Source organism: Citrobacter sp. CK185, from assembly GCF_030333565.1.
Classification (GTDB): domain Bacteria; phylum Pseudomonadota; class Gammaproteobacteria; order Enterobacterales; family Enterobacteriaceae; genus Citrobacter_B; species Citrobacter_B koseri.
This window is the reverse complement of sequence record NZ_JAOWFR010000001.1, coordinates 1-57671: the sequence shown is the minus strand read 5'-3', so window position 1 is coordinate 57671 and position 57671 is coordinate 1. Positions and strand designations below refer to the sequence as shown.

The window sequence follows — 57671 nt, the reverse complement described above, 5'->3', positions numbered from 1 at the left end:
CTCAACTGGACGCCGGAGGCTGAACAGTTCCGCCTGCGTCTGCTGCGCGCGGCGCAATGGTTGCCGGAGTACGACTGGCCTGCCGTTGATGACGCTTCTCTTCTGGCGACGCTGGAAAGCTGGCTGCTGCCGCACATGACGGGCGTTCATACGCTGCGCGCCCTGAAAGCCCTGAATATTACCCAGGCGTTACGCGGCCTGCTGGACTGGTCTATGCTGCAACGTCTGGATAGTGAGCTGCCCGCGCATTACACTGTGCCGACGGGAAGCCGGATAGCCATTCGTTATCACGAAGATAACCCGCCAGCGCTGGCGGTCAGAATGCAGGAGATGTTTGGCGAAGCGAATACGCCTGCTATCGCGCAGGGGCGCGTGCCGCTGGTGCTGGAGGTGCTCTCACCGGCCCAACGCCCGCTACAGATTACGCGCGATTTAAGCGCGTTCTGGCAGGGAGCGTACCGCGAGGTACAAAAAGAGATGAAAGGGCGTTATCCCAAACATGTCTGGCCGGACGATCCGGCGAATACCGCGCCAACGCGGCGCACGAAGAAGTATTCATGACTGCCGGATGGCGCTGTGCTTATCAGGCCTGCTCGCTCAAATGTAGGCCGGATAAGGCGAAGCCGCCATCCGGCATAAACATGGCAGAAAATTGAGAGATTTCTTCTTCTGTCGACTGACGGAAGAACAGAGAATCGGGCCTTTGCGCCTGTATGTTGCGGAGAAAAAGCATGGCCGGGAATGACCGCGAGCCAATTGGACGCAAAGGGAAACCACCGCGTCCGGTGAAACAAAAGGTAAGCCGTCGTCGACTCAGAGATGAAGAGTACGACGACGATTATGATGATGACTATGAGGATGAAGAACCGATGCCGCGTAACGGTAAGGGCAAAGGGCGTAAGCCTCGTGGCAAGCGTGGCTGGCTCTGGCTACTGCTAAAACTGTCGATTGTTTTTGTCGTGCTGATTGCGATCTACGGTGTCTATCTGGATCAAAAAATCCGTAGCCGTATTGATGGCAAAGTCTGGCAGCTTCCTGCGGCGGTATATGGCCGGATGGTTAACCTTGAGCCGGAAATGCCCGTCAGCAAGAATGAAATGGTGAAATTGCTGGAGGCCACCCAGTACCGTCAGGTGACGAAAATGACGCGTCCCGGCGAGTTTACCGTGCAGGCGAACAGCATCGAGATGATCCGCCGTCCGTTTGACTTCCCGGACAGCAAAGAAGGGCAGGTGCGTGCGCGTCTGACCTTTGACGGCGGCCATCTGGATACGATCGTGAATATGGATAACAACCGTCAGTTTGGTTTCTTCCGTCTCGATCCGCGCCTGATCACCATGCTCTCTTCGCCGAATGGCGAACAGCGCCTGTTCGTGCCGCGCAACGGTTTCCCGGATCTGCTGGTGGATACGCTGCTGGCGACGGAAGACCGTCATTTCTATGAGCACGATGGCGTTAGCCTGTATTCCATCGGTCGTGCGGTGCTGGCGAACCTTACCGCCGGGCGCACGGTTCAGGGGGCGAGTACGCTGACGCAACAGCTGGTGAAAAACCTGTTCCTCACCAGCGAACGCTCCTACTGGCGTAAAGCGAACGAAGCTTACATGGCGCTGCTGATGGATGCGCGCTACAGCAAGGACAGGATCCTTGAGCTGTACATGAACGAAGTCTATCTCGGCCAGAGCGGCGATAATGAGATTCGCGGCTTCCCGCTGGCGAGCCTGTACTACTTTGGCCGCCCGGTCGAAGAGTTGAGTCTCGATCAGCAGGCGCTGCTGGTGGGGATGGTGAAAGGGGCGTCAATCTACAACCCGTGGCGTAACCCGAAACTGGCGCTGGAGCGTCGTAATCTGGTACTGCGTCTGCTGCAACAACAGCAGGTGATCGACCAGGAGTTGTACGACATGCTGAGCGCGCGTCCGCTGGGCGTGCAGCCGCGCGGCGGGGTGATCTCGCCACAGCCAGCCTTTATGCAGATGGTGCGTCAGGAGTTGCAGGCGAAGCTCGGCGACAAAGTGAAAGACCTTTCTGGCGTGAAGATCTTCACCACTTTTGATTCCGTGGCGCAGGATGCGGCTGAAAAAGCGGCCGTTGAGGGCATTCCGGCGCTGAAGAAACAGCGTAATCTGAGCGATCTGGAAACCGCGATTGTGGTGGTAGACCGCTTCAGCGGCGAGGTGCGTGCGATGGTCGGCGGGGCGGAGCCGCAGTTCGCCGGGTACAACCGTGCGATGCAGGCGCGCCGTTCTATCGGCTCTCTGGCAAAACCGGCGACCTATCTGACGGCGTTAAGCCAGCCGAAGCTGTATCGCCTGAACACCTGGATTGCCGACGCGCCGATCGCGCTTCGTCAGCCGAACGGGCAGGTCTGGTCTCCGCAGAACGATGACCGTCGTTACAGCGAAAGTGGCAAAGTGATGCTGGTGGACGCGCTGACGCGCTCCATGAACGTGCCGACGGTGAATCTGGGGATGGCGCTGGGGCTTCCTGCCGTCACCGATACCTGGATGAAGCTGGGCGTGCCGAAAGATCAGCTGCATCCGGTTCCGGCCATGCTGCTGGGGGCGCTGAACCTGACGCCAATCGAAGTGGCGCAAGCGTTCCAGACCATCGCCAGCGGCGGCAACCGGGCGCCGTTATCAGCATTGCGTTCGGTGATTGCGGAAGACGGTACGGTGCTGTATCAGAGCTTCCCGCAGGCTGAGCGCGCGGTTCCGGCGCAGGCGGCGTATATGACGTTGTGGACGATGCAGCAGGTTGTGCAGCGCGGCACCGGGCGTCAGCTGGGCGCGAAGTATCCGGGCCTGCATCTGGCGGGTAAAACCGGGACCACCAACAACAATGTCGATACCTGGTTTGCAGGGATTGATGGCAGCCAGGTGACGATTACCTGGGTGGGTCGCGATAATAACCAGCCGACGAAACTGTACGGCGCCAGCGGCGCGATGTCGATTTATCAGCGTTATCTGGCGAACCAAACGCCAACGCCGCTGACGCTGACGCCGCCGGAAGATGTGGTGGATATGGGCGTCGATTACGACGGTAATTTCGTCTGTAGCGGTGGAATGCGAGCGCTGCCGGTCTGGACGACCGACCCGGACGCGCTGTGCCAGCAGGGCGAAATGATGCAACAGCAGCAGCCGACCGGGAATCCGTTCGATCAGTCTTCTTCACAGCAACAGCAGCCTCAACAGCAGCAACCGGCGCAGCAGGAGAAGAAAGACAGCGACGGCGTGGCGGGGTGGATCAAGGATATGTTTGGTAGTAACTAACCGTTGCGCCTGATGGCGCTGCGCTTATCAGGCCTACAGAACCAATAAACGCATTGGATCTTGTAGGCCGGATAAGGCGCGCCAGCGCCGCCATCCGGCAAATTTCCGCAGAATAACATTCCAGCCTAAATCATTAACCCTTCCTTTTCATCTGGTTATTTCTTAACCCCTTAGTTTTGATAGGGGCGCGTATTGCTTGCTATCGCGCCAACGTTTCGAATATTATGCTGCGGTCATAAGAATAATTCTCGTTTACGTTATCATTCACTTTTCATTAGAGATATACCAATGGCGCGTCTTAAAACTGCTCAGCCAAACTCTTCGCTGCGTAAAATCGCAGTCGTAGTAGCCACAGCGGTTAGCGGCATGTCTGTCTATGCACAGGCGGCGGTTGAACCGAAAGAAGAAACTATCACCGTAACCGCTGCACCTGCCCAGCAGGAAAGTGCCTGGGGGCCGGCGGCGACCATCGCGGCCAGACAATCCGCCACAGCGACCAAAACGGATACCCCCATTCAAAAGGTGCCACAGTCTATTTCTGTGGTAACTGCCGAGGAGATGGCGCTGCATCAGCCTAAATCTGTGAAAGAGGCGCTCAGCTACACTCCTGGTGTTGCCGTGGGCACCCGTGGCGCGTCTAACACTTATGATTACCTGATCATCCGCGGTTTCGCCGCTGACGGCCAAAGTCAGAACAACTATCTGAATGGCCTGAAGATGCAGGGTAACTTTTACAATGATGCGGTGATTGACCCTTATATGCTGGAGCGCGCTGAAGTCATGCGCGGCCCGGTTTCCGTTCTCTACGGAAAAAGCAACCCTGGTGGTTTGTTGAACATGGTCAGCAAGCGTCCAACCACGGAACCGCTGAAAGAAGTTCAGTTCAAGATGGGCACCGACAGCCTGTTCCAGACCGGTTTTGACTTTAGTGATGCTCTGGATGACGATGGTGTTTACTCTTATCGCTTAACCGGCCTTGCGCGTTCTGCGAATGCCCAGCAGCAAGGTGCGGAAGAGCAGCGTTATGCCATCGCGCCATCTTTCAGCTGGCGTCCGAATGATAAAACCAACTTTACCTTCTTGTCTTATTTCCAGAATGAACCGGAAACAGGTTATTACGGCTGGCTGCCGAAAGAAGGGACAGTGACTAAGTTACCGAACGGTAAGCGTCTCTCTACCGATTTCAACGAAGGTGCGAACAACAATACCTATTCTCGTAACGAGAAGATGGTGGGCTACAGCTTCGACCACGAATTTAACGACACCTTTACCGTGCGTCAGAATCTGCGTTACGCGCAAAATAAAGTCTCGCAGAATAGCGTGTATGGCTACGGTATGTGCTCCGATCCGCTCTATACAAAGGATCCGGCTAATAGTCCTTGCGCCAGCGTTCCTCAGTCAGATTGGGGTCATACGCTGACTCGTCAGTACGTTATCGATAATGAGAAATTGCAGAACTTCGCTGTCGATACCCAACTGCAAAGCAAGTTTGCAACGGCCGATGTGGATCACACGCTGCTGACCGGCGTTGACTTTATGCGTATGCGTAACGATATTGACTCCTGGTTTGGCTATGCTGGTTCTGTAACGCCGTCCGACATCTATAACCTTGATCGCAGTGACTTCGATTTTGGCTCACATCCTGGCCCTTCAGGCCCTTACAAAGTGCTGAATAAGCAGAAGCAAACTGGCTTGTACGTGCAGGATCAGATGCAATGGGATAAGGTGCTGGTTACTCTGGGTGGTCGTTATGACTGGGCTGACCAGGAGTCCTTCAACCGTGTTTACGGTACTACCGATAAGCGCGACGACAAACAGTTCACCTGGCGTGGCGGTGTTAACTACCTGTTCGACAATGGCGTGACCCCGTATTTCAGCTATAGCGAGTCGTTTGAACCGGCTTCGCAGACGGGGGAAAGCGGTAATATCTTTGCTCCATCCAAAGGTAAGCAGTACGAAGCTGGCGTGAAATACGTGCCGAGCGATCGTCCGATCGTGATTACCGGTGCAGTGTATCAGCTCACCAAAACCAACAATCTGATGGCCGACCCGAATGGATCGTTCTGGTCAGTTGAAGGCGGTGAAATTCGTTCACGTGGTGTGGAAATTGAAGCGAAAGCCGCGCTGTCTGCAAGCGTCAACGTGGTTGGTTCTTATACCTATACCGATGCGGAATACACTACCGACACCAACTACAAAGGCAACACGCCTGCTCAGGTGCCTAAACATATGGCATCATTGTGGGGTGATTACACCCTCTATGACGGCGCGCTTTCCGGGCTGACGTTGGGTACGGGTGTTCGTTATACTGGCTCCAGCTATGGCGACCCGGCAAACTCCTTCAAAGTGGGGAGCTATACGCTGGTGGATGCGTTAGTACGTTACGATCTGGCGCGCGTTGGTATGGCTGGGTCTAACGTGGCGCTGCATGTGAACAACTTGTTTGACCGTGAGTACGTCGCAAGCTGCTTTAACACCTATGGCTGCTTCTGGGGCGCGGAGCGTCAGGTCGTTGCAACCGCAACCTTCCGTTTCTAATTTCTCTTTGGGCACGGTTCGCCGTGCCCGCTTTACAAGTTGGCCGCTATGCAGGAAAACATAACCCGTCCCGACACGACTTTCGCCCTACGTAATGTCTCCTTTCGTGTGCCTGGCCGCACGCTTCTGCATCCTCTTTCGCTGACCTTTCCGGTGGGTAAAGTTACCGGGCTTATTGGTCACAACGGTTCAGGTAAATCAACCTTACTGAAAATGCTGGGGCGGCATCAACCGCCGTCGGAAGGCGACGTGTTGCTCGACGATCAGCCGTTGAACAGCTGGAACAGTAAAGCGTTTGCCCGCAAGGTCGCCTATCTGCCGCAGCAACTTCCGCAGGCGGAAGGGATGACGGTGCGCGAGCTGGTGGCGATTGGGCGTTATCCGTGGCACGGCGCGCTGGGTCGTTTTGGCGTAACCGACAGAGAAAAAGTGGAAGAGGCGATTACGCTGGTGGGACTAAAACCACTGGCGCACCGTCTGGTAGACAGCCTCTCCGGCGGGGAGCGTCAGCGGGCGTGGATCGCCATGCTGGTGGCCCAGGATAGCCGCTGCCTGCTACTCGACGAACCCACCTCCGCGCTGGATATCGCGCATCAGGTTGATGTGCTGGCGCTGGTGCACCGCTTAAGCCAGCAGCGTGGGCTGACGGTGATTGCTGTTTTGCACGACATCAACATGGCGGCCCGCTACTGTGATTATCTGGTGGCGCTGCGCGGTGGCGAAATGATTGCCCAGGGAACGCCAGCAGAGTTGATGCGTGGTGAAACGCTGGAGCTGATTTATGGCATCCCGATGGGCATTTTGCCGCATCCGGCTGGCGCCGCACCCGTGAGTTTTGTCTATTAATGAGCGGTTTACATTTTATTACCCGACGTCGATTGTTAACGGCGATGGCGCTTTCTCCTCTGCTCTGGCAAATGGGGCAAGCCCGGGCCGCAACCGTCGATCCTCATCGTATTGTCGCCCTGGAGTGGTTGCCGGTAGAGCTGCTGTTAGCGCTCGGCATCATGCCTTACGGCGTGGCGGATATTCCCAATTATCGCCTGTGGGTTAACGAGCCGGCATTGCCGGAGTCGGTCATTGACGTTGGGCTGCGTACCGAACCTAATCTGGAACTGCTGACCGAAATGAAGCCCTCATTTATGGTCTGGTCGGCAGGCTATGGCCCTTCGCCTGAAAAGCTGGCGCGTATCGCGCCGGGGCGCGGCTTTAGCTTCAGCGACGGCAAAAAGCCGTTAGCGGTAGCGCGTCAGTCGTTAATTGAAATGGCGCAACTGCTTAATCTTGAGTCTGCGGCCAGCCGCCATCTGGCGGAATACGATAGCTTTATCGACAGCCAGAAACCGCGCTTTGCCCGGCGTGGCGACCGGCCTCTGCTGCTGATGACGTTGCTCGATCCGCGCCATATGCTGGTTTTCGGCCCGAACTGCTTATTCCAGGAGACGCTGGACGCGTTCGGCATTCGCAATGCCTGGCAGGGGGAAACCAATTTCTGGGGCAGCACTGCGGTTGGTATCGACCGGCTGGCGGCCTATAAAGACGCTGACGTCCTCTGTTTTGATCACGGCAATAACCCGGATATGGCTGCGCTGATGGCGACGCCGCTGTGGCAGGCGATGCCGTTTGTGCGCGCCGGACGTTTTCAGCGCGTGCCTGCCGTCTGGTTTTATGGTGCGACGCTGTCGAGCATGCGTTTCGTGCGCATTCTGGATAATGCGCTGGGAGGTAAAGCGTGAGCCGACGTATTGCGCTATTTCCGGCGTTGCTGCTGGCGGTGTTATTTATCGCTGCTGCCTGGCTGACCTGGTTTAACTTCTCCATCGCATTGCCGCGCAGCCAGTGGCAGCAAGCGTTCTGGTCGCCGGATATCGACAGCATTGAGCAAATGATTTTCCACTATAGCCTATTGCCGCGTCTGGCGATCGCCTTGCTGGTCGGGGCCGGGCTTGGGCTGGTGGGCGTATTGTTCCAGCAGGTGCTGCGTAACCCGCTGGCGGAGCCAACGACGCTCGGCGTGGCGACGGGGGCACAGCTCGGGATTACGCTAACGACGCTGTGGGCGATTCCCGGCGCGATGGCCACGCAATTTGCGGCGCTGGCAGGCGCGTGCGTGGTGGGGGCGCTGGTGTTTGGCGTCGCCTGGGGAAAACGCCTGTCACCGGTTACGCTGATTCTCGCCGGTCTGGTGGTGAGCCTGTATTGCGGGGCGATTAACCAGCTGATGGTGATTTTCCACCACGACCAGTTGCAAAGCATGTTCCTGTGGAGCACCGGAACGCTGACGCAAACCGACTGGAGCGGGGTGCAGAGGCTGTGGCCGCAGCTGCTGGGCGGTGTGATGCTCACCTTGCTATTGCTGCGTCCGATGACCCTGATGGGGCTGGATGACGGCGTGGCGCGCAATCTGGGGCTGGCCTTGTCGCTGGCGCGTCTGGCGGCTTTATCGCTGGCGATCGTGCTCAGCGCGATGCTGGTTAACGCCGTTGGGATTATCGGCTTTATCGGCCTGTTCGCCCCGCTGCTGGCGAAAATGCTTGGGGCGCGTCGCTTACTGGCGCGCCTGATGCTGGCGCCGCTGATTGGCGCGCTGATCCTTTGGCTTTCCGATCAGACCATTTTGTGGCTGACCCGCGTCTGGATGGAGGTCTCCACGGGTTCCGTGACGGCGCTGATTGGCGCGCCGCTGTTGCTGTGGCTGCTGCCGCGTCTGCGCAGCATGAGCGTGCCGGCAATGAACGCCAATGACCGCGTAGCGGCGGAACGCCAGCATGTGCTGAGTTTTGCGCTGGCAGGCGGTGTCGTGCTGCTGCTGGCGGTGTTCGTGGCGCTCTCTTTTGGCCGTGACGCGCACGGCTGGAACTGGGCGAGCGGCGCGCTGCTGGATGAACTGATGCCCTGGCGCTGGCCGCGTATTCTGGCGGCATTGATTGCGGGCGTGATGCTGGCGGTAGCGGGGTGCATTATTCAACGCCTGACCGGAAACCCGATGGCCAGCCCGGAAGTGCTGGGTATCAGCTCCGGCGCGGCGTTCGGCGTGGTGCTGATGCTGTTCCTGGTGCCGGGTAACGCCTTTGGCTGGCTGCTGCCTGCCGGGAGCATCGGCGCGGCGGCGACGTTGCTGATCATCATGGTCGCGGCAGGACGCGGGGGCTTTTCTCCGCACCGTATGCTGCTGGCGGGGATGGCGCTCAGTACGGCGTTTACGATGCTGTTGATGATGTTACAGGCGAGCGGCGATCCGCGCATGGCGGGAGTGCTGACCTGGATCTCCGGTTCGACCTACAACGCCTCGGAAGAACAGGTGGTACGCACCGGCATTGTGATGGTGATTCTGTTGGCGATTACGCCGCTGTGTCGTCGCTGGTTAACCATTTTACCGCTGGGCGGCGAGACGGCGCGGGCGGTGGGTATCGCGTTGACGCCATCGCGTGTTGGGCTGTTGTTGCTGGCGGCCTGTCTGACGGCGACCGCGACGATGACCATTGGGCCGCTGAGCTTCGTCGGGCTGATGGCGCCGCATATCGCGCGGATGCTCGGTTTTCGCCGCACGATGCCGCATATGATTATGTCGGCGCTGGCGGGGGGAATACTGCTGGTTTTCGCCGACTGGTGCGGCAGAATGGTGTTGTTCCCGTATCAGATCCCGGCGGGATTGCTCTCGACGTTTATCGGCGCGCCGTATTTTATTTATCTGTTACGCAAGCAGAGCCGGTAATGGTGCCTTATCCGGCCTACGGCGCCATATGTAGGCCGGGTAAGCGTAAGCGCCACCCGGCAATGACGATTTACAGTTTCGCAAATACCCGACGCGCGGCATCGATGGTGTTGTTGATATCGTCCATGCTGTGCGCCACGGACATAAAACCTGCCTCGAAGGCGGACGGCGCCAGGTAAACGCCTTCATCCAGCATCATGTGGAAGAAACGTTTGAAGCGCTCAACGTCGCATGCCATTACATCCTGATAGCAGTTTACGGATTCCGCGTCGGTAAAGAAGATGCCGAACATACCGCCGACGTGATTCACCACCAGTGGAATGTTGGCTTCCTGCGCGGCGTCCAGCAGGCCTTCTGCCAGTCGGGTCGTCAGTTCGTCCAGCGTCTCGTGAATCCCCGGCTGGGCGACTTCGGTCAGGCAGGCGAAACCCGCCGCCATGGCAATCGGGTTGCCGGAAAGCGTTCCCGCCTGGTAAACCGGGCCAGTCGGCGCCAGTGCGTCCATCACATCGCGGCGTCCGCCAAATGCGCCTACCGGCATGCCGCCGCCGATGATTTTGCCCAGACAGGTCAGATCCGGCACTACGCCGTAATAATCCTGTGCGCCCGCCAGCGCCACGCGGAAACCGGTCATCACTTCGTCGATGATCAGCAGCGCGCCGAATTCGTCGCACAGGGCGCGCAGGCCCGGCAGGAATTCCGGCAGCGGAGGGATGCAGTTCATATTGCCCGCCACCGGCTCGACGATAATACAGGCAATCTCTTGCGGATATTGCTCGAACGCCGCGCGTACAGAGGCCAGATCGTTATAGGTGCAGGTCAGGGTATGTCTGGCGAAGTCAGCCGGAACGCCCGGTGAGTTCGGCTGGCCCAGCGTCAGTGCGCCGGAACCCGCTTTCACCAGCAGGCAGTCGGCGTGGCCGTGGTAGCAGCCTTCAAATTTGATGATCTTGTCGCGACCGGTGAAGCCGCGCGCCAGGCGAATCGCACTCATTGTGGCTTCGGTGCCGGAGTTCACCATCCGCACCATGTCCATAGTCGGCACCAGTTCGGTGACCAGCTCCGCCATTTTAACTTCCATCTCGGTCGGCGCGCCGAAGCTCAGCCCGCGCGCAGCGGCTTCAATCACTGCATTACGGATGGCGGGGTGGTTATGGCCCAGCACCATCGGACCCCAGGAGCCGACGTAATCGATGTACGCTTTGCCATCGACATCATACAGATACGCGCCGTCTGCTTTTTCGATAAACAGCGGGGTGCCGCCCACGCCAGTGAAGGCGCGAACAGGGGAGTTGACGCCGCCGGGGATAAGCTCGCGCGCTGCGCTGTAGAGGTTTTCAGACTTGCTCATGGATGGGGTTCCTGGTTCGTAGAAAAAGTGAATGCCCTTTATTCTAAGTTATTCACAGAAGGTTATGAACATTTTGCGCATTTGAAACATGACGATTTACAGGGGATTTTCCCGAAACAGGCGGGTACAATGCCGCTTCTGTATTTGTATTACCAATTAATGATCATCTGATGAACACAGACACTCCCACTTTCGAAGCACAGCAAGTTGTGCGCTTACGGCGCGGGGATCTGATCCGCAGACTACTTCAGCGGGATAAAACGCCGCTGGCCATCTTATTAACGGCGGCGGTGGTCGGCACCGTCACGGGTCTTATTGGCGTTGCGTTTGAGAAAGCCGTGACCTGGGTGCAGAACTTACGTATCGGCGCGCTCGTTCAGACGGCCGATTACGCGATTCTGGTCTGGCCGCTGGCCTTTATCCTCTCTGCGCTGCTGGCGATGGTCGGTTATTTTCTGGTGCGTAAGTTTGCGCCGGAAGCCGGTGGGTCGGGCATCCCGGAAATAGAAGGCGCGCTGGAAGAGTTGCGTCCTGTTCGCTGGTGGCGCGTGCTGCCGGTGAAATTTGTGGGCGGTATGGGAACGCTGGGCGCTGGCATGGTGCTGGGGCGGGAAGGGCCGACGGTACAAATCGGGGGCAATATCGGGCGGATGGTGCTGGACCTCTTCCGTATGCGTAGCGCCGAGGCGCGTCACACCTTACTGGCAACCGGTGCGGCCGCAGGGTTATCGGCAGCCTTTAACGCGCCGCTGGCGGGGATCTTATTTATCATCGAAGAGATGCGCCCGCAGTTTCGCTACAATTTAATTTCGATCAAAGCCGTGTTTACGGGCGTGATCATGTCGAGCATTGTGTTTCGTATTTTTAATGGTGAAGCGCCGATTATTGAGGTCGGGAAGCTCTCAAACGCACCGGTTAATACGCTATGGTTATATTTAATCCTCGGTATGATTTTTGGCTGCGTCGGGCCGCTGTTCAATCACCTGGTATTGCGCACTCAGGATATGTTCCAGCGTTTTCACGGCGGCGAAATCAAAAAGTGGGTTCTGATGGGCGGCGCGATCGGCGGCCTGTGCGGTATTCTCGGCTTAATTGAGCCGGAAGCGGCGGGCGGTGGATTTAATTTGATCCCCATTGCGGCGGCGGGGAATTACAGCGTAGGCCTGCTGCTGTTTATTTTTATCGCCCGCGTCCTTACCACGCTGCTTTGTTTCTCATCCGGTGCGCCGGGCGGAATTTTTGCGCCAATGCTGGCGCTGGGGACGTTGCTCGGCACCGCATTTGGTATGGCGGCTGCGGCGTGTTTTCCGCAGTACCATCTGGAAGCCGGAACATTCGCGATTGCCGGAATGGGCGCGCTGCTGGCGGCGTCGGTGCGTGCGCCTTTAACGGGAATCGTGTTAGTGCTGGAGATGACCGATAACTATCAGCTCATTTTGCCAATGATTATTACCTGTCTTGGCGCAACACTATTAGCACAATTTATGGGCGGAAAACCGCTATACTCCACCATCCTTGCGCGCACGCTGGCGAAACAGGATGCGGAGCAGGCGGCAAAAAGCCAGCAGTCGGTCGCTGGTGAGAATACTTGAATGAAATACCAGGGTATTAGATAATGCCATAACGATTGGGTTATAATTTGCCCAATTGCCAATGTCGTTTGGAGCAAAAAATGAGTGATGACGTAGCGCTGCCACTGCAATTTACTGAAGCAGCAGCCAAGAAAGTAAAAAGCCTGATCGCTGACGAAGATAACCCGAATCTGAAACTGCGCGTGTATATCACCGGCGGTGGTTGCAGCGGTTTCCAGTACGGTTTTACCTTTGATGATCAGGTGAACGAAGGTGATATGACCATCGAGAAGCAGGGTGTTGGCCTGGTGGTTGACCCGATGAGCCTGCAATATCTGGTAGGCGGCGCTGTCGATTACACCGAAGGTCTGGAAGGTTCCCGCTTTGTGGTCACCAACCCGAATGCGAAAAGCACCTGCGGGTGTGGTTCGTCCTTTAGTATCTGATGTATTGCCGGATGGCGACGCAGGGCGTCTTATCCGGCCTACGGTGCGTGTTGCTGCGTTCCTGAATGTAGGCCCGATAAGCGTCAGCGCCATCGGGCAGTGAAATCAACGCCCGTTCTCATCCAGAGCAAACGTCGGTAATTTTAAATGCCAACGAATTGCGGCCAGACGAATCATTAACGTCACAACCATCCCCATCATACTGGCGCTTTCCAGCGGCACGGAAAAGGTATAAAACGCCGTCGCATGCACGATGCCGCCGATAATACAGGCCGTGGCATAAATCTCCGTGCGCAAGATCATCGGCACTTCACGCGCCAGCACGTCGCGGATAATCCCGCCGCCGACGCCGGTAATCACGCCCATACAGATGGCGACCAGCGGGCCTGTTTCGGCAAGGAACGCCTTATTGACGCCGATACCGACGAACACCGCGAGGCCGACGGCATCCAGCACGGGAAGCATCCATTTAGGCAATCGTCTCGGCTGGCGCACCAGCAAAATGGTGAGCATGCTGGTGACCATCGCCACCACCAGGTCGGTCGGATCTTTGACCCAAAAGACGGGCCCGTTATCCAGCGCCATATCGCGGATCGTCCCGCCGCCCACTGCGGTCACGACGCCCAACACCAGTACGCCAAACGGGTCCATACGCAACTTTCCGGCCAGCAATACGCCAGAGATAGCAAAGACAGCTGTGCCTACAATATCCAGCCAATAGACGAGCATTATCGAATCCCCACTGAGAACCTGACTGCGCAGGTTCTATTCTACTTGTGAAAGCGCATTACAGAGTTGTTTTGCGGCGAGGATGATACGCGGGCTCGCGCGTTCAAACCAGTCACCATTCAGCGGTATAACCGGGATTTTTAGCTGGTTTTGCCAGTATTGTTCGATTTTAGGAATTTCGCCCGCATCGCCGGTAACGACAATCGCCTGCGGATGTCGGGCCAGCACCTGCTCGCGGCTGACCTGCGGCCAGGGGACGCGACTGCCCGCAAAAATATTTTCTCCGCCGCAGACCTCAAGAACCTGGTGCTGGATGGAGCCTTTTCCGCTGGTGAATAACGGATTCGCGCCAAACTGGAGAAAAACGCGTTTTTTCGGTTTATCAGCGTACTGCGACTTTAGCGCAGCATACTCGTCCAGCAGCGTTTGCGCCGCGCGTCTGGCTTTTTCTGGCTCAGGACTCCATGCGGCAAGCTGGCGCAGTGCGTCGGCGACCTGCTCAATGGTTACGGCATCCACCCACATGATTTTAATGCCCAGGGACGCCAGCTGGTTAACCTGCCGTTCAGCATTGCCCCCTCGCCAGGCGATGACCAGGTCGGGTTTGAGCGCCACAATACGTTCCAGATTCATCCCTTGCCAGGTGGAGACTTCTTCGATGTTTTTCGCTTGCGGGGGATAGTCGGAATAACTGCTGACGCCAACGGGCGTGATCCCTGCGGCAAAGGCAAGTTCGGTGTTGGAAGGGGAGAGGGAAACGACGCGCGGTGCGGCGCAAAGCCACAGCGGAAGGGCTAAAAGCAGGGCGGCCAGCGCCCTGGAGAATAATTTAGCCATGCGCCAGTTTCTGCACCAGCGTTTCAACCATCAGGCTGGACTGCTTCGCGGCTACGGCCAGGAATTCGTCAAAGCTGAGGTGGGATTGCTGATCGGCCACATCAGAGATGGCGCGAACCACCACGAAAGGCACGTTGAAGTTATGGCAGACATGCGCGATCGCGGTTGCTTCCATTTCCACGGCAATCGCCTGCGGGAAATTGTGGCGGATTTTCGCCAGGCCCACGGAACCGTTAATAAAAGCGTCGCCGCTGACGATCAGTCCGCGAACCGCATTCAGGTTGAGTTTTGCGATGCAGGATTCCGCCGCCGCGATCAGCGCGTCGTCGGCTTTAAAACCTGCCGGGCAGCCAGGGAGCTGACCAAATTCATAACCAAACGCGGTAACGTCGGCATCGTGATAACGCGCTTCATCGGAAACGACGATATCGCCGACTGTCAGCGTCGGGGCCAGACCGCCAGCGGAACCGGTATTAATAATGACATCCGGCTTGCAACGTTCCAGCAGCAACGTTGCGCCCAGCGCCGCCGCGACTTTACCGATGCCGGATTTCAGCAGCGCAATCTCGGTCCCGTTCAGTTGGCCGGTGTAAATTTCACAACCGCCCAGGGTGATCGTCTGACGGTTTTCGATTTTGTCACGCAGCAGCGTAACTTCTTCTTCCATTGCACCAATGATGCCGATTTTCATAGATTTACTCGCGATAAGCCAGATTTGAGGGCATAGTCTATCATGCGCTTAAGGGGAAGCGCATTTCTCAGGCGGGAGAGGACATGGCACAGATCGATTTCCGAAATAAAATTAACTGGCATCGTCGTTATCGTTCACCGCAGGGTGTGAAGACCGAACATGAGATCCTGCGGATCTTTGAAAGCGATCGTGGACGCATCATCAATTCCCCGGCGATCCGTCGGCTTCAGCAAAAAACGCAGGTCTTTCCACTGGAACGTAACGCCGCCGTTCGGACGCGGTTGACGCATTCTATGGAGGTGCAGCAGGTCGGGCGTTATATCGCGAAAGAGATCCTGAGCCGGTTAAAAGAGTTAAAGCTGCTGGAACAATACGGTCTGGATGAACTGACCGGCCCCTTTGAGAGCATTGTGGAAATGTCCTGCCTGATGCATGACATTGGCAATCCGCCGTTTGGTCATTTCGGCGAGGCGGCGATCAATGACTGGTTTCGCCAGCGCCTGCATCCGGCGGATGCGGAAAGCCAGCCGCTTAGCGACGATCGCTGCGCGGTGGCGGCGCTGCGTCTGCGTGAAGGCGAGGAGTCTTTGAATGACATTCGTCGCAAGGTGCGCCAGGATTTATGTCATTTCGAGGGCAACGCGCAGGGCATCCGCCTGGTGCATACATTAATGCGCATGAATCTGACCTGGGCGCAGGTGGGCGGCATTTTAAAATACACTCGCCCGGCATGGTGGCGAGGAGAAACGCCCGCGACGCACCGTTATTTAATGAAGAAGCCGGGGTATTATCTCTCTGAAGCGCCGTATATTGAGAGGTTACGTAAAGAACTTGCGTTAGCGCCTTACAGCCGCTTCCCATTAACATGGATTATGGAGGCCGCCGATGATATCTCTTATTGCGTGGCCGATCTGGAAGATGCCGTCGAGAAAAGAATCTTCAGCGTTGAGCAGTTATATCACCATCTTTACGAAGCATGGGGCCACCATGAAAAAGGGTCGCTGTTTACTCAGGTTGTTGAGAATGCCTGGGAAAAATCTCGCTCAAATTCGCTAAGTCGCAGTACGGAAGATCAGTTCTTTATGTATTTGCGCGTGAATACGCTAAATAAACTGGTGCCCTACGCCGCTCAGCGTTTTATTGATAACCTGCCGCAAATCTTTGACGGCAGTTTCAATCATGCGCTGCTGGAAGACGCCAGCAGCTTCAGCCAGTTGCTTGAGTTATATAAAAATGTGGCGATAAAACATGTGTTTAGCCACCCGGATGTTGAACAACTGGAATTACAGGGCTATCGCGTCATCAGCGGGTTATTAGAAATTTACCAACCGTTATTACGTATGTCCCTGGTCGATTTCAGGGAACTGGTTGAAAAAGAGCGGGTGAAGCGTTTTCCAATAGAATCTCGTTTATTCCAGAAGCTCTCTACGCGCCATCGCCTGGCTTACGTGGAGGCCGTCAGTAAATTATCGCCGGAGGCGCCGGAGTACCCCACGCTGGAATATTATTATCGCTGCCGTTTGATCCAGGATTATATCAGCGGGATGACGGATCTGTACGCCTGGGATGAATACCGGCGTCTGATGGCGGTTGAATAATAAATACGCTTTTGTAAAGATGGACAATAAATTTTTACTTTTTCCAGAAACTTTATTCTGGAACTTCGCGCTATAAAACGAATCTGACGTACACAGCAATTTTGCGTTATCTGTTAATCGAGATTGAAACACATGAAAAAAACCACATTAGCAATGAGTGCACTGGCTCTGAGTTTAGGTTTGGCGCTGTCTCCCCTGTCTGCAACGGCGGCTGAGACGGCGTCTTCGGCAACGACTGCCCAGCAGATGCCAAGTCTGGCACCGATGCTCGAAAAAGTGATGCCATCGGTGGTGAGTATCAACGTGGAAGGTAGCACAACCGTCAACACGCCGCGCATGCCGCGTAATTTCCAGCAGTTCTTTGGCGATGATTCGCCATTCTGCCAGGACGGTTCGCCGTTCCAGAGTTCTCCGTTCTGCCAGGGCGGGGGTCAGGGCGGCGGTCAGCAACAGAAATTTATGGCGCTGGGCTCCGGCGTCATTATTGATGCCGCAAAAGGTTATGTCGTCACCAACAACCATGTGGTGGATAACGCGACGGTCATCAAAGTTCAGCTGAGTGATGGCCGTAAATTTGACGCTAAGGTCGTCGGTAAAGATCCGCGCTCTGATATCGCGCTGGTTCAAATTCAGGACCCGAAAAATCTGACGGCCATTAAGCTGGCGGATTCCGACGCGCTGCGCGTGGGGGATTATACCGTCGCTATCGGCAACCCGTTTGGTCTGGGCGAAACGGTGACTTCCGGTATCGTCTCCGCACTGGGTCGTAGCGGTCTGAACGCGGAAAACTACGAAAACTTTATCCAGACGGATGCCGCCATCAACCGTGGTAACTCCGGTGGCGCGCTGGTGAACCTGAACGGCGAACTGATCGGGATTAACACCGCGATTCTTGCGCCGGACGGCGGCAACATCGGTATTGGTTTTGCTATCCCCAGCAACATGGTGAAAAACCTGACCTCCCAGATGGTGGAGTATGGCCAGGTTAAACGCGGTGAGCTGGGTATCATGGGGACGGAGCTAAACTCGGAACTGGCGAAGGCGATGAAAGTCGATGCCCAGCGCGGCGCGTTTGTCAGCCAGGTGATGGCGAACTCTTCTGCGGCGAAAGCCGGTATTAAAGCCGGGGATGTGATCACGTCCCTGAATGGTAAGCCGATCAGCAGCTTTGCCGCGCTGCGCGCCCAGGTGGGTACGATGCCGGTAGGCAGCAAAATCAGCCTTGGTCTGCTGCGTGATGGCAAGCCGGTGACCGTCAACCTGGAACTGCAACAGAGCAGCCAGAATCAGGTTGACTCCAGCTCCATCTTCAATGGTATTGAAGGCGCGGAAATGAGCAACAAAGGCCAGGATAAAGGTGTTGTCGTCAGCAACGTGAAGCCGAATACGCCGGCTGCGCAGATTGGCCTGAAGAAAGGGGATGTGATTGTGGGAGCCAACCAGCAGGCGATTAAGAACATCGCTGAGCTGCGTAAAATCCTCGACAGCAAACCTTCTGTTCTGGCGCTGAATATTCAGCGCGGCGATAGCACCATCTATCTGCTGATGCAGTAATTTCCTCTCTTGCCCTTTTCCTGTCCGGGAAAAGGGCATTTCTCACATTCTGTGAGGCCTCCCACAACTCCATACTTCTCTGCTTTAGTTTGTGCAGATGCACAATGATGCAGGTTAGCATCTTCCCTATGCTTGAGCTCTGCTCACAGGAGGGGATTATGGCTGGCTGGCATCTTGATACCAAAATGGCACAGGATATTGTGGCGCGCACAATGCGCATCATCGATACCAATATCAACGTAATGGATGCCCGTGGGCGTATTATCGGTAGCGGCGATCGGGAGCGCATTGGTGAATTGCACGAAGGCGCGCTGTTGGTGCTGTCGCAGGGGCGCGTGGTCGATATTGATGATGCGGTGGCGCGGCATCTCCACGGCGTGCGCCAGGGGATCAACCTGCCGTTGCGCCTGGAAGGGGAGATCGTCGGCGTTATTGGTTTAACCGGTGAGCCACAACACCTGCGAAAATACGGTGAGCTGGTCTGTATGACGGCCGAAATGATGCTGGAGCAGTCGCGGCTGATGCATCTGCTGGCCCAGGACAGCCGTCTGCGTGAAGAACTGGTGATGAACCTGATTCAGGCCGAGGAAAATACGCCAGCGTTGACGGAGTGGGCGCAGCGGCTGGGTATCGACCTGAACCAACCGCGTGTGGCTGCCGTGGTCGAAGTGGACAGCGGGCAGCTTGGCGTTGACAGCGCGATGGAGGAGTTGCAGCAGCTGCAAAATGCGTTAACGACGCCTGAACGCAACAATTTGATTGCTATCGTTTCTTTGACGGAAATGGTTGTGCTGAAACCGGCGCTGAATCAGTTTGGGCGCTGGGATGCGGACGATCATCGCAAGCGTATTGAGCAGTTGATTGCCCGGATGAAAGAGAACGGGCAATTGCGCTTTCGGGTCGCACTGGGGAACTATTTTACCGGCCCGGGCAGTATCGCCCGCTCCTGGCGCACTGCGCGTACCACCATGATGGTGGGCAAGCAGCGTATGCCGGAGCAACGCAGCTACTTTTACCAGGATTTGATGCTGCCAGTGCTGCTGGACAGCCTGCGTGGTGGCTGGCAGGCCAATGAGCTGGCGCGCCCGCTCTCAAAGCTGAAGGCGATGGATAATAACGGGCTGTTACGCCGGACGCTGGCCGCGTGGTTTCGCCATAACGTGCAGCCGCTGGCAACGTCGAAGGCGCTCTTTATTCACCGTAATACGCTGGAATACCGTCTGAACCGCATCTCTGAGTTGACGGGGCTGGATTTGGGCAATTTTGACGATCGGCTGTTGCTGTATGTCGCGTTGCAACTGGACGAGCAGCATTGATTGCCTGATGGCGCGACGCTTATCAGGCCTACCGGGAGTTACCTGTAGGCCGGATAAGGCGTAACACGCCGCCATCCGGCAACACACAGCTTACTTACGCGTTAGTTTTTCCAGATCCGCTTCGATTTCGTTGATCTTGTTGGCGACTACGCTTTCCAGATGACGTAAATCATCCAGGATCTTACGTTTGAGATCGACTTCCGTGCGATCGCGCTGGCAGATCTGATCCAGTTCATCGATCACATAGCGCAGGTTAGGACTGATCTCCTGCACCTCTTTGTAACCTTGTCCGATACCATCGGCGACGACGGTTTTACGCTGGCGGGGATATTTGAACTTTACGCTTTTGGCAAAGAACTCGCCTCTATCCTTCTGGAAATAGATTTTCAGGATATCGTTGTTGGCTTCTTGCCGCAGGCTGTAACGATCGATTTCTTCAGGATTGGTAATGCCCAGACTTTTCAGATTGTCATACATAGCGGTACCCTTCATCTCAACATAACCTATGAATAATTAACGAAAAGTTCTCTTTCCGCCAGCCACAGATGTAAAAAAAGCGGGCTCAGCCCGCTTTTTCAAATCATTGTTAGTCGATGGTACGTAACAGCTCGTTGATCCCGACTTTGCCGCGCGTCTTCGCGTCAACTTTTTTCACGATGACCGCACAGTACAGGCTGTATTTGCCGTCTTTCGACGGCAGGTTGCCGGAAACCACAACGGAGCCTGCCGGTACGCGGCCATAATGGATTTCGCCCGTTTCGCGATCGTAAATACGGGTGCTTTGACCGATGTACACGCCCATAGAGATCACGGAACCTTCCTCAACGATCACCCCTTCAACCACTTCAGAACGCGCGCCGATGAAGCAGTTATCTTCGATGATTGTCGGGTTTGCCTGTAGCGGTTCCAGTACGCCGCCAATGCCGACGCCGCCGGACAGGTGTACGTTTTTACCAATCTGCGCGCAGGAACCTACGGTCGCCCAGGTATCTACCATCGTGCCTTCATCAACGAATGCGCCGATGTTTACGTAGGATGGCATCAGCACAGTGTTGCGTGCGATAAACGCGCCCTGACGCACAGCGGCAGGCGGCACTACGCGGAAGCCTTCTTTCTGGAAGCGCGCTTCGTCATAGTCGGCGAATTTCATCGGTACTTTATCGAAGTAGCGGCTTTCCGCACCGTCGATAACCTGGTTATCGTTAATACGGAAAGAGAGCAGAACCGCTTTCTTCAGCCACTGGTGAGTCACCCACTGGCCATCAATCTTTTCTGCCACACGCAGCGCACCGGAATCCAGCAGAGAAATGACCTGGTTAACCGCTTCGCGGGTCACGGTATCTACATTCGCCGGAGTGATGTCGGCACGGCGCTCGAAAGCGGACTCAATAACGTTCTGTAACTGCTGCATTGTTAAACTCTTTCCATATGAATAAACACACTACCCTTTATCGTTTGGATTGAGGGCCGCTGTCAACCGTTGATGCACTTCCTGCTGTAGCTCATTATTAAGGGCACGCCGGTCGGCTGTCGCGATTATGAATAAATCTTCTACTCGCTCGCCAATGGTTGTAATTCGGGCGCCATGAAGCGAAATTCCCAGATCGGCAAAAATTTGCCCGACCCGCGCCAGCAGGCCCGGCTGATCGAGAGCGATAAGTTCAAGGAACGATTTTCTGTCGGTGTGAGTAGGCAGAAAAGTGACCTCGGTATCGACGGTAAAGTGGCGCAGTTTGGCCGGCTGGCGACGCGGCTGCGGAGGCTGCCAGCTGCTCTGGGTAATTGCCTGCTCCAGTCCAAAACGGATGGCTTCGTGACGGTCGGCGGAGAGAGGGCTGCCGTCCGGCTCCAGCACAATAAAGGTATCCATCGCCATGCCGTCGCGGGTGGTGAAGATTTGCGCGTCATGAACGCTCAGATTGCGCCTGTCCAGCTCTGCGCAAACGGCGGCAAACAGATAAGGGCGATCAGGACTCCAGATGAAGATCTCCGTTCCGCCGCGCGTGGCCTGCGGGCTGACCAGAATCAGCGGTCGGGTCAGATCGTGCTGTAACAGATGACGCGCATGCCAGGCCAGCTGATTCGGACTATGGCGCACGAAATAGTTAGCGCGGCAGCGTGTCCAGATTTGATGCAGCGCCTCTTCGTTTATATTGTCCATTCGCAGCAGCGCCAGCGCCTGAAGCTGATGATGGCGCACGCGTTCGCGCATATCCGGCGTGTTTTGCATGCCGCGACGTAGCTGTTTTTCGGTGGCGAAGTACAGTTCGCGCAACAGACTTTGCTTCCAGCTGTTCCACAGCGTTTCGTTAGTGGCGCAAATGTCAGCGACCGTCAGGCATACCAGGAAGCGCAGACGGTGTTCCGTTTGCACCTCTTCGGCGAACTGTTTGATGACCTCTGGGTCCTGGATATCGCGCCGCTGGGCGGTAACCGACATCAGCAGGTGCTGGCGTACCAGCCAGGCGACCAGTTGCGTTTCGCGTGAGTTCAGGCCGTGCAGTTCGGCAAATTTGAGCACGTCCTGCGCGCCCAGTACCGAGTGGTCGCCGCCGCGCCCTTTGGCGATATCATGGAACAGCGCCGCGATCAGGATCAGTTCCGGTTGCCGCAGGCGCGGCCAGAGATCGACGCACAGCGGATGGCGCTGGCGGGTCTCTTCTTTGGCGAAACTTTCCAGCTTCAGCATCACGCGAATGGTGTGCTCATCCACCGTGTAGGCATGGAACAGGTCGAACTGCATTTGGCCGACGATATGCGACCATTGCGGCATGTAAGCCCAAAGCACGCTGTGGCGATGCATTGGCAGCAAACCGCGGCTGACGGCACCCGGATGACGCAGCATACTGAGAAACAGAGAGCGCGCTTCCGGGATGTAGCACAGCGGCTGGGTCAGGTGGCGGCGGGCATGGCGCAGATGGCGCAGCGTGGTGGAATAGATGCCAGTGATGGTGCTATTACGCACCATCGTATAAAACATCCGCAGGATCGCTTCCGGTGAACGGATAAACAGATCGTCATCGCGCAGGTCGATCAGCGTGCCGCGCAGTTGAAACTCGTCATCAATCGGGCGCGGTTTTTCATCGGCGGGCAGGGCGAGGATCGCTTCATCAAACAGTTGCAATAGCATCTGGTTCAGTTCGCTGACCCGACGCGTGACCCGGAAATAGTCTTTCATCATGTGTTCAACCGGCTCGTTGCCTTCGCCAGTGTAGTTGAGCCGCTGGGCAACGCTGAGCTGCCTGTCGAACAGCAGGCGGTTGTCGTAACGGCTGACCACCAGGTGCAGCGCGAAGCGAATGCGCCACAAAATATGCAGGCACTCGTTTAGCTCGGCGCGTTCTGCCTGGGTTAAGAAGCCGAAGCCGACCATCTCATTGAGAGACGTTGCGCCGAAGTGGCGGCGGGCCACCCATTGCAGGGTGTGGATATCACGCAGGCCGCCGGGGCTGCTTTTAATATCGGGTTCAAGGTTATAGCTGGTGCCGTGATAGCGCTGGTGGCGCTGGTTTTGTTCTTCGACTTTGGCGGCGAAAAATTTCTCCGACGGCCAGAAGCCTTCACTGAAAATATGCTTTTGCAGCTCCAGAAAAAGCGCCACGTCGCCGATCAGCAGACGTGTTTCAATCAGATTGGTGGCGACGGTTAAGTCCGACAGCCCTTCCAGCAGACACTCTTCCAGTGTGCGCACGCTATGCCCGACTTCCAGCTTCACATCCCACAGTAAGGTCAGCAGTTCCCCGACCTTTTGCGCCTGAGCGTCGGGCAGCTTTTTACGGCTCAGGATGAGCAGGTCAATGTCGGAAAGCGGATGCAGCTCGCCCCGGCCATAGCCGCCGACGGCCACCAGGGCCAGATCGGCAATTTGCCCGAATCCGGCGTCGATCCACAGTCGTTGCAGCAGCTGGTCGATAAATTCGGTGCGGGCTTCAATCAATTGCTCTGCGGAAATCCCGCTGTCAAAAGCGTCTCCCAGCCACTGCTGGAAAATATCAATGTGGGCTTTAATTCCGCTGACGGTAAGCTCGTCACGCGACCAGGCTCCCGGATTTTGCGGTTGGCCGGGTAGGGTGGGGAGAGCCGTATTCGCGTGCTGTTCAGGAAGAGTATTCATTATGCGCCACCCATTAAAAAGCCGGATGCGGCGTTAACGCCTTATCCGGCCTACGGGTAAACGCTGATTGTAGGCCTGATAAGCGGTAGCGCCATCAGGCAAAAGTTTATGCGTCGTGCGTGATAATCGCCGGGATGGTGTCATCCTTGCGTAACGTCAGAATTTCACAGCCGTTTTCGGTTACCACAATAGTATGCTCGTACTGTGCAGACAAGCTTCTGTCTTTGGTTTTTACCGTCCAGCCGTCTTTCATGGTGCGGATGCGGTAATCACCGGCGTTCAGCATCGGTTCAACGGTGAATGTCATTCCCGGTTGCAGTACCACGCCGCCGTCGTCCGCATCGTAGTGCAGAACCTGCGGTTCTTCATGGAAGCCGCGACCAATACCGTGACCGCAATATTCGCGAACGACAGAGAAACCTTCGCCTTCCGCGTATTTCTGAATGGCCGCGCCCAGCGTGCGCAGACGGATGCCCGGTTTGACCATTCGCAGCGCCAGATACAGGCTTTCCTGGGTTACACGGCACAGGCGCTCGCCCAGAATCGTCGGTTTGCCGACGATAAACATTTTCGACGTATCGCCGTGGTATTCATCTTTAATTACGGTTACGTCGATATTGACGATATCGCCGTCTTTCAGCAATTTGCCGTCGTCCGGGATACCGTGGCACACCACTTCATTAATGGAGATACAAACGGATTTCGGATAACCGTGGTAGCCGAGGCAAGCGGAGATCGCGTGTTGTTCATTGACGATGTAGTCGTTGCAGATGCGATCCAGTTCCCCGGTGCTGACGCCCGGTTTGATATACGGTTCGATCATCTCCAGCACTTCAGCGGCCAGGCGGCCAGCGACGCGCATTTTTTCGATTTCTTCAGGGGTCTTGATTGAGATAGCCATGAATTCTGTCCATCGGTGTCGATTATTTCGACAATAATTGTGTAAGTGCTGTCAATGGTATCAGTCCAAAGCGTAGCCTGCCAAATTGAGAATCATTAACAGCACATCGAGCCAACAATTATTGGTGTCTGCGGCGTATTTGTGGTATAAAGCGCGCCGGACTTCCGTTCCATTCGAAGACTACACAAGATGGACTGAAGCGACAAATCTCACTTTGTGTAACAACACACACGTATCGGCACATATTCCGGGGTGCCCTTTGGGGTCGGTAATATGGGATACGTGGAGGCATAACCCCAACTTTTATATATAGAGGTTTTAATCATGGCAACTGTTTCCATGCGCGACATGCTCAAGGCTGGTGTTCACTTCGGTCACCAGACCCGTTACTGGAACCCGAAAATGAAGCCGTTCATCTTCGGTGCGCGTAACAAAGTTCACATCATCAACCTTGAGAAAACGGTACCGATGTTCAACGAAGCGCTGGCTGAACTGAACAAGATTGCTTCTCGCAAAGGTAAAATCCTTTTCGTTGGTACTAAACGTGCTGCAAGCGAAGCGGTGAAAGACGCTGCTAACAGCTGCGACCAGTTCTTCGTGAACCATCGCTGGCTGGGCGGTATGCTGACTAACTGGAAAACCGTTCGTCAGTCCATCAAACGTCTGAAAGACCTGGAAACTCAGTCTCAGGACGGTACTTTCGAAAAGCTGACCAAAAAAGAAGCGCTGATGCGCACTCGTGAGCTTGAGAAACTGGAAAACAGCCTGGGCGGTATCAAAGACATGGGCGGCCTGCCGGACGCACTGTTCGTTATCGATGCTGACCACGAGCACATTGCTATCAAAGAAGCAAACAACCTGGGTATCCCGGTATTTGCTATCGTTGATACCAACTCTGATCCGGACGGTGTTGACTTCGTTATCCCGGGTAACGACGACGCAATCCGTGCTGTTAGCCTGTACCTGGGCGCTGTAGCTGCAACCGTTCGTGAAGGCCGTTCTCAGGATCTGGCTTCTCAGGCGGAAGAAAGCTTCGTAGAAGCTGAATAATAAGGCACGCTCGTTCGAGCCCCCTTATAAACCAGGTAGTATCACGTTTGGTTAGGGGCCCTTTAGGCCCCTTTTTCACTTTTAAATCTGTGCGGTTTGATGCCGGGCAGATCAAATCTTCCGAGGATTTTAGAATGGCTGAAATTACCGCATCCCTGGTAAAAGAGCTGCGTGAGCGTACTGGCGCAGGCATGATGGATTGCAAAAAAGCACTGACTGAAGCGAATGGCGACATCGAGCTGGCAATCGAAAACATGCGTAAATCCGGTGCGATCAAAGCAGCGAAAAAAGCAGGCAACGTTGCTGCTGACGGCGTGATCAAAACCAAAATCGACGGCAACTACGGCATCATTCTGGAAGTTAACTGCCAGACTGACTTCGTTGCTAAAGATGCTGGTTTCCAGGCATTTGCTGACAAAGTGCTGGACGCCGCTGTTGCTGGCAAAATCACTGACGTTGACGTGCTGAAAGCACAGTTCGAAGAAGAGCGCGTTGCTCTGGTGGCAAAAATCGGTGAAAACATCAACATTCGCCGTGTTGCTTCCCTGGAAGGCGACGTTCTGGGTTCTTACCAGCACGGTGCGCGCATCGGTGTTCTGGTTGCGGCTAAAGGCGCTGACGAAGAGCTGGTTAAACAGCTGGCAATGCACGTTGCTGCAAGCAAGCCTGAGTTCGTTAAGCCGGAAGACGTGTCTGCTGAAGTGGTAGAGAAAGAATACCAGGTACAGCTGGATATCGCGATGCAGTCTGGTAAGCCGAAAGAAATCGCAGAGAAAATGGTTGAAGGCCGCATGAAGAAATTCACCGGCGAAGTTTCTCTGACCGGTCAGCCTTTCGTTATGGAACCGAGCAAATCTGTTGGTCAACTGCTGAAAGAGCACAACGCCGACGTAACTGGCTTCATCCGCTTTGAAGTGGGCGAAGGCATCGAGAAAGTTGAGACTGACTTTGCAGCAGAAGTTGCTGCGATGTCCAAGCAGTCTTAATTGTCGAAAAGGAGCCGCCTGAGGGCGGCTTCTTTTTGCGTCCATCTTGTAAATTCAGCCAACCCCTATAGTGGCTGCGCTGAAAAGCGACATACAATGTCGCCGGAATTAACTCATCTCAATCGTTGACAGTCTCAGGAAAGAAACATGGCTACCAATGCAAAACCCGTCTATAAACGTATTCTGCTTAAATTGAGTGGCGAAGCTTTGCAGGGTTCGGAAGGCTTCGGTATTGATGCAAGCATACTGGATCGTATGGCTCAGGAAATCAAAGAACTGGTGGAACTGGGCATTCAGGTTGGTGTGGTGATTGGTGGCGGTAACCTGTTCCGTGGTGCTGGTCTGGCGAAAGCGGGTATGAACCGCGTTGTGGGCGACCACATGGGCATGCTGGCCACCGTGATGAACGGTCTGGCGATGCGCGATGCGCTCCACCGCGCCTATGTGAACGCCCGCCTGATGTCCGCTATTCCGCTGAATGGCGTGTGTGACAACTACAGCTGGGCAGAAGCCATTAGTCTGCTGCGTAATAACCGTGTGGTTATCCTGTCTGCGGGCACCGGCAACCCCTTCTTCACCACCGACTCTGCGGCTTGCCTGCGCGGTATCGAAATTGAAGCGGATGTGGTGCTGAAAGCCACGAAAGTCGATGGCGTATTTACTGCGGACCCGGCCAAAGATCCGTCCGCCACGATGTATGAGCAACTCACCTACGGCGAAGTGCTGGATAAAGAGCTGAAAGTGATGGATCTGGCCGCGTTCACGCTGGCTCGTGACCACAAATTGCCAATTCGTGTCTTCAATATGAACAAGCCGGGCGCGCTGCGTCGCGTCGTGATGGGCGAAAAAGAAGGGACTTTAATCACGGAATAATTCCCGTGATGGCCAATTCCGGGTAAGATTCGCCTTTACCCGGCAGGATTTATATATCCTGTGGCATGAATTAAACGAGACTATACTGAGCATACTCTGTATACACGAAATCATTCATGCTGCATCACGGCGGCAAGAGCGTGAATCCCGAGGCGCGTACATCGGTACGTGACAGGGAAGAACGTTCGCAGCCAACGCAGAGGCAGCCTGAAGGATGAAGTGTATTGTGTGATTGTCTGGTCGACTGAGACTAGTTTTCAAGGATTCGTAACGTGATTAGCGATATCAGAAAAGATGCTGAAGTACGCATGGAAAAATGCGTTGAAGCGTTTAAAAACCAAATCAGCAAAATTCGCACGGGTCGTGCTTCTCCCAGCCTGCTGGATGGCATTGTCGTCGAATATTACGGCACGCCGACTCCGCTGCGTCAGCTGGCGAGCGTAACGGTAGAAGACTCCCGCACGCTGAAAATCAACGTGTTCGATCGCTCCATGAGCCCGGCGGTTGAGAAAGCGATTATGGCTTCTGACCTCGGCCTGAACCCGAGTTCTGCGGGTAGCGATATCCGTGTTCCGCTGCCGCCGCTGACTGAAGAACGTCGTAAAGACCTGACCAAAATCGTTCGTGGCGAAGCAGAGCAGGCGCGTGTTGCCGTGCGTAACGTACGCCGTGATGCGAACGACAAAGTAAAAGCGCTGCTGAAAGATAAAGAGATCAGCGAAGATGACGATCGCCGTTCTCAGGACGAAGTACAGAAACTGACTGACGCTGCCATCAAGAAAGTTGATGCGGCGCTGACGGAAAAAGAAGCGGAACTGATGCAGTTCTGATTTTCCTGTACGACTAAAACGCCGCTGGTTGACCCTGACGGGTCTTCCGGGCGGCGTTTTGCTTTCTATCCTGTCTCAATTCTTCTGGACGTTTCATGAAGCAACTAACCATTCTGGGCTCGACCGGCTCTATTGGTTGCAGCACGCTGGATGTGGTGCGCCATAATCCTGAAAGCTTCCGTGTTGTCGCGCTGGTTGCGGGTAAAAATGTCACCCGTATGGTAGAGCAGTGCCTGGAGTTTTCGCCGCGTTATGCGGTGATGGACGATGAACAGAGCGCTCAACGGCTGAAAACTGCGCTTCTGGAACATGGAAGCCGCACTGACGTCCTGAGCGGACAACAGGCCGCCTGCGATATGGCTGCGCTGGATGAGGTCGATCAGGTGATGGCGGCTATCGTGGGCGCGGCAGGTCTGCTGCCTACGCTTGCGGCGATTCGCGCCGGTAAAACCATCCTGCTTGCCAATAAAGAGTCGCTGATTACCTGCGGGCGTCTGTTTATGGACGAGGTGAAACGCAGTAAAGCCCGGCTTTTACCGGTAGATAGCGAACATAACGCGATTTTTCAGAGTATGCCCCAACCTATTCAAAACGATCTGGGATACGCTGAGCTGGAGCAAAATGGCGTGATGTCGATTTTGCTTACCGGGTCTGGTGGCCCTTTTCGTGAAACGCCATTGTGCGATCTGGCGGCCATGACGCCCGATCAGGCATGTCGTCATCCGAACTGGTCTATGGGACGAAAAATTTCCGTCGATTCCGCCACCATGATGAATAAAGGTCTGGAATACATTGAAGCGCGTTGGTTGTTTAACGCCAGCGCAAGCCAGATGGACGTGTTGATTCACCCGCAGTCGGTTATTCACTCAATGGTGCGTTATCAGGACGGCAGCGTTCTGGCGCAACTGGGGGAGCCGGATATGCGTACGCCAATCGCGCATACGATGGCGTGGCCGAATCGCGTGAACTCTGGCGTGAAGCCGCTCGATTTTTGCAAGCTCAGTGCGTTGACGTTCTCTGCGCCGGACTATCAGCGCTATCCGTGCCTGAAACTGGCGATGGACGCGTTTGAGCAAGGTCAGGCCGCGACAACCGCGCTGAATGCGGCGAATGAAATCACCGTCGCCGCATTTCTGGCTGAAGAGATTCGCTTTACAGATATTGCTGAGCTCAATTTATCTGTGCTGGAGAAAATGGATTTGCAGGAACCGGGAAGCGTTGACGACGTTCTCAGGGTTGATGCCGTCGCGCGTGACGTCGCCAGAAAACAGGTGATGCGACTCGCAAGCTGATGATAATCCCTCTACACAGGATCGTGCTATTTGTTAGCGTTGGGCTTCAGTGATATAGTCTGCGCCACCCGATCGCAGATATTTGGCTTTATGCGGTCAGGTAAGCCGTGGTTTGACACGGCTTTTTTGTGGATGCACAAAATCATTCAGGTTGCATCATTCATAGCCAACGAAGAGGCAGCCTGAAGGATGAAGCGCAAAAGGCTTCAGTATTCCTGAGTACCGTTAAATCCTTTCAGGGACTAAAAACGCGTTATGTTGTCTGCAACTCAACCATTAAGCGAAAATTTGCCAGCACATGGCTGTCGCCATGTAGCAATCATTATGGATGGCAATGGCCGCTGGGCGAAAAAGCAAGGGAAGATTCGCGCCTTTGGGCATAAGGCCGGAGCAAAATCCGTCCGTCGGGCCGTATCTTTCGCTGCCAACAACGGTATTGATGCGTTAACGCTGTATGCCTTTAGCAGTGAGAACTGGAACCGACCAGCGCAGGAAGTGAGTGCGTTAATGGAGCTGTTCGTGTGGGCGCTGGATAGCGAAGTAAAAAGCCTGCATCGCCATAACGTTCGCCTGCGCATTATTGGCGACACCAGTCGATTTAACTCGCGTTTGCAAGACCGTATTCGCAAGTCTGAAGCGCTTACCGCCCAGAATACCGGGCTGACGCTGAATATCGCGGCGAATTATGGCGGACGTTGGGATATTGTCCAGGGAGTCAGGCAACTGGCAGAACAGGTGCAGGAAGGACTGCTGCGCCCTGATCAGATTGACGAAGAGATGCTAAACCAGAAAATCTGTATGCATGAACTGGCTCCTGTAGATTTAGTAATTAGGACTGGGGGAGAGCATCGCATTAGTAACTTTTTGCTTTGGCAAATTGCCTATGCCGAACTTTACTTTACTGATGTTCTTTGGCCCGATTTCGATGAACAAGACTTTGAAGGGGCGCTGCATGCCTTTGCCAATCGAGAGCGTCGTTTCGGCGGCACCGAGCCCGGTGATGAAAAAGCCTGATGGGGGTCGCTTTTGCTGAAGTATCGCCTGATTTCTGCTTTTGTTTTAATACCCGTTGTCATCGCGGCGCTTTTTTTACTTCCGCCGGTGGGGTTCGCCATTGTCACGCTGGTCGTTTGTATGCTGGCCGCCTGGGAATGGGGACAGTTAAGCGGTTTTACCACGCGTACTCAGCGGGTCTGGCTGGCGGTGCTGTGCGGGTTATTGCTGGCGCTGATGCTGTTTTTGCTGCCTGAATATCACCGCAACATTCATCAACCGCTTGTTGAGGTTTCGCTTTGGGCGTCGTTGGGCTGGTGGGTCGTTGCATTATTACTGGTGTTATTTTATCCCGGTTCGGCGGCGATCTGGCGTAATTCAAAGACATTACGCGTAATTTTCGGGGTGTTAACCATCATTCCTTTTTTTTGGGGAATGCTGGCGCTGCGCGCCTGGCACTATGATGAGAATCATTACAGTGGCGCCATATGGCTGCTCTATGTCATGATCCTCGTCTGGGGGGCAGACTCCGGGGCATATATGTTTGGCAAACTGTTCGGCAAACATAAACTTGCGCCAAAGGTTTCTCCTGGTAAAACCTGGCAGGGCTTTATTGGCGGACTCGCGACTGCCGCCGTGATTTCATGGGGTTACGGCATGTGGGCGAATCTGGATGTTGCGCCTTCAACCTTACTGATTTGTTCTGTCATCGCGGCCCTGGCGTCAGTGCTGGGCGATCTGACTGAGAGCATGTTTAAGCGTGAAGCAGGAATTAAGGACAGTGGTCACTTGATCCCAGGGCATGGTGGTATTCTGGATCGTATTGATAGCCTGACGGCGGCAGTACCGGTCTTTGCTTGCCTGTTGTTACTGGTATTCAGGACACTCTAACGGAAGGTTTTATGCTGAGTATTCTCTGGAATCTGGCTGCATTCATCGTCGCACTGGGTGTGCTTATCACCGTGCATGAATTTGGTCATTTCTGGGTTGCCCGGCGCTGCGGTGTTCGTGTCGAGCGCTTTTCTATCGGTTTTGGGAAAGCGCTTTGGCGGCGTACCGATCGATACGGTACGGAATATGTGATCGCCATGATTCCCCTCGGCGGTTACGTCAAAATGCTGGATGAGCGCGCTGAGCCGGTTGTGCCGGAACTGCGCCACCACGCTTTCAACAATAAAACCGTGGGACAGCGGGCGGCGATTATCGCCGCAGGTCCGATTGCAAATTTTCTTTTCGCTATTTTTGCCTACTGGCTGGTTTTTATCATCGGCGTCCCTGGCGTTCGTCCGGTGGTTGGTGAAATAACACCCAACTCGATTGCCGCCCAGGCGCAAATTCTTCCTGGTACGGAACTTAAAGCCATTGATGGCATCGAAACCCCTGATTGGGATGCGGTGCGCTTACAGCTGGTGTCCAAAATCGGCGATGAGCGTACGACAATCAGCGTGGCGCCGTTCGGCAGTAATCAGCGCCAGGATAAAACGTTAGATTTGCGCCACTGGGCATTTGAGCCAGACAAAGAAGATCCTGTATCTTCTTTAGGGATTCGGCCGCGTGGTCCACAGATCGAACCGGTGCTGTCAGAAGTGCAAGCGAACTCCGCTGCAAGTAAGGCGGGTTTGCAAGCAGGCGACAGGATCGTTAAAGTCGATGGTCAGTCGTTAACGCAATGGATGACGTTTGTGACGCTTGTGCGCAACAATCCAGATAAGCCGTTAGCGCTGGAAATTGAAAGGCAGGGGAGTTCCTTGTCTTTGACGTTAATCCCGGATACAAAGCCGGTTAACGGAAAGGCAGAAGGTTTTGCGGGTGTTGTGCCTAAAATTATTCCTCTGCCGGATGAGTACAAGACTGTACGCCAGTATGGGCCATTCAGCGCCATCCTCGAAGCCACGGACAAGACGTGGCAGTTGATGAAGCTGACGGTCAGTATGCTGGGAAAATTGATAACCGGTGATGTGAAACTGAACAACCTCAGTGGGCCGATTTCTATCGCTCAGGGGGCTGGGATGTCAGCGGAATTTGGGGGCATTTATTACCTGATGTTTCTTGCGCTTATCAGCGTGAACTTAGGGATAATCAACCTGTTTCCGCTGCCCGTTCTTGACGGGGGGCATCTGCTGTTCCTGGCGATTGAAAAGCTGAAGGGCGGGCCGGTATCCGAGCGGGTTCAAGACTTTAGTTACCGCATTGGCGCGATTTTGCTGGTGTTGTTAATGGGGCTTGCACTTTTCAATGATTTCTCTCGGTTGTAAGAGAGTTAGTTAGGAAGAACGCATAATAACGATGGCGATGAAAAAGTTGCTCATAGCGTCGCTGCTGTTTAGCAGCGCCACCGTATACGGTGCTGAAGGGTTCGTGGTGAAGGACATTCATTTCGAAGGCCTACAGCGAGTCGCCGTTGGTGCGGCCCTCCTCAGTATGCCGGTGCGCACAGGCGACACGGTTAATGATGAAGATATCAGTAATACCATTCGTGCTCTGTTCGCCACTGGCAACTTCGAGGATGTCCGCGTCCTGCGCGATGGTGATACGCTTCTGGTTCAGGTAAAAGAACGTCCGACGATTGCCAGCATCACTTTCTCCGGTAACAAATCGGTGAAAGATGACATGCTGAAGCAGAACCTTGAGGCGTCTGGCGTGCGTGTTGGCGAATCACTGGATCGCACCACGCTCTCTGATATCGAAAAAGGACTGGAAGACTTCTACTACAGCGTTGGTAAATACAGCGCCAGCGTAAAAGCGGTCGTCACGCCGTTGCCGCGTAACCGTGTGGACCTCAAACTGGTGTTCCAGGAGGGTGTATCGGCGAAGATCCAACAGATCAATATCGTCGGCAACCATGCCTTCAGCACTGACGAACTCATTTCTCACTTCCAACTGCGCGACGAAGTGCCGTGGTGGAACGTCGTGGGCGATCGTAAATACCAGAAACAGAAACTGGCTGGCGACCTTGAGACGCTGCGCAGCTACTATCTGGATCGCGGTTATGCCCGTTTCAACATCGATTCGACGCAGGTCAGCCTGACGCCGGATAAGAAAGGCATCTACATCACCGTTAATATCACCGAAGGCGATCAGTACAAGCTTTCCGGTGTGCAGGTGAGCGGTAACCTGGCTGGACACTCCGCCGAGATTGAGAACCTGACGAAGATCGAACCAGGTGAACTCTATAACGGCACCAAAGTGACCAAAATGGAAGACGACATCAAGAAACTTCTTGGTCGTTATGGCTATGCCTACCCGCGCGTGCAGTCGCAGCCTGAAATCAACGATGCCGACAAAACCGTTAAATTACGTGTGAACGTTGATGCGGGTAACCGTTTCTACGTGCGTAAGATCCGTTTTGAAGGCAACGACACCTCGAAAGATTCCGTCCTGCGCCGCGAAATGCGCCAGATGGAAGGGGCATGGTTAGGCAGCGATCTGGTCGATCAGGGTAAAGAGCGTCTGAACCGTCTGGGTTACTTCGAAACCGTCGATACCGACACGCAGCGCGTTCCGGGCAGCCCGGACCAGGTTGACGTCGTCTATAAAGTGAAAGAGCGTAACACCGGTAGCTTTAACTTCGGTATTGGTTACGGCACAGAAAGCGGCGTGAGCTTCCAGGCGGGCGTTCAGCAGGATAACTGGTTAGGTACGGGTTATTCCGTGGGTATTAACGGGACCAAAAACGACTACCAGACCTATACTGAACTGTCTGTCACTAACCCATACTTCACCGTTGATGGCGTCAGCCTCGGCGGCCGTATCTTCTATAATGACTTCCAGGCAGATGATGCGGATCTGTCCGACTATACCAACAAAAGTTATGGTACAGACGTTACGCTGGGCTTCCCGATTAACGAGTACAACACGCTGCGTGCAGGTTTAGGTTATGTACATAACTCCTTGTCCAACATGCAGCCGCAGGTTGCCATGTGGCGTTACCTGAACTCGATGGGTGAATATCCGTCCAATACGAATGACCGCAACTCATTCAGTGCTAACGACTTCACCTTCAACTACGGTTGGACTTATAACAAGCTGGACCGTGGCTTCTTCCCGACGGAAGGTACGCGTGTCAACCTGAATGGTAAAGTGACCATCCCGGGCTCTGATAACGAATACTACAAAGCGACGCTGGATACCGCGACCTATGTGCCGATCGATGACGATCACAAATGGGTGGTTCTGGGTCGTACTCGTTGGGGTTATGGTGACGGTATTGGCGGCAAAGAGATGCCGTTCTATGAGAACTTCTATGCCGGTGGCTCAAGCACTGTGCGTGGCTTCCAGTCCAATACTATCGGTCCAAAAGCGGTGTACTACCCGGCGAGCAGCCGTCATGACGGTGATGACGACTACGATAACGATTGTAAGAGCACTGAAACTGCGCCATGTAAGTCTGATGACGCAGTAGGCGGTAACGCTATGGCTGTCGCCAGCCTCGAATTCATCACCCCGACGCCGTTTATTAGCGACAAGTACGCTAACTCGGTTCGTACCTCCTTCTTCTGGGACGTAGGTACTGTCTGGGATACGAACTGGGATTCGAACGCGTATGCCGGTTACCCGGACTACAGCGATCCGAGTAATATCCGTATGTCTGCTGGTATCGCATTACAATGGATGTCCCCATTGGGGCCGTTGGTCTTCTCCTACGCCCAGCCGTTCAAAAAGTACGATGGAGACAAATCGGAACAGTTCCAGTTTAACATTGGTAAGACCTGGTAATTGTTCTGTGCAAAGGAATGTAATGGTAGTGTAGCGATGACTTTTGGCGATCTCGTCTGAGATCGCCTGGCCACGCAAAGAACTGTGCCTGCGGGCACAAATGGGATGGTAAGGAGTTTATTGTGAAAAAGTGGTTATTAGCTGCAGGTCTCGGTTTAGCGATGGTAACGTCCGCACAGGCTGCTGACAAAATTGCGATCGTTAATATGGGTAGCCTGTTCCAACAGGTCGCACAGAAGACGGGTGTTTCTAACACGCTGGAAAACGAGTTCAAAGGCCGTGCCAGCGAATTGCAGCGTATGGAAACCGATCTGCAATCTAAAATGCAGCGTTTGCAGTCCATGAAAGCAGGTAGCGAACGTACTAAGCTGGAAAAAGACGTGATGGCTCAACGCCAGACTTTCTCTCAGAAAGCCCAGGCTTTTGAACAGGATCGCGCGCGTCGTTCCAACGAAGAGCGTGGCAAACTGGTTACCCGTATCCAGACTGCTGTGAAATCCGTTGCTAACAGCCAGAGCATCGATCTGGTCGTTGATGCCAACACCGTTGCTTATAACAGCAGCGACGTGAAAGACATCACTGCTGACGTACTGAAACAGGTTAAATAAGTAATGCCTTCAATTCGACTGGCTGATTTAGCAGAGCAGTTGGATGCAGAATTACACGGTGATGGCGATATCGTCATCACCGGCGTTGCGTCCATGCAATCTGCGCAAACAGGCCACATCACGTTCATGGTGAATCCTAAATACCGTGAACACTTAGGCGTATGCCAGGCTTCTGCCGTTGTCATGACGCAGGACGATCTTCCTTTTGCTAAGAGTGCAGCGCTGGTAGTGAAGAACCCCTACCTGACGTATGCGCGAATGGCGCAAATTTTAGATACCACGCCGCAGCCAGCGCAGAATATTGCACCGAGTGCAGCGATCGATGCGACAGCGATGCTGGGTAACAATGTTTCAGTTGGCGCGAATGCGGTCATTGAGTCTGGCGTAGAACTGGGCGATAACGTGATTATCGGCGCAGGTTGCTTCGTCGGGAAAAACACAAAAATCGGTGCAGGTTCGCGTCTGTGGGCGAATGTAACGATTTACCACGACATTCAGATCGGTGAGAATTGCCTGATCCAGTCGAGCACTGTCGTCGGCGCAGACGGTTTTGGTTACGCTAACGATCGGGGTAACTGGGTGAAGATCCCGCAGCTTGGTCGCGTCATTATTGGCGATCGTGTTGAGATCGGCGCCTGTACGACGATTGACCGTGGCGCGCTGGATGACACTGTGATCGGCAACGGCGTTATCATTGATAACCAGTGCCAGATTGCACATAACGTTGTGATTGGCGACAATACGGCGGTTGCCGGTGGCGTCATTATGGCGGGCAGCCTGAAGATTGGCCGTTACTGCATGATTGGCGGGGCCAGCGTGATTAACGGGCATATGGAAATATGCGATAAAGTCACGGTGACGGGTATGGGGATGGTCATGCGTCCTATCACTGAGCCTGGCGTCTATTCTTCAGGCATTCCGTTGCAGCCTAACAAAGTATGGCGTAAAACCGCTGCACTGGTGATGAACATTGATGATATGAGCAAGCGTCTCAAAGCGATTGAGCGCAAGGTTAATCAACAAGACTAGCGTTCCACCTGTAGTGCCATCCTTTTACGGCCTGTCACATTCATATGATTGCGGCAGGCCGTGTTATTATTGCCTTTTAGTATATTTGGACAGGAAGAGTATTTTGACTACTAACACTCATACTCTGCATATTGAAGAGATTTTAGAACTTCTGCCGCACCGTTTTCCGTTTTTGCTGGTTGACCGTGTGCTGGACTTTGAAGAAGGTCGTTTTCTGCGCGCAGTGAAGAATGTCTCCGTAAATGAGCCTTTCTTCCAGGGCCATTTCCCGGGTAAACCGATTTTTCCGGGTGTGCTGATTCTGGAAGCGATGGCGCAGGCAACAGGGATTCTGGCGTTTAAAAGCGTTGGAAAACTGGAGCCGGGTGAACTGTATTACTTCGCGGGTATTGACGAAGCGCGCTTTAAGCGTCCTGTCGTGCCTGGCGATCAGATGATCATGGAAGTGACTTTCGAGAAAACGCGCCGTGGCCTGACCCGCTTTAAAGGGGTTGCTCTGGTCGATGGCAAAGTTGTGTGCGAAGCAACCATGATGTGTGCTCGTAGCCGGGAGGCCTGATACGTGATTGATAAATCCGCCTTTATTCATCCAACCGCCATTGTGGAAGACGGCGCCTGTATTGGCGCTAATGTTCATATTGGTCCTTTTTGTATTGTTGGACCCCATGTCGAAATTGGTGAGGGTACCGTACTGAAGTCTCACGTTGTCGTGAATGGCCATACAAAAATTGGTCGCGATAACGAGATTTATCAGTTCGCCTCCATCGGTGAAGTAAACCAGGATCTGAAATATGCTGGCGAGCCGACCCGTGTGGAAATTGGCGATCGTAACCGCATTCGCGAAAGCGTCACCATTCATCGTGGCACAGTGCAGGGTGGTGGGTTGACGAAGGTGGGCAGCGATAACTTACTGATGATCAATGCCCATGTGGCGCACGATTGTACAGTAGGCAACCGCTGTATTCTGGCCAATAACGCTACGCTTGCGGGCCACGTTTCGCTGGATGATTTTGTCATCATCGGCGGCATGACCGCAGTGCACCAGTTCTGCACCATTGGCGCGCATGTGATGGTTGGCGGCTGTTCTGGCGTTGCCCAGGACGTTCCGCCGTACGTTATTGCTCAGGGCAATCACGCGACGCCGTTTGGCGTCAACATCGAAGGGCTGAAGCGTCGCGGTTTCACCCGCGAAGCGATCACCGCGATCCGCAACGCTTACAAAGCGTTGTACCGCAGCGGCAAAACGCTGGATGAAGCTAAACCGGAAATTGCCGAACTGGCGAAGCAGTACCCGGAAGTGCAACTCTTTAGCGATTTCTTTGCCCGCTCAACGCGCGGTCTGATTCGTTAATGGCGGAACAGCGTCCCTTAACGATAGCCCTGGTCGCCGGAGAAACCTCCGGCGATATTCTTGGTGCAGGCTTAATTCGCGCGCTGAAGACGCGTGTGCCCAACGCGCGTTTCGTCGGCGTGGCGGGGCCGCGTATGCAGGCTGAAGGCTGCGAAGCCTGGTATGAGATGGAAGAGCTGGCGGTAATGGGCATTGTTGAAGTGCTTGGTCGCCTGCGTCGCTTATTGCATATTCGTGCCGATTTGACCCGCCGCTTTACCGAGCTTCAGCCGGATGTTTTTGTCGGCATTGATGCGCCGGACTTCAATATCACCCTTGAAGGCAACCTGAAAAAGCAGGGCATAAAAACCATCCATTATGTCAGTCCGTCCGTCTGGGCGTGGCGACAGAAACGCGTTTTCAAAATAGGCAGATCCACCAATATGGTGCTGGCTTTTCTGCCTTTCGAAAAAGCGTTTTACGACAAGTTTAACGTGCCATGCCGTTTTATCGGGCATACGATGGCGGACGCTATGCCGCTGGACCCGGATAAAAACGCCGCGCGTGATGTGCTGGGAATCTCGCATGATGCACACTGCCTGGCGCTACTGCCCGGTAGCCGTGGCGCGGAAGTGGAGATGCTCAGCGCGGATTTCCTGAAAACCGCGCAGCTGCTGCGTCAGACCTATCCTGACCTTGAAGTTGTCGTACCGCTGGTGAACGCCAAACGCCGCGAGCAGTTTGAGCGCATTAAAGCTGAGGTTGCGCCGGAGCTTTCCGTGCATCTGCTCGACGGAATGGGACGTGAAGCGATGGTGGCCAGCGACGCCGCATTGCTGGCGTCTGGTACGGCGGCGCTGGAGTGTATGCTGGCGAAATGCCCGATGGTGGTGGGGTATCGGATGAAACCCTTTACCTTCTGGCTGGCGAAGCGCCTGGTAAAGACCGATTATGTTTCGCTGCCTAATCTGCTGGCGGGAAGAGAATTAGTCAAAGAGCTGTTGCAGGAAGAGTGTGAGCCGCATGCGCTTGCAGAGGCCTTGCTGCCGCTGCTGGCGAATGGCAAAACCAGCCATGCGATGCATGACACCTTCCGCGAGTTGCACCAGCAAATCCGTTGCAATGCCGATGAGCAAGCGGCGGACGCTGTCCTGGAGTTAGCACAATGATCGAATTTGTTTATCCGCATACGCAGTTGGTCGCGGGTGTGGATGAAGTTGGACGCGGCCCGCTGGTCGGCGCGGTGGTGACGGCCGCTGTGATCCTCGATCCGGCTCGCCCAATCGTGGGTCTCAATGATTCCAAGAAGCTCTCAGAAAAGCGCCGTCTGGCGCTGTATGATGAAATCAAAGAAAAAGCGTTAAGCTGGAGTCTGGGACGCGCGGAACCTCATGAAATTGATGAGCTAAATATTTTGCACGCCACGATGCTGGCGATGCAGCGCGCCGTTGCCGGTTTGCATATTGCGCCGGAATATGTGCTGATTGACGGCAACCGCTGTCCGGCACTGCCCGTGCCCTCTATGGCGGTGGTGAAAGGCGACAGCCGTGTGGCCGAGATCAGCGCGGCATCTATTATTGCGAAAGTGACGCGCGATGCCGAAATGGCGGCGCTGGACGGTATTTTCCCACAGTATGGTTTTGCCCAGCACAAAGGGTATCCGACCGCTTTTCATCTGGCGGCGCTTGCTGAACATGGTGCGACGGAGCATCATCGACGTAGTTTTGCTCCTGTCAAACGCGCCCTGGGACTTGCGTCCTGATTCTTGTGTCGAGATTAAGTAAACGGGAATCTGAAGATGTCTGAACCACGTTTCGTCCACCTGCGGGTGCACAGCGACTACTCCATGATCGATGGGCTGGCGAAAACCGGGCCGCTGGTAAAAAAGGCGGCCGCGTTAGGCATGCCTGCGCTGGCGATCACCGATTTTACCAACCTTTGCGGTCTGGTGAAGTTCTACGGAACGGGCCACGGCGCAGGGATTAAGCCCATTGTCGGCGCTGATTTCCATGTTCGCGGCACTCCGCTGGGAGATGAACTTTGCCAGTTGACCGTGCTGGCGGCAAATAATACGGGCTATCAGAATCTTACTCTGTTGATCTCAAAAGCCTATCAGCGTGGCTACGGCGCAGAAGGGCCGGTGATCGACAGGGAATGGCTGACTGAATTAAAAGACGGTCTGATTTTGCTTTCCGGTGGCCGGATGGGCGATGTGGGCCGCAGTTTGTTGCGCGGCAACAGTGCGCTAGTGGACGAATGCGTCGCCTTCTATGAAGAACATTTCTCCGACCGCTACTATCTGGAGCTGATCCGCACGGGTCGGCAGGATGAGGAAACGTATCTGCATGCGGCGGTTGAGCTGGCGGAAACGCGTGGCTTGCCGGTTGTCGCAACGAATGATGTCCGCTTTATTAACAGCGAGGACTTTGACGCGCACGAAATCCGCGTGGCTATTCACGATGGTTTTACGCTCGACGATCCTAAACGCCCGCGTAACTATTCGCCACAGCAATATATGCGTAGCGAAGACGAGATGTGCGAACTGTTCTCCGACATCCCGGAAGCGCTGGAAAACAGCGTTGAGATTGCCAAACGCTGTAACGTGACCGTCCGTCTGGGCGAATACTTCCTGCCGCAGTTTCCGACGGGGGACATGACCACCGAAGACTTCCTGGTCAAGAAATCGAAAGAAGGTCTGGAAGAACGTCTCGAATTCCTGTTCCCTGACGAAGCGGTGCGTAAAGAGAAGCGTCCCCCCTATGACGAACGTCTGGACATTGAACTTCAGGTTATTAACCAGATGGGGTTCCCAGGCTACTTCCTCATCGTGATGGAGTTTATCCAGTGGTCGAAAGATAACGGCGTACCGGTAGGGCCGGGGCGCGGTTCCGGTGCGGGGTCGCTGGTGGCCTATGCGCTGAAAATTACCGACCTTGATCCGCTGGAATTCGACCTGCTGTTCGAACGTTTCCTTAACCCGGAACGTGTCTCCATGCCTGACTTCGACGTTGACTTCTGTATGGAGAAACGCGACCAGGTTATCGAACACGTAGCGGATATGTACGGCCGCGATGCGGTATCTCAGATTATTACCTTCGGTACGATGGCGGCGAAAGCGGTTATCCGCGACGTGGGGCGCGTGCTGGGGCATCCGTACGGTTTCGTGGATCGTATCTCGAAGCTGGTGCCGCCTGACCCGGGCATGACGCTGGCGAAAGCGTTTGAGGCGGAACCGCAACTGCCGGAAATTTACGAGGCGGATGAGGAAGTTAAAGCGCTGATCGATATGGCGCGCAAGCTGGAAGGCGTCACGCGTAACGCCGGTAAGCACGCCGGTGGCGTGGTTATCGCGCCGACCAAAATCACCGATTTTGCGCCGCTGTACTGTGATGAGGCCGGTCAGCACCCGGTAACGCAGTTTGATAAAAACGACGTGGAATACGCAGGGCTGGTCAAATTCGACTTCCTGGGGCTGCGCACGCTCACCATCATTAACTGGGCGCTGGAGATGATCAACGCCCGCCGCGAGAAGAATGGCGAACCGCCGTTGGATATCGCGGCGATCCCGCTGGATGACAAGAAAAGCTTCGACATGCTGCAACGCTCGGAAACCACGGCGGTCTTCCAGCTTGAATCCCGCGGCATGAAAGATCTGATTAAGCGTCTGCAACCTGACTGCTTCGAAGATATGATCGCGCTGGTGGCGTTGTTCCGCCCCGGCCCGTTGCAGTCGGGCATGGTGGATAACTTCATCGACCGTAAGCATGGCCGTGAAGAGATTTCCTATCCAGACGTGCAATGGCAGCATGAAAGCCTGAAACCCGTACTGGAGCCGACCTACGGCATCATCCTGTACCAGGAACAGGTTATGCAGATTGCCCAGGTGCTTTCCGGTTACACCCTTGGCGGCGCGGATATGCTGCGTCGTGCGATGGGTAAGAAAAAGCCGGAAGAGATGGCGAAACAACGTTCCGTCTTTGAAGAGGGCGCCAGAAAGAACGGTATCGACGGCGAACTGGCGATAAAAATCTTCGACCTGGTGGAAAAGTTCGCCGGGTACGGGTTTAACAAATCGCACTCCGCCGCCTATGCGCTGGTGTCTTACCAGACGCTGTGGCTGAAAGCGCACTACCCGGCAGAGTTTATGGCGGCGGTAATGACCGCCGATATGGACAACACCGAAAAAGTGGTCGGTCTGGTGGATGAATGCTGGCGCATGGGGCTTAAAATCCTGCCGCCGGATATCAATTCAGGGCTGTATCACTTCCACGTTAACGACGATGGCGAAATTGTTTACGGCATCGGCGCGATCAAAGGCGTGGGTGAAGGCCCGATTGAAGCTATCATCGAGGCGCGCAATAAAGACGGTTACTTCCGCGAACTGTTTGATTTATGTGCCCGCACGGACACGAAAAAGCTCAACCGCCGGGTACTGGAAAAACTGATTATGTCCGGGGCGTTTGACCGCCTTGGGCCGCACCGCGCCGCGCTGATGAACTCGCTGGGCGACGCGCTGAAAGCCGCCGATCAGCATGCCAAAGCGGAAGCGATCGGGCAGGCGGATATGTTTGGCGTACTGGCGGAAGAGCCGGAACAAATTGAACAATCCTATGCCAGCTGCCAGCCGTGGCCGGAACAGGTGGTGCTGGACGGGGAACGTGAAACGTTGGGGCTTTACCTGACGGGGCACCCTATCAATCAGTATTTAAAAGAAATTGAGCGCTATGTCGGAGGCTACCGGCTGAAAGACATGCATCCGACAGAACGTGGTAAAGTCACCACGGCTGCGGGGCTCGTGATTGCTGCAAGGGTTATGGTCACCAAGCGCGGCAATCGTATCGGCATCTGTACGCTGGATGACCGCTCTGGACGTCTGGAAGTTATGCTGTTTACCGACGCTCTGGATAAATATCAGCAATTGCTGGAAAAAGACCGCATACTTATCGTCAGCGGACAGGTCAGCTTTGATGACTTCAGCGGCGGGCTTAAAATGATGGCCCGTGAAGTCATGGATATTGACGAAGCCCGGGAAAAATATGCTCGCGGGCTTGCTATCTCGCTGACGGACAGGCAAATTGATGACCAGCTTTTAAACCGACTCCGTCAGTCTCTGGAACCCCACCGCTCGGGGACAATTCCAGTACATCTCTACTATCAGAGGGCGGATGCACGCGCGCGGTTGCGTTTTGGCGCGACGTGGCGTGTCTCTCCGAGCGATCGTTTGCTAAACGATCTCCGTGGCCTCATTGGTTCGGAGCAGGTGGAACTGGAGTTTGACTAATACAGGAATACTATGAGTCTGAATTTCCTTGATTTTGAACAGCCGATTGCAGAGCTGGAAGCGAAAATCGATTCTCTGACAGCGGTAAGCCGCCAGGACGAGAAACTGGATATTAATATCGATGAAGAAGTGCATCGTCTGCGTGAAAAAAGCGTAGAACTGACGCGCAAAATCTTTGCCGATCTTGGCGCATGGCAGGTTGCTCAACTGGCGCGCCATCCGCAACGTCCATACACCCTGGATTATGTTCGCCTGGCGTTTGATGAATTTGACGAACTGGCGGGCGATCGCGCCTATGCGGATGATAAAGCTATCGTCGGCGGCATCGCGCGTCTGGATGGTCGTCCAGTGATGATTATTGGTCATCAGAAAGGCCGTGAAACGAAAGAGAAAATCCGTCGTAACTTCGGCATGCCGGCACCTGAAGGGTACCGCAAAGCGCTGCGTCTGATGGAAATGGCTGAGCGTTTCAACATGCCGATCATTACCTTTATCGACACCCCAGGCGCTTACCCTGGCGTGGGGGCGGAAGAACGCGGTCAGTCTGAAGCGATCGCCCGTAACCTGCGTGAAATGTCACGCCTGAGCGTACCGGTGATTTGTACCGTTATCGGCGAAGGGGGTTCCGGCGGCGCGCTGGCGATTGGCGTGGGCGATAAAGTGAATATGTTGCAGTACAGCACCTATTCCGTTATCTCCCCGGAAGGTTGTGCGTCCATTCTGTGGAAAAGCGCGGACAAAGCGCCGCTGGCTGCCGAAGCGATGGGTATTATCGCGCCGCGCCTGAAAGAGCTGAAGCTGATTGATTCCATCATTCAGGAACCGCTGGGTGGCGCGCACCGTAACCCGGAAGCGATGGCGGCTTCTCTGAAAGCGCAACTGCTGGCCGATCTCGCCGATCTCGACGTGTTGAGCAAAGACGATTTGAAAAACCGTCGTTATCAGCGCCTGATGAGCTACGGCTACGCGTAAATATCATCAATGCCCGATGGCGCTTGCGCTTATCGGACATGGAGTAAAAAGGGTCACATTTTGTGGCCCTTTTTTTTATCTGCGGTTTGACCAGGCTATGATTAGCTAAGGTTTTTCCAGGAGGAACGCATGAATATCATTGCCATCATGGGGCCGCATGGCGTTTTTTATAAAGACGAACCCATCAAGGAACTTGAGCTTGCCCTACAGTCGCAGGGGTTTCAGATTATCTGGCCGCAAAATAGCGTCGACCTGCTGAAATTCATTGAACACAATCCGCGAATCTGTGGCGTCATTTTTGACTGGGATGAGTACAGCCTCGATTTGTGTAGCGATATCAACCAGCTAAATGAATACCTGCCGTTGTATGCGTTTATCAATACGCATTCGACGATGGATGTCAGCGTGCATGATATGCGTATGGCACTGTGGTTTTTTGAATACGCGCTCGGCCAGTCAGAAGATATTGCGACGCGCATCCGCCAGTATACGAATGAATACCTTGATAACATCACGCCGCCGTTCACCCGGGCGCTGTTTACCTATGTGAAAGAGGGAAAATACACCTTTTGCACGCCGGGGCATATGGCGGGAACCGCTTACCAGAAAAGCCCGATTGGCTGTCTGTTTTATGACTTCTTCGGGGGGAATACGCTAAAAGCGGATGTGTCTATTTCCGTGACCGAACTGGGGTCGCTGCTGGACCATACCGGGCCGCACCTGGAGGCGGAAGAGTATATTGCCCGCACCTTCGGCGCCGAGCAGAGTTATATGGTGACCAACGGCACCTCCACATCGAACAAAATTGTCGGCATGTACGCGGCGCCGTCGGGCAGCACGCTGCTGATTGACCGTAACTGCCATAAATCTCTCGCGCACCTGTTGATGATGAGCGATGTGGTGCCCATCTGGCTGAAACCCACGCGCAACGCACTCGGTATTCTGGGGGGCATTCCTAAGCGTGAATTTACGCGTGAGAGTATTGAACATAAGGTTTCGGAGACGGCGCAGGCGCAGTGGCCGGTACATGCGGTTATCACCAACTCGACCTATGACGGCCTGCTGTACAACACCAACTGGATTAAACAAACGCTGGATGTCCCTTCGATCCATTTCGACTCGGCCTGGGTGCCCTATACCCATTTTCACCCGATTTATCAGGGGAAAAGCGGGATGAGCGGCGAGCGGGTGCCGGGAAAAGTCATCTTCGAAACGCAGTCGACGCATAAAATGCTGGCGGCGCTGTCTCAGGCATCGCTTATTCACATTAAAGGGGATTACGATGAAGATACCTTTAATGAAGCGTTTATGATGCACACCTCAACATCGCCAAGCTACCCCATTGTGGCGTCGATTGAGACGGCTGCGGCAATGCTGCGTGGCAATCCGGGTAAACGATTGATCAATCGCTCCGTGGAGCGGGCGCTTCATTTTCGCAAAGAGGTACAGCGGCTGCGCGAAGAGTCAGAAGGCTGGTTCTTTGATATCTGGCAACCGGAAGAGGTGGATGAAGCGGAATGCTGGCCCGTTGCGCCCGGCGAGGAGTGGCACGGTTTTACCGATGCGGATGCCGACCATATGTTTCTCGATCCGGTGAAAGTCACCATTTTGACGCCCGGTATGGATGAGCAGGGCAACATGAGCGAGGAGGGGATTCCCGCCGCGCTGGTGGCGAAGTTCCTTGATGAGCGCGGCGTGGTGGTAGAAAAAACCGGGCCTTATAACCTGCTGTTCCTGTTCAGTATTGGTATTGATAAAACCCGGGCGATGGGGTTGCTGCGCGGCCTGACGGAGTTTAAACGCGCTTACGATCTTAATCTGCGCGTTAAAAATATGCTGCCGGATCTGTACGCCGAAGATCCAGATTTTTATCGTAATATGCGGATTCAGGATCTGGCGCAGGGTATCCATAAACTGATCCGCCAGCACGATCTTTCCGGGTTGATGCTACGGGCGTTCGACACATTGCCCGAAATGAAAATGACGCCGCATCAGGCCTGGCAGAGGCAGATAAAAGGCGAAGTGGAGACCATCGCGATTGATCAACTGGTGGGGCGTATTTCCGCCAGTATGGTGCTGCCGTATCCGCCTGGCGTGCCGTTGCTGATGCCGGGGGAGATGATCACCGAAGCGAGCCGTGCGGTACTCGATTTTCTGCTGATGCTGTGTTCCATCGGCCACCATTACCCTGGCTTTGAGACCGATATTCATGGCGCAAAACAGGATGAGGATGGCGTTTACCGAGTGAGAGTCTTAAAAACGGCATGATGGCTTGCCCTCGCGACGGCAAGGCGGGTAACGTGCTGATAACACATTAAGGAGACGCTATGCTGGGATTAAAACAGGTTCACCATATTGCGATTATTGCGACGAATTATGCGGCGAGCAAAACGTTTTATTGTGACGTACTGGGCTTCACGCTGTTGAGTGAAGCGTACCGGGAAGAACGTGATTCCTGGAAAGGCGACCTGGCGTTAAACGGGCAATATGTGATTGAGCTTTTTTCTTTTCCCTTCCCGCCTGCGCGACCGAGCCGACCGGAGGCCTGCGGTCTGCGGCATCTGGCGTTCAGCGTGGAAGACGTAGACAAAGCGGTAGCGCATCTGGAGGCGAACAACGTTAAATGCGAGCCGGTTCGCGTTGACCCGTTTACGAATAAACGTTTTACCTTTTTCAACGATCCAGACGGACTGCCGCTCGAACTGTATGAGCAGTAAAGCTTGTCATCACGGTTTCTGCCCGGTAACGTGCCGGGCAGTGCCACAGTTAAGCAATGATCATGACAACACTCACCCTGAACGCCTCACTCCTGCCATACCGCCAGATTCTGGTGGCCTTTAGCGGTGGGCTGGATTCTACCGTACTGCTGCATCAACTGGTGCAATGGCGAGAACAGCAGCCTGATGTCACGCTGCGCGCCATCCATATTCATCATGGGTTAAGCTCCCATGCCGATAGCTGGGTGACGCATTGCGAGACAGTGTGCCAGCAGTGGCAGGTGCCGCTGGTTGTCCGACGAGTGCAGCTTCAGGATGAGGGGCTGGGTATTGAGGCTCAGGCGCGCCAGGCGCGATACGCGGCCTTTGCGCAGGTGCTGCATCCCGGTGAAGTCCTGGTCACGGCCCAGCATCTTGACGATCAATGTGAAACGTTTCTGCTGGCGTTGAAGCGCGGCAGCGGCCCGGCGGGATTGTCCGCTATGGGGGAACGCTCGTCGTTTGCCGGAACGCAGCTGATCCGCCCGCTACTTGGGGAAACCCGTGCGGCGCTGGAGCAGTGGGCAAAACGCTATGCGCTGCGCTGGATTGAGGATGAAAGCAATCAGGATGATGCCTACGATCGTAATTTCCTGCGCCTTAGGGTGCTGCCGCTGCTGCAACAACGCTGGCCGCATTTTGCTGAAGCGACTGCCCGTAGCGCCGCGCTTTGCGCAGAACAGGAGCGCCTGCTGGATGAGCTTCTGGCAGAGGATTTAGCGGGCTGTATCACCGCTGATGGAGCATTGCAGTTAGCGCCGTTAATGGCGATGAGCGGCCCGCGACGTGCTGCGCTATTGCGCCGCTGGCTGGCCGCGAAGCATGCGCCGATGCCTTCCCGCGACGGGCTGGAACGTATCTGGCAGGAGGTGGCGCTGGCGCGTGAGGACGCCGCTCCCTGTTTGCGCTTTGGCGAGTACGACATTCGCCGTTATCAGTCACAGCTATGGTGGATAAAATCCGTTACCGGCCAAAGCGCGACGGTGATCCCGTGGTCATCGTGGCAAACACCGTTATCGCTGCCCGTTGGACTTGGGACGGTGCGGCTCGTTCCAGGAGGCGACCTGCGCATGCCGCGTGCCGACGAGCCGGTTAGCATACGCTTTAAGGCATCTGGGTTACTGCATATTGTCGGGCGCAATGGCGGGCGTAAGCTAAAGAAAATCTGGCAGGAGCTGGGCGTACCGCCCTGGCGGCGGGATACCACGCCGCTGCTGTTTTATGGCGAGACGTTGATTGCTGCCGCAGGTATTTTTGTTACCTGTGATGGTCTGGCGGAGGAGGGAGCAGGCGTCAGGCTGGAATGGAAGGAAGAGACGTCGTCATCGCGTAATGCCTGATGGCGCCGCGCTTATCAGGCCTACGTATCGCATGGAAAGTAGGCCGGATAAGGTGCTTGCACCGCCATCCGGCAACAAAAGAATCAGGATTCGCTGACGATTACAGTACCGATTTGTGGATGACTGAAGCTGGTAATTTTGTCCAGACGCAGCTCGCGTGTTTCACCGGCGACATCCGCGATCAGATATTCCACGTTTTTGCGCGACACCAGATCGTTGGCTTTCGCCTGTAAAACTTCTCCATCCTTAAGTTCCAGCGTCAGTAACAGATGATGCTGGCAGGCGAGCTCAAGATTGTCGTAATCATCGCAGTTGATGGGTTGATACGTTTCATTCATTGACATAATCGCTCACCAGTAAGTTCGCGGCAGCATATGCCGCCTTTTCCCTGACCGACTCTGAAAGGGCATCGTCTGCTGCCACTTCATTAAGCACTTTCAATACACAACCCAGCGCATCCGGGACATACCCTAAGTCTCCGCTGGCGATTTCCGCATACCGCTTGCGTATTAACTCACAATATTTTTCCACATGCCCTCCTGTCAGCACTCTGACTTAACCGTGGATGCAAGTCTAAGCCTACGAAGATAAACTCTGTTTAGCAAGGTGACTATAACATACCCATCCAGGCAATATCAGCAGGTTGACGGCGCAGGTATACGACATCCGTTAACAGCCTTTTGACGCAGATTTCGCTACAATGTGTCCCTGATTCGAAAGGAGTTCTCTCATGGCGCTTAAAGCGACGATTTATAAAGCCGTAGTCAATGTGGCGGATCTTGACCGCAACCAGTTTCTTGACGCGGCATTGACGCTGGCGCGTCACCCTTCTGAAACGCAGGAGCGCATGATGTTGCGCCTGCTGGCCTGGATTAAATATGCCGATGAGCGCCTACAGTTCACGCGTGGTCTGAGTGCAGAAGATGAGCCTGAAGCATGGCTGCGTAACGACCATCTGGGGATTGATTTATGGGTTGAGCTGGGGCTGCCGGATGAGCGCCGCATTAAGAAAGCCTGTACCCAGGCTGCGGAGGTTGCGCTGTTTGCCTATAATAGTCGTGCCGCGCAAATCTGGTGGCAGCAGAACCAGAGTAAATGCGCGCAGTACGCTAACCTGTCTGTGTGGTATCTGGATGATGAGCAACTGGCGAAACTGAGTGATTTTGCCGGCCGAACCATGACGTTACAGGCAACGATTCAGGATGGCGCCATCTGGCTGTCGGATTCTCAGAATAATCTGGAAATTCATCTGACTGCATGGCAACAGCCTTCATGATTGTCATCTCCCGAAATGTCTCGATTCCCGACAATGAGCTGGAAATCACAGCCATTCGTGCGCAGGGAGCGGGTGGACAGCACGTTAATAAGACCTCAACGGCTATCCATTTGCGCTTTGACATTCGGGCCTCTGGCCTGCCAGAGTATTATAAGGAACGTTTGTTGGCTGCCAGCCATCATCTTATTAGCAGCGATGGCGTCATTATTATCAAGGCGCAGGAGTATCGCAGCCAGGAGCTCAACCGGGAGGCGGCTATCGCCCGGCTGGTGGCAGTCATCAAAGAATTAACCGCAGTGCAAAAAAGCCGACGGGCAACCCGCCCTACGCGCGCGTCGAAAGAACGCAGGTTGTCATCGAAGGCACAAAAATCCACAGTGAAGGCGCTTCGCGGTAGAGTTCGTCGTCCTCAGGAGTGACGAGCGGGGATAACATTTCATAAGGAATTTATGGTGAAAACAGCGATATTGTCAGTAGCGGCAGCATGTACGCTCTTTGCCTTGATCGGATGTAATAATCGTACTGAAGTGGAGGCGCTACAGCTGACGCAGACGGCAGAATTAAAACCGATGCAGCAAAGCTGGCGTGGCGTATTGCCTTGCGCAGACTGTGAAGGGATCGAAACCTCTTTGTTCCTGGAAAAAGATGGAACATGGGTGATGAATGAACGTTATCAGGGCGTTCGTGAAGAACCCTCTTCGTTTGCCTCGTATGGCACCTGGGCGCGTACAGCCGATAAACTGGTATTGACCGACAGCAAAGGCGAGAAGTCTTACTATCGTGCGAAAGGCGACGCTCTGGAAATGCTTGATCGTGAAGGTAATCCGATTGAGTCGCAGTTTAATTACACGCTTGAGTCGGTGTCTGCCAGTTTGCCCGTAACGCCAATGCCGGTGCGCGGCATGTATTTCTATATGGCGGATGCGGCGACCTTTACCGATTGCGCTACCGGGAAACGCATGCCGGTGGCGAACAATGCTCAGCTGGAACGTGATTATCTGGCGGCACGAGGCGCTGCGGAAAAACCGGTATTATTAACGGTGGAAGGTCACTTTACGCAGGAAGCCAACCCGGATACGGGCGCGCAGGTAAAAACGCTGGTGGCCGATAAAGAGATTAAATTCGTTCCTGGACAGGATTGTTCCAGCAAGTAATTGCGGTATCGACCCCGTCTGGACATTAAAAAACCCCGCTAATGCGGGGTTTTTTGTGTTTAGCCTTTGATGGCTTTCACCAGGAAATCGACGATCTCGCCAGTTTTAATCAACTGCTTCTCGCCGTTACGACGGTATTTGTATTCAATATCGTCGTTGTCCAGGTTACGGTCGCCCAGCACGATAGTGTGCGGGATGCCGATCAGTTCCATATCCGCGAACATGACGCCCGGACGCTCTTTACGGTCATCCATCAGCACTTCGATGCCTTGTGCGCGCAGTTCGCCGTACAGTTTTTCCGCCAGTTCCTGCACCCGGAAGGACTTGTGCATATTCATCGGCAGAATGGCAACCTGGAATGGCGCGATGGCGTCAGGCCATACAATACCGCGTTCGTCGTAGTTCTGCTCAATCGCCGCCGCCACCACGCGCGTTACCCCGATACCGTAGCAACCCATCGTCAGGATCTGGTTACGACCATCTTCACCCTGTACGGAGGCTTTCAGCGCTTCGGAATACTTGGTGCCCAGCTGGAAGATATGACCCACTTCGATGCCGCGTTTAATCAGCAGCGTGCCCTGGCCGTCCGGGCTTGGATCGCCTGCCACGACGTTACGGATATCAGCGACTTCTGGCGTCGCGACATCGCGATCCCAGTTGATGCCGAAGTAGTGCTTACCGTCGATGTTGGCGCCTGCCGCGAAATCGCTCATTACTGCAACGGTACGGTCGATCACCACCGGAACCGGCATATTCACCGGGCCGAGAGAACCCGGGCCGGCTTTCACCAGCGCACGAATCTCTTCTTCTGTGGCGAAGGTCAGTGGGCTGGCAACCTGCGGCAGTTTTTCCGCTTTCACTTCATTCAGTTCGTGATCGCCACGTACCAGCAGAGCAACCAGCGGGTAGCTGCTTCCTTCAACCGCTTTCACCAGCAGCGTTTTGACGGTTTTCTCAATCGGCAGATTGAACTGCTCAACCAGCTCCGCGATGGTTTTCGCATTTGGCGTATCAACCAGCGTCATCTCCTGGCTGGCAGCCGCGCGCGGCGCTTTCGGCGCAACGGCTTCGGCGAACTCAATGTTAGCCGCGTAGTCAGAAGAATCAGAGAAGATCACATCATCTTCACCGCTTTGCGCCAGTACCTGGAACTCGTGGGATGCGTTACCGCCGATAGACCCCGTGTCTGCCTGTACCGCGCGGAAATCCAGGCCCATACGGCTGAAGATTTTGCTGTAAGCGGCATACATCGCGTCGTAAGTTTCCTGTAGCGATTCCTGAGAGGTATGGAAAGAGTAGGCGTCTTTCATCAGGAACTCGCGGGAACGCATTACGCCGAAACGCGGACGTACTTCGTCACGGAATTTGGTCTGGATCTGGAAGAAGTTCAGCGGCAGCTGTTTGTAAGAGCTGAGTTCGTTACGAATCAGGTCGGTGATAACTTCTTCGTGAGTCGGGCCGAGTACGAACGGACGCTCGCCACGGTCAACAAAACGCAGCAGTTCCGGGCCGTACTGTTCCCAACGACCACTCTCTTGCCACAGGTCAGCAGGCTGAACCACTGGCATTGACACCTCGATGGCACCGGCGTTATTCATCTCTTCACGCACGATGTTTTCGACTTTTTTCAGGACGCGCAGGCCAGTCGGCAGCCAGGTATATAACCCGGAGGCGAGCTTGCGGATCATCCCGGCGCGCAGCATCAGCTGATGGCTGATAACCTCGGCGTCGGCAGGTGTCTCCTTCAGAGTGGAGAGCAGATATTGGCTAGTACGCATGTTGTTACGGTTCCAGTTGGACGATCGAACAGGCTCAACGCGAGCCTGACACAAAAAAAGTGATTTAGTTTACCAGCGAGAAAGGGATGTCAAAAGAGAAGGGCGTGAAATTAGCGGGGTTCCAGCGCAAAGACTTCAAAACCCTCTTCGGTGACGCGCCAGCGCACGTTGAAATCGTGCAGCCAGACGGCGTACGTTTTACCTGTCTCTTCACCTTTACGATAGGCGGGACGCGGATCTTGCGCCAGCACTTCGCCGATAAATGTTTTCAGTTGCGGGTAACGTTGTTCAAGCCGTGAAAGCTGTTGGTCAATGTCGGCCGTGAAGCTGACGTGCATCTCTGCCACAGGCGCCTGTTGCGCGTAGCTGGCCGTTGCGCCCGGTAATGACTCGGCAAACGGCAGGTAGGGTTTGATATCAATAACCGGTGTGCCATCAACCAGATCCAGACTGCCCAGCTTCAGGATGACTTTATCTTTCTGACAGACAATCTCTTTCAATTCAACCAGCGACATGCCGACAGGGTTAGGGCGAAAGGTGGAGCGGGTCGCGAAGACGCCCATCCGGGCATTGCCGCCGAGACGGGGAGGGCGAACCGTCGGGCGCCATCCGCCCGCCATCGTCTGATGAAAGACGAAGATCACCCATAAATGGCTGAACGCTTCCAGACCGCGAACGGCATCGGCTTGATTATAGGGCGCAACAAGATGCAGTTCGCCGTCGGCGCTTTTTACCAGACCTGGCTGGCGCGGGACGGCGAACTTTTCTTTATAGGGGGAGCGAATAACGCCTATTTGCTCGAACTGAAAACTGCTCATTTAGCCGAGATGTTAAGGGCGGAACCGATGCAAACAGCCTGACGGTAGCAGCCTGGCGTTCCACTGGTGACTTCGCAGCTGTGCAACAGTACAGCATTCGCCTTCATTTTAGAGGCGTTAATCTGCATGCGTTTACGTGCCGTCGGGATGCTCGGCGGGGAATCCTGATTAGATGCCTGGCAGGAGTCACCGCTGACTTCGCCAAGATCGCGGAACGGTTTACCCACTAACTCTTCGGCGTTGGTGTAAATTCGGACCGGTGCGGCACGCGGCGCTTTCGGTTTTTCCGACTCCGCTTTTGGCGGGGTTGCGGTGCTTTGAACGGGTTCAACAGGGGATCTGCTTAGCATGGAACAACCGCCCAGCATGAGTGCCAATAAACAGATCGGTAAAGCACGCATAATATTTCCTCAATGAATGATCTAATCGTCAGATATTGAATCAGGAGCTTGCATAAATGACAAGACGGGCAAGCGCCCGTCCTGAATGATATTACAGATTGTGGAAACCGCCTAAAAATTACCAGCCTTTAACAGCACCGCCGTTGAAGACTTTATTCGCGGCTTCGTAGACTTCGTCAGACTGATAAGCCTGAACGAATTTCTTCACGTTCTCTGCGTCTTTATTGTCTTCACGCGTTACGATCAGGTTAACGTACGGGGAATCTTTATCTTCCACGAAGATACCGTCTTTTGCCGGCGTCAGGTCAATCTGGCTGGCGTAAGTGGTGTTAATCACGGCCAGGGCAATTTGCGCATCGTCCAGAGAGCGCGGCAGTTGCGGTGCTTCCAGCTCAACAATTTTCAGGTTCTTCGGGTTTTCGGTCACGTCCAGAACGGTCGGCAGCAGGCCAACGCCATCTTTTAGTTTGATTAATCCTACTTTCTGCAACAGCAGCAGTGAACGACCAAGGTTAGTCGGATCGTTTGGTACGGCTACCTGAGAACCATCCTGTAGCTCATCAAGTGATTTGATTTTTTTGGAATAACCGGCAATCGGATAAACAAAGGTATTGCCAACGGCAACCAGCTTATAACCGCGATCTTTGATCTGCTGATCCAGGTACGGCTTGTGCTGGAAAGCGTTCGCGTCGATATCGCCTTTGCTTAACGCTTCGTTCGGTAATACGTAGTCGTTGAACGTCACCAGCTCAACATCCAGACCGTATTTTTCTTTCGCTACTTTTTGCGCGACTTCCGCAACCTGTTGTTCAGCGCCGACAATCACGCCCACTTTGATGTGGTTCGGATCTTTTTCATCCTGGCCGCAACCCACAAGTGCCAGAGAACCAATCAGGGCTCCCACTGCCGCAAAGGTTTTAAATTTGAACGCCATGCTTATTTCCTTAATGAGTCATTTGTGTTGTGTTTAATGTTACTTGTGCGTCACTGCCCGAACGATGCGATCGCCGGATAACTGAATTAAATAAACCAGAACGACCAGTAATACCAGCACCGTATTCATCACGGTAGCATTGTAGCCAATGTAACCATACTGATAGCCAATCTGACCGAGTCCGCCAGCGCCAACGGCGCCGCCCATAGCAGAGTAGCCCACCAGGGTGATCAGGGTAATGGTTGCGGCATTGACCAGACCCGGTAATGCTTCCGGCAGCAGCACCTTACGCACGATTTGCAGCGGCGTGGCCCCCATCGCACGGGAGGCTTCGATCAATCCGGTTGGGATTTCCAGCAATGCGTTTTCCACCATGCGGGCGATAAACGGCGCGGCGCCGACGGTTAACGGCACAATCGCCGCCTGCAAACCGATGGAGGTGCCGACAATCACACGGGTAAACGGAATCATCCATACCAGTAAGATAATGAACGGGATAGAACGGAAGATATTGACGACCGCAGAGAGTGTGCGGTAGAGCTTCGCGTTTTCAATAATTTGCCCTGGACGCGTAACGTACAGCAGTACGCCAACCGGCAGACCAATAACAAAACCAAAAAAGCCGGATACAAAAGTCATTGCCAGCGTTTCCCAGACGCCGCGCGCCAGTAACCACATCATCGCCTCAGACATAACCCAGTACCTCTACTTTCACATGGTGTTCCTGCAACCAGGCAATTGCGGCTTGCGTCTCTTCTTGCGTGCCGTGCATTTCCGTCAGCATAATGCCGAACTTCACGCCGCCTGCGTAATCCATCTGCGCGCTAATAATGTTGTTGTTCACATTGAAGCGGCGGGCCGTCTCAGACAGCAGCGGGGCGTCTACGGATTGTCCGGTAAATTCCATACGCAGCATGGGGACGCTGTCCGCATACGGCTCCGCTTTTAAACGTTCCAGATAATCTTCCGGGATATCCAGATGCAACGTGGACTGGATAAACTTCTGCGCCAGCGGCGTTTTTGGATGGGAGAACACTTCGCTGACCGTATCCTGCTCAATCAGTTCTCCGTTACTGATAACTGCGACACAATCGCAAATGCGCTTAACCACATCCATCTCATGAGTAATAAGAAGAATGGTCAGGCCAAGGCGACGGTTAATATCTTTCAACAGTTCCAGAATCGAACGGGTCGTTGCCGGATCGAGTGCGCTGGTGGCCTCGTCGCACAGCAGGACTTTGGGATTGCTGGCTAATGCGCGAGCAATCGCCACACGCTGTTTCTGACCGCCGGAAAGGTTGGCCGGGTAGCTGTCGTGCTTATCGCCGAGCCCTACCAGATCCAACAGCTCTGTGACGCGGCGTTTAATCTCGTCTTTCGGCGTATTGTCCAGTTCCAGCGGCAACGCCACGTTGCCAAAAACGGTACGTGAAGCTAACAGGTTAAAATGCTGGAAAATCATGCCAATCTGGCGACGGGCTTTCGTCAACTCAGATTCAGAAAGGGTGGTCAGCTCCTGGCCGCCAACCAATACGCTCCCTTCCGTGGGACGTTCCAGCAGATTCACACAGCGAATGAGTGTGCTTTTACCGGCGCCGGAGGCGCCAATAACGCCATAAATTTGTCCGGCAGGGACATGCAGGCTGACGTTGTTCAGCGCCTGAATGGTGCGAGTCCCCTGTTGGAACACTTTGGTGATATTCGAAAGTTTAATCATTGATTATTTATTATCGTAATTAAGTTAGCCGTGGCATTTTCTTCTGCCTGATACGGTCGAAGCCGTCAACAAAATGGATGTTAAGGCATCCAGACGTCTAAATCAATCAGGCTTTCGATGATGAGCACTTTCTTGCTCGCTGAAACATGCGATACTAACGGCACATGCCTTATTCAGGAGCTATAAAAGGTGGCAAAGTCCGTACCCGCAATTTTCCTCGACCGTGATGGCACTATTAATGTGGATCATGGTTACGTACATGAAATCGATGAGTTCGAGTTTATTGAAGGCGTCATTGACGCGATGCGTGAACTGAAAAAGATGGGCTTTGCGCTTGTCGTTGTTACAAACCAGTCTGGTATTGCGCGTGGTAAATTTACGGAAGCGCAGTTCGAGACGCTGACCGAATGGATGGACTGGTCGCTGGCGGACCGCGATGTCGATCTGGATGGCATCTATTATTGTCCGCATCATCCGCAGGGCAGCGTAGAAGAGTTCCGTCAGGCGTGTGATTGTCGTAAACCGCATCCGGGGATGCTTATCTCTGCGCGTGATTTTCTGCACATTGATATGGCCGCGTCTTATATGGTGGGTGACAAAATAGAAGATATGCAGGCGGCGGCAGCTGCAAATGTTGGTACGAAAGTATTGGTACGCACCGGTAAGCCCGTTACGCCCGAAGCAGAAAATGCGGCAGATTGGGTGTTAAATAGCCTTGCTGACCTGCCATCGGCGATAAGAAAGCAGCAAAAATAAGCGTTATGATTAAAAGATGAGCGGTTGAGATAAAAATGCATTTTTCCGCTTGTCTTCCTGAGACGACCCCCTATAATGCGCCTCCATCGACACGGCGGATGTGAATCACTTCACACAAACAGCCGGTTGATTAAAGAGAAAAATCCTG

At 54.5% G+C, this 57671-nt stretch carries 51 protein-coding genes and 1 pseudogene (1 of these 52 running past the window's edge); 36 read left to right on the top strand and 16 right to left on the bottom strand.

Translation table 11 applies throughout. The features are described 5' to 3' along the window. The 6 genes from hrpB to fhuB all read left to right on the top strand — a co-directional run. On the top strand, window positions 1-561 hold the 3' portion of the coding sequence (gene hrpB / locus OGV79_RS00260) for an ATP-dependent helicase HrpB (RefSeq protein WP_286466631.1). The gene continues 1869 nt to the left of window position 1, outside the view; 561 of the gene's 2430 nt are visible here — the last part of the coding sequence; its start codon lies off the left edge, out of view; it ends in the stop codon at window positions 559-561. A 170-nt stretch (window positions 562-731) separates the two neighbouring features. Continuing rightward, window positions 732-3272 carry a bifunctional glycosyl transferase/transpeptidase gene (gene mrcB, locus OGV79_RS00255; protein ID WP_047458846.1) on the top strand — a complete coding sequence of 847 codons (2541 nt, stop codon included), beginning with the start codon at window positions 732-734 and terminating at the stop codon, window positions 3270-3272. 288 nt (window positions 3273-3560) lie between these two features. Beyond that, on the top strand, window positions 3561-5810 hold the full coding sequence (fhuA, locus tag OGV79_RS00250; protein ID WP_153258115.1) for a ferrichrome porin FhuA: 2250 nt from the start codon (window positions 3561-3563) through the stop codon (window positions 5808-5810). A gap of 48 nt (window positions 5811-5858) precedes the next feature. After that, on the top strand, window positions 5859-6656 hold the full coding sequence (gene fhuC, locus OGV79_RS00245) for a Fe3+-hydroxamate ABC transporter ATP-binding protein FhuC (RefSeq protein ID WP_012134007.1): 798 nt from the start codon (window positions 5859-5861) through the stop codon (window positions 6654-6656). Continuing rightward, window positions 6656-7546, top strand: coding sequence for a Fe(3+)-hydroxamate ABC transporter substrate-binding protein FhuD (fhuD, locus tag OGV79_RS00240; protein WP_200076018.1), 891 nt, complete (start codon window positions 6656-6658; stop codon window positions 7544-7546). The genes fhuC and fhuD overlap by 1 nt, the downstream gene beginning before the upstream one ends. Further along, window positions 7543-9525, top strand: coding sequence for a Fe(3+)-hydroxamate ABC transporter permease FhuB (gene fhuB / locus OGV79_RS00235; protein WP_286466629.1), 1983 nt, complete (start codon window positions 7543-7545; stop codon window positions 9523-9525). The genes fhuD and fhuB overlap by 4 nt, the downstream gene beginning before the upstream one ends. Before the next feature lie 70 nt (window positions 9526-9595). On the opposite strand, the gene hemL is transcribed toward fhuB, so the two are convergent. Next, window positions 9596-10876, bottom strand: a complete 1281-nt coding sequence (gene hemL, locus OGV79_RS00230; protein ID WP_049011622.1) for a glutamate-1-semialdehyde 2,1-aminomutase — start codon at window positions 10874-10876, stop codon at window positions 9596-9598. 170 nt (window positions 10877-11046) lie between these two features. Here hemL and clcA point away from each other — a divergent pair, with 170 nt between their 5' ends. The 3 genes and pseudogenes from clcA to erpA all read left to right on the top strand — a co-directional run bounded on the left by clcA (window position 11047) and on the right by erpA (window position 12893). Then, window positions 11047-12468: a H(+)/Cl(-) exchange transporter ClcA gene (gene clcA, locus OGV79_RS00225; protein ID WP_115615094.1), complete on the top strand. Its 1422-nt coding sequence runs from the start codon at window positions 11047-11049 to the stop codon at window positions 12466-12468. A 28-nt stretch (window positions 12469-12496) separates the two neighbouring features. Beyond that, window positions 12497-12556, top strand: a pseudogene (yadW, locus tag OGV79_RS00220) (small protein YadW). Next, window positions 12549-12893 (top strand): iron-sulfur cluster insertion protein ErpA, encoded by a 345-nt coding sequence (erpA, locus tag OGV79_RS00215; RefSeq protein ID WP_012134001.1) that lies wholly within the window; start codon window positions 12549-12551, stop codon window positions 12891-12893. The pseudogene yadW and the gene erpA overlap by 8 nt, the downstream one beginning before the upstream one ends. 105 nt (window positions 12894-12998) lie before the next feature. Here erpA and OGV79_RS00210 read toward each other — a convergent pair whose 3' ends face one another. The 3 genes from OGV79_RS00210 to mtnN are packed head-to-tail and all read right to left on the bottom strand — an operon-like array spanning window position 12999 to window position 15150. Then, window positions 12999-13622 carry a TRIC cation channel family protein gene (locus OGV79_RS00210; protein WP_012134000.1) on the bottom strand — a complete coding sequence of 208 codons (624 nt, stop codon included), beginning with the start codon at window positions 13620-13622 and terminating at the stop codon, window positions 12999-13001. Window positions 13623-13658: 36 nt separating this feature from the next. Further along, the gene (gene btuF, locus OGV79_RS00205) at window positions 13659-14459 is read right to left on the bottom strand and encodes a vitamin B12 ABC transporter substrate-binding protein BtuF (protein WP_012133999.1); all 801 of its coding nucleotides are present in this window, start codon (window positions 14457-14459) and stop codon (window positions 13659-13661) included. After that, entirely contained in the window at window positions 14452-15150 is a 699-nt protein-coding gene (gene mtnN, locus OGV79_RS00200) for a 5'-methylthioadenosine/S-adenosylhomocysteine nucleosidase (RefSeq protein ID WP_012133998.1), read from the bottom strand. Before mtnN ends, btuF begins: the two co-directional genes overlap by 8 nt. Before the next feature lie 83 nt (window positions 15151-15233). Here mtnN and dgt point away from each other — a divergent pair, with 83 nt between their 5' ends. From dgt to cdaR, 3 genes are all read left to right on the top strand, one after another. Next, window positions 15234-16748, top strand: coding sequence for a dGTPase (dgt, locus tag OGV79_RS00195; protein ID WP_012133997.1), 1515 nt, complete (start codon window positions 15234-15236; stop codon window positions 16746-16748). 132 nt (window positions 16749-16880) lie between these two features. Continuing rightward, entirely contained in the window at window positions 16881-18302 is a 1422-nt protein-coding gene (gene degP / locus OGV79_RS00190; protein ID WP_012133996.1) for a serine endoprotease DegP, read from the top strand. Between the two features lie 158 nt (window positions 18303-18460). Beyond that, entirely contained in the window at window positions 18461-19618 is a 1158-nt protein-coding gene (gene cdaR / locus OGV79_RS00185; RefSeq protein WP_049011619.1) for a DNA-binding transcriptional regulator CdaR, read from the top strand. 90 nt (window positions 19619-19708) lie between these two features. Here cdaR and OGV79_RS00180 read toward each other — a convergent pair whose 3' ends face one another. The 4 genes from OGV79_RS00180 to map form a co-directional block, all read right to left on the bottom strand. Further along, on the bottom strand, window positions 19709-20095 hold the full coding sequence (locus OGV79_RS00180) for a DUF3461 family protein (RefSeq protein WP_024130689.1): 387 nt from the start codon (window positions 20093-20095) through the stop codon (window positions 19709-19711). A gap of 109 nt (window positions 20096-20204) precedes the next feature. Next, window positions 20205-21029: a 2,3,4,5-tetrahydropyridine-2,6-dicarboxylate N-succinyltransferase gene (gene dapD / locus OGV79_RS00175; protein ID WP_012133993.1), complete on the bottom strand. Its 825-nt coding sequence runs from the start codon at window positions 21027-21029 to the stop codon at window positions 20205-20207. 30 nt (window positions 21030-21059) lie between these two features. Next, window positions 21060-23732, bottom strand: coding sequence for a bifunctional uridylyltransferase/uridylyl-removing protein GlnD (gene glnD, locus OGV79_RS00170; protein WP_047458818.1), 2673 nt, complete (start codon window positions 23730-23732; stop codon window positions 21060-21062). A gap of 106 nt (window positions 23733-23838) precedes the next feature. Continuing rightward, complete coding sequence (gene map / locus OGV79_RS00165) at window positions 23839-24633, bottom strand: type I methionyl aminopeptidase (protein WP_012133991.1); 795 nt, start codon at window positions 24631-24633, stop codon at window positions 23839-23841. Window positions 24634-24957: 324 nt separating this feature from the next. On the opposite strand from map, the gene rpsB reads away from it, so the two are divergent. The 20 genes from rpsB to tilS all read left to right on the top strand — a co-directional run bounded on the left by rpsB (window position 24958) and on the right by tilS (window position 48689). Further along, complete coding sequence (gene rpsB, locus OGV79_RS00160) at window positions 24958-25683, top strand: 30S ribosomal protein S2 (protein ID WP_012133990.1); 726 nt, start codon at window positions 24958-24960, stop codon at window positions 25681-25683. A 134-nt stretch (window positions 25684-25817) separates the two neighbouring features. Then, a complete protein-coding gene (gene tsf / locus OGV79_RS00155) occupies window positions 25818-26669 on the top strand; it encodes a translation elongation factor Ts (RefSeq protein WP_024130688.1) in 852 nt (283 codons plus the stop codon). A 147-nt stretch (window positions 26670-26816) separates the two neighbouring features. After that, window positions 26817-27542: a UMP kinase gene (gene pyrH, locus OGV79_RS00150; RefSeq protein WP_012133987.1), complete on the top strand. Its 726-nt coding sequence runs from the start codon at window positions 26817-26819 to the stop codon at window positions 27540-27542. 272 nt (window positions 27543-27814) lie between these two features. Next, complete coding sequence (frr, locus tag OGV79_RS00145; protein WP_024130687.1) at window positions 27815-28372, top strand: ribosome recycling factor; 558 nt, start codon at window positions 27815-27817, stop codon at window positions 28370-28372. 95 nt (window positions 28373-28467) lie between these two features. Continuing rightward, window positions 28468-29664 carry a 1-deoxy-D-xylulose-5-phosphate reductoisomerase gene (ispC, locus tag OGV79_RS00140; RefSeq protein WP_012133985.1) on the top strand — a complete coding sequence of 399 codons (1197 nt, stop codon included), beginning with the start codon at window positions 28468-28470 and terminating at the stop codon, window positions 29662-29664. A 255-nt stretch (window positions 29665-29919) separates the two neighbouring features. Beyond that, window positions 29920-30678, top strand: a complete 759-nt coding sequence (gene ispU / locus OGV79_RS00135) for a (2E,6E)-farnesyl-diphosphate-specific ditrans,polycis-undecaprenyl-diphosphate synthase (RefSeq protein WP_024130686.1) — start codon at window positions 29920-29922, stop codon at window positions 30676-30678. Between the two features lie 12 nt (window positions 30679-30690). Next, window positions 30691-31548: a phosphatidate cytidylyltransferase gene (cdsA, locus tag OGV79_RS00130; RefSeq protein WP_012133982.1), complete on the top strand. Its 858-nt coding sequence runs from the start codon at window positions 30691-30693 to the stop codon at window positions 31546-31548. 11 nt (window positions 31549-31559) lie between these two features. Beyond that, complete coding sequence (gene rseP, locus OGV79_RS00125; protein WP_012133981.1) at window positions 31560-32912, top strand: sigma E protease regulator RseP; 1353 nt, start codon at window positions 31560-31562, stop codon at window positions 32910-32912. Window positions 32913-32943: 31 nt separating this feature from the next. Next, entirely contained in the window at window positions 32944-35373 is a 2430-nt protein-coding gene (gene bamA, locus OGV79_RS00120) for an outer membrane protein assembly factor BamA (protein ID WP_012133980.1), read from the top strand. A 122-nt stretch (window positions 35374-35495) separates the two neighbouring features. Further along, complete coding sequence (skp, locus tag OGV79_RS00115) at window positions 35496-35981, top strand: molecular chaperone Skp (protein ID WP_024130685.1); 486 nt, start codon at window positions 35496-35498, stop codon at window positions 35979-35981. Between the two features lie 3 nt (window positions 35982-35984). Further along, window positions 35985-37010 (top strand): UDP-3-O-(3-hydroxymyristoyl)glucosamine N-acyltransferase, encoded by a 1026-nt coding sequence (gene lpxD, locus OGV79_RS00110; protein ID WP_114847936.1) that lies wholly within the window; start codon window positions 35985-35987, stop codon window positions 37008-37010. 103 nt (window positions 37011-37113) lie between these two features. Then, entirely contained in the window at window positions 37114-37569 is a 456-nt protein-coding gene (gene fabZ / locus OGV79_RS00105; RefSeq protein WP_003018528.1) for a 3-hydroxyacyl-ACP dehydratase FabZ, read from the top strand. Window positions 37570-37572: 3 nt separating this feature from the next. Next, window positions 37573-38361, top strand: a complete 789-nt coding sequence (gene lpxA, locus OGV79_RS00100; protein ID WP_024130684.1) for an acyl-ACP--UDP-N-acetylglucosamine O-acyltransferase — start codon at window positions 37573-37575, stop codon at window positions 38359-38361. After that, window positions 38361-39509 carry a lipid-A-disaccharide synthase gene (gene lpxB / locus OGV79_RS00095; RefSeq protein ID WP_047458808.1) on the top strand — a complete coding sequence of 383 codons (1149 nt, stop codon included), beginning with the start codon at window positions 38361-38363 and terminating at the stop codon, window positions 39507-39509. Before lpxA ends, lpxB begins: the two co-directional genes overlap by 1 nt. Further along, on the top strand, window positions 39506-40102 hold the full coding sequence (gene rnhB / locus OGV79_RS00090) for a ribonuclease HII (protein WP_012133974.1): 597 nt from the start codon (window positions 39506-39508) through the stop codon (window positions 40100-40102). Before lpxB ends, rnhB begins: the two co-directional genes overlap by 4 nt. 36 nt (window positions 40103-40138) lie before the next feature. After that, complete coding sequence (dnaE, locus tag OGV79_RS00085; RefSeq protein ID WP_024130683.1) at window positions 40139-43621, top strand: DNA polymerase III subunit alpha; 3483 nt, start codon at window positions 40139-40141, stop codon at window positions 43619-43621. Window positions 43622-43633: 12 nt separating this feature from the next. Further along, window positions 43634-44593, top strand: coding sequence for an acetyl-CoA carboxylase carboxyl transferase subunit alpha (gene accA / locus OGV79_RS00080; RefSeq protein ID WP_012133972.1), 960 nt, complete (start codon window positions 43634-43636; stop codon window positions 44591-44593). Between the two features lie 129 nt (window positions 44594-44722). Next, on the top strand, window positions 44723-46861 hold the full coding sequence (gene ldcC, locus OGV79_RS00075; protein ID WP_199976532.1) for a lysine decarboxylase LdcC: 2139 nt from the start codon (window positions 44723-44725) through the stop codon (window positions 46859-46861). Between the two features lie 59 nt (window positions 46862-46920). Next, window positions 46921-47310 carry a VOC family protein gene (locus OGV79_RS00070; RefSeq protein WP_199976536.1) on the top strand — a complete coding sequence of 130 codons (390 nt, stop codon included), beginning with the start codon at window positions 46921-46923 and terminating at the stop codon, window positions 47308-47310. Window positions 47311-47372: 62 nt separating this feature from the next. Next, a complete protein-coding gene (tilS, locus tag OGV79_RS00065; RefSeq protein ID WP_248623363.1) occupies window positions 47373-48689 on the top strand; it encodes a tRNA lysidine(34) synthetase TilS in 1317 nt (438 codons plus the stop codon). Window positions 48690-48772: 83 nt separating this feature from the next. On the opposite strand, the gene rof is transcribed toward tilS, so the two are convergent. Further along, window positions 48773-49033 carry a Rho-binding antiterminator gene (gene rof / locus OGV79_RS00060; protein WP_024130681.1) on the bottom strand — a complete coding sequence of 87 codons (261 nt, stop codon included), beginning with the start codon at window positions 49031-49033 and terminating at the stop codon, window positions 48773-48775. Next, on the bottom strand, window positions 49020-49220 hold the full coding sequence (locus OGV79_RS00055; protein WP_012133967.1) for a YaeP family protein: 201 nt from the start codon (window positions 49218-49220) through the stop codon (window positions 49020-49022). Before OGV79_RS00055 ends, rof begins: the two co-directional genes overlap by 14 nt. A 199-nt stretch (window positions 49221-49419) precedes the next feature. Between OGV79_RS00055 and OGV79_RS00050 the strand changes: the two genes are divergently transcribed. The 3 genes from OGV79_RS00050 to nlpE are packed head-to-tail and all read left to right on the top strand — an operon-like array spanning window position 49420 to window position 51119. Beyond that, on the top strand, window positions 49420-49965 hold the full coding sequence (locus tag OGV79_RS00050) for a YaeQ family protein (RefSeq protein ID WP_047458789.1): 546 nt from the start codon (window positions 49420-49422) through the stop codon (window positions 49963-49965). Then, entirely contained in the window at window positions 49962-50384 is a 423-nt protein-coding gene (gene arfB, locus OGV79_RS00045; RefSeq protein WP_012133965.1) for an alternative ribosome rescue aminoacyl-tRNA hydrolase ArfB, read from the top strand. The genes OGV79_RS00050 and arfB overlap by 4 nt, the downstream gene beginning before the upstream one ends. 30 nt (window positions 50385-50414) lie before the next feature. Beyond that, window positions 50415-51119, top strand: a complete 705-nt coding sequence (gene nlpE / locus OGV79_RS00040; RefSeq protein ID WP_286466626.1) for an envelope stress response activation lipoprotein NlpE — start codon at window positions 50415-50417, stop codon at window positions 51117-51119. 59 nt (window positions 51120-51178) lie between these two features. Here the strand turns inward: nlpE and proS are convergent, their stop codons facing one another. The 6 genes from proS to metN form a co-directional block, all read right to left on the bottom strand. Then, window positions 51179-52897 (bottom strand): proline--tRNA ligase, encoded by a 1719-nt coding sequence (proS, locus tag OGV79_RS00035; protein ID WP_012133963.1) that lies wholly within the window; start codon window positions 52895-52897, stop codon window positions 51179-51181. A gap of 110 nt (window positions 52898-53007) precedes the next feature. Then, window positions 53008-53715 (bottom strand): tRNA (N6-threonylcarbamoyladenosine(37)-N6)-methyltransferase TrmO, encoded by a 708-nt coding sequence (gene tsaA, locus OGV79_RS00030; protein ID WP_286466624.1) that lies wholly within the window; start codon window positions 53713-53715, stop codon window positions 53008-53010. Then, a complete protein-coding gene (rcsF, locus tag OGV79_RS00025; protein WP_012133960.1) occupies window positions 53712-54116 on the bottom strand; it encodes an envelope stress sensor lipoprotein RcsF in 405 nt (134 codons plus the stop codon). The genes tsaA and rcsF overlap by 4 nt, the downstream gene beginning before the upstream one ends. Window positions 54117-54234: 118 nt before the next feature. Next, window positions 54235-55050, bottom strand: coding sequence for a methionine ABC transporter substrate-binding lipoprotein MetQ (gene metQ, locus OGV79_RS00020; protein ID WP_012133959.1), 816 nt, complete (start codon window positions 55048-55050; stop codon window positions 54235-54237). A gap of 39 nt (window positions 55051-55089) precedes the next feature. Beyond that, window positions 55090-55743 (bottom strand): methionine ABC transporter permease MetI, encoded by a 654-nt coding sequence (locus OGV79_RS00015; RefSeq protein WP_012133958.1) that lies wholly within the window; start codon window positions 55741-55743, stop codon window positions 55090-55092. Then, the gene (metN, locus tag OGV79_RS00010) at window positions 55736-56767 is read right to left on the bottom strand and encodes a methionine ABC transporter ATP-binding protein MetN (RefSeq protein WP_012133957.1); all 1032 of its coding nucleotides are present in this window, start codon (window positions 56765-56767) and stop codon (window positions 55736-55738) included. Before metN ends, OGV79_RS00015 begins: the two co-directional genes overlap by 8 nt. A gap of 189 nt (window positions 56768-56956) precedes the next feature. Between metN and gmhB the strand changes: the two genes are divergently transcribed. Next, a complete protein-coding gene (gene gmhB / locus OGV79_RS00005; RefSeq protein ID WP_047458784.1) occupies window positions 56957-57523 on the top strand; it encodes a D-glycero-beta-D-manno-heptose 1,7-bisphosphate 7-phosphatase in 567 nt (188 codons plus the stop codon). Window positions 57524-57671 lie beyond the last annotated feature (148 nt).

Excerpts from the sequence above, each read along its gene's own strand:
- mrcB (WP_047458846.1), top strand. The coding sequence starts at position 732 with ATGGCCGGGAATGACCGCGAGCCAATTGGACGCAAAGGGAAACCACCG.
- fhuA (WP_153258115.1), top strand. The coding sequence starts at position 3,561 with ATGGCGCGTCTTAAAACTGCTCAGCCAAACTCTTCGCTGCGTAAAATC.
- fhuC (WP_012134007.1), top strand. The coding sequence starts at position 5,859 with ATGCAGGAAAACATAACCCGTCCCGACACGACTTTCGCCCTACGTAAT.
- fhuD (WP_200076018.1), top strand. The coding sequence starts at position 6,656 with ATGAGCGGTTTACATTTTATTACCCGACGTCGATTGTTAACGGCGATG.
- hemL (WP_049011622.1), bottom strand. The coding sequence starts at position 10,876 with ATGAGCAAGTCTGAAAACCTCTACAGCGCAGCGCGCGAGCTTATCCCC.
- clcA (WP_115615094.1), top strand. The coding sequence starts at position 11,047 with ATGAACACAGACACTCCCACTTTCGAAGCACAGCAAGTTGTGCGCTTA.
- erpA (WP_012134001.1), top strand. The coding sequence starts at position 12,549 with ATGAGTGATGACGTAGCGCTGCCACTGCAATTTACTGAAGCAGCAGCC.
- OGV79_RS00210 (WP_012134000.1), bottom strand. The coding sequence starts at position 13,622 with ATGCTCGTCTATTGGCTGGATATTGTAGGCACAGCTGTCTTTGCTATC.
- btuF (WP_012133999.1), bottom strand. The coding sequence starts at position 14,459 with ATGGCTAAATTATTCTCCAGGGCGCTGGCCGCCCTGCTTTTAGCCCTT.
- mtnN (WP_012133998.1), bottom strand. The coding sequence starts at position 15,150 with ATGAAAATCGGCATCATTGGTGCAATGGAAGAAGAAGTTACGCTGCTG.
- dgt (WP_012133997.1), top strand. The coding sequence starts at position 15,234 with ATGGCACAGATCGATTTCCGAAATAAAATTAACTGGCATCGTCGTTAT.
- degP (WP_012133996.1), top strand. The coding sequence starts at position 16,881 with ATGAAAAAAACCACATTAGCAATGAGTGCACTGGCTCTGAGTTTAGGT.
- cdaR (WP_049011619.1), top strand. The coding sequence starts at position 18,461 with ATGGCTGGCTGGCATCTTGATACCAAAATGGCACAGGATATTGTGGCG.
- OGV79_RS00180 (WP_024130689.1), bottom strand. The coding sequence starts at position 20,095 with ATGTATGACAATCTGAAAAGTCTGGGCATTACCAATCCTGAAGAAATC.
- dapD (WP_012133993.1), bottom strand. The coding sequence starts at position 21,029 with ATGCAGCAGTTACAGAACGTTATTGAGTCCGCTTTCGAGCGCCGTGCC.
- glnD (WP_047458818.1), bottom strand. The coding sequence starts at position 23,732 with ATGAATACTCTTCCTGAACAGCACGCGAATACGGCTCTCCCCACCCTA.
- map (WP_012133991.1), bottom strand. The coding sequence starts at position 24,633 with ATGGCTATCTCAATCAAGACCCCTGAAGAAATCGAAAAAATGCGCGTC.
- rpsB (WP_012133990.1), top strand. The coding sequence starts at position 24,958 with ATGGCAACTGTTTCCATGCGCGACATGCTCAAGGCTGGTGTTCACTTC.
- tsf (WP_024130688.1), top strand. The coding sequence starts at position 25,818 with ATGGCTGAAATTACCGCATCCCTGGTAAAAGAGCTGCGTGAGCGTACT.
- pyrH (WP_012133987.1), top strand. The coding sequence starts at position 26,817 with ATGGCTACCAATGCAAAACCCGTCTATAAACGTATTCTGCTTAAATTG.
- ispC (WP_012133985.1), top strand. The coding sequence starts at position 28,468 with ATGAAGCAACTAACCATTCTGGGCTCGACCGGCTCTATTGGTTGCAGC.
- ispU (WP_024130686.1), top strand. The coding sequence starts at position 29,920 with ATGTTGTCTGCAACTCAACCATTAAGCGAAAATTTGCCAGCACATGGC.
- rseP (WP_012133981.1), top strand. The coding sequence starts at position 31,560 with ATGCTGAGTATTCTCTGGAATCTGGCTGCATTCATCGTCGCACTGGGT.
- bamA (WP_012133980.1), top strand. The coding sequence starts at position 32,944 with ATGGCGATGAAAAAGTTGCTCATAGCGTCGCTGCTGTTTAGCAGCGCC.
- lpxD (WP_114847936.1), top strand. The coding sequence starts at position 35,985 with ATGCCTTCAATTCGACTGGCTGATTTAGCAGAGCAGTTGGATGCAGAA.
- lpxB (WP_047458808.1), top strand. The coding sequence starts at position 38,361 with ATGGCGGAACAGCGTCCCTTAACGATAGCCCTGGTCGCCGGAGAAACC.
- rnhB (WP_012133974.1), top strand. The coding sequence starts at position 39,506 with ATGATCGAATTTGTTTATCCGCATACGCAGTTGGTCGCGGGTGTGGAT.
- dnaE (WP_024130683.1), top strand. The coding sequence starts at position 40,139 with ATGTCTGAACCACGTTTCGTCCACCTGCGGGTGCACAGCGACTACTCC.
- accA (WP_012133972.1), top strand. The coding sequence starts at position 43,634 with ATGAGTCTGAATTTCCTTGATTTTGAACAGCCGATTGCAGAGCTGGAA.
- ldcC (WP_199976532.1), top strand. The coding sequence starts at position 44,723 with ATGAATATCATTGCCATCATGGGGCCGCATGGCGTTTTTTATAAAGAC.
- OGV79_RS00070 (WP_199976536.1), top strand. The coding sequence starts at position 46,921 with ATGCTGGGATTAAAACAGGTTCACCATATTGCGATTATTGCGACGAAT.
- tilS (WP_248623363.1), top strand. The coding sequence starts at position 47,373 with ATGACAACACTCACCCTGAACGCCTCACTCCTGCCATACCGCCAGATT.
- rof (WP_024130681.1), bottom strand. The coding sequence starts at position 49,033 with ATGTCAATGAATGAAACGTATCAACCCATCAACTGCGATGATTACGAC.
- OGV79_RS00050 (WP_047458789.1), top strand. The coding sequence starts at position 49,420 with ATGGCGCTTAAAGCGACGATTTATAAAGCCGTAGTCAATGTGGCGGAT.
- arfB (WP_012133965.1), top strand. The coding sequence starts at position 49,962 with ATGATTGTCATCTCCCGAAATGTCTCGATTCCCGACAATGAGCTGGAA.
- nlpE (WP_286466626.1), top strand. The coding sequence starts at position 50,415 with ATGGTGAAAACAGCGATATTGTCAGTAGCGGCAGCATGTACGCTCTTT.
- proS (WP_012133963.1), bottom strand. The coding sequence starts at position 52,897 with ATGCGTACTAGCCAATATCTGCTCTCCACTCTGAAGGAGACACCTGCC.
- tsaA (WP_286466624.1), bottom strand. The coding sequence starts at position 53,715 with ATGAGCAGTTTTCAGTTCGAGCAAATAGGCGTTATTCGCTCCCCCTAT.
- rcsF (WP_012133960.1), bottom strand. The coding sequence starts at position 54,116 with ATGCGTGCTTTACCGATCTGTTTATTGGCACTCATGCTGGGCGGTTGT.
- metQ (WP_012133959.1), bottom strand. The coding sequence starts at position 55,050 with ATGGCGTTCAAATTTAAAACCTTTGCGGCAGTGGGAGCCCTGATTGGT.
- OGV79_RS00015 (WP_012133958.1), bottom strand. The coding sequence starts at position 55,743 with ATGTCTGAGGCGATGATGTGGTTACTGGCGCGCGGCGTCTGGGAAACG.
- metN (WP_012133957.1), bottom strand. The coding sequence starts at position 56,767 with ATGATTAAACTTTCGAATATCACCAAAGTGTTCCAACAGGGGACTCGC.